The organism is Vibrio sp. ER1A (assembly GCF_000733315.1).
GTDB classification, from domain to species: Bacteria; Pseudomonadota; Gammaproteobacteria; order Enterobacterales; family Vibrionaceae; genus Vibrio; species Vibrio mediterranei.
In genome coordinates this window covers 98240-138926 of record NZ_JPJA01000095.1, presented here as the reverse complement: position 1 = coordinate 138926, position 40687 = coordinate 98240, and the positions used below count along the sequence as shown (strand labels likewise).

The 40687-nt window shown below is 44.1% G+C and carries 43 protein-coding genes; 23 read left to right on the top strand and 20 right to left on the bottom strand.

What is annotated here, in order from left to right; translation table 11 throughout:
• Window positions 1-231: 231 nt before the first annotated feature.
• From HW45_RS25680 to HW45_RS25635, 10 genes are read left to right on the top strand one after another with little or no spacing between them, the layout of a single operon-like run.
• Window positions 232-642 (top strand): ATP synthase subunit I, encoded by a 411-nt coding sequence (locus tag HW45_RS25680; protein WP_006070152.1) that lies wholly within the window; start codon window positions 232-234, stop codon window positions 640-642.
• On the top strand, window positions 642-1412 hold the full coding sequence (atpB, locus tag HW45_RS25675; RefSeq protein WP_006070151.1) for a F0F1 ATP synthase subunit A: 771 nt from the start codon (window positions 642-644) through the stop codon (window positions 1410-1412). The genes HW45_RS25680 and atpB overlap by 1 nt, the downstream gene beginning before the upstream one ends.
• A 40-nt stretch (window positions 1413-1452) precedes the next feature.
• Window positions 1453-1689 (top strand): F0F1 ATP synthase subunit C, encoded by a 237-nt coding sequence (gene atpE, locus HW45_RS25670; protein WP_004727739.1) that lies wholly within the window; start codon window positions 1453-1455, stop codon window positions 1687-1689.
• Between the two features lie 35 nt (window positions 1690-1724).
• Window positions 1725-2195, top strand: coding sequence for a F0F1 ATP synthase subunit B (locus HW45_RS25665; RefSeq protein WP_006070150.1), 471 nt, complete (start codon window positions 1725-1727; stop codon window positions 2193-2195).
• A gap of 11 nt (window positions 2196-2206) precedes the next feature.
• The gene (locus HW45_RS25660) at window positions 2207-2749 is read left to right on the top strand and encodes a F0F1 ATP synthase subunit delta (protein ID WP_038230814.1); all 543 of its coding nucleotides are present in this window, start codon (window positions 2207-2209) and stop codon (window positions 2747-2749) included.
• A 12-nt stretch (window positions 2750-2761) separates the two neighbouring features.
• Window positions 2762-4300 (top strand): F0F1 ATP synthase subunit alpha, encoded by a 1539-nt coding sequence (gene atpA / locus HW45_RS25655; RefSeq protein ID WP_038230813.1) that lies wholly within the window; start codon window positions 2762-2764, stop codon window positions 4298-4300.
• Window positions 4301-4324: 24 nt separating this feature from the next.
• The gene (gene atpG / locus HW45_RS25650) at window positions 4325-5182 is read left to right on the top strand and encodes a F0F1 ATP synthase subunit gamma (RefSeq protein WP_031493101.1); all 858 of its coding nucleotides are present in this window, start codon (window positions 4325-4327) and stop codon (window positions 5180-5182) included.
• A gap of 20 nt (window positions 5183-5202) precedes the next feature.
• A complete protein-coding gene (gene atpD, locus HW45_RS25645; RefSeq protein WP_006070146.1) occupies window positions 5203-6588 on the top strand; it encodes a F0F1 ATP synthase subunit beta in 1386 nt (461 codons plus the stop codon).
• Between the two features lie 11 nt (window positions 6589-6599).
• On the top strand, window positions 6600-7043 hold the full coding sequence (locus HW45_RS25640) for a F0F1 ATP synthase subunit epsilon (RefSeq protein WP_006070145.1): 444 nt from the start codon (window positions 6600-6602) through the stop codon (window positions 7041-7043).
• A gap of 16 nt (window positions 7044-7059) precedes the next feature.
• Window positions 7060-7275, top strand: coding sequence for a hypothetical protein (locus tag HW45_RS25635; protein ID WP_051868391.1), 216 nt, complete (start codon window positions 7060-7062; stop codon window positions 7273-7275).
• 281 nt (window positions 7276-7556) lie between these two features.
• Here HW45_RS25635 and HW45_RS25630 read toward each other — a convergent pair whose 3' ends face one another.
• The gene (locus HW45_RS25630) at window positions 7557-8498 is read right to left on the bottom strand and encodes a LysR family transcriptional regulator (RefSeq protein ID WP_038230812.1); all 942 of its coding nucleotides are present in this window, start codon (window positions 8496-8498) and stop codon (window positions 7557-7559) included.
• Between the two features lie 116 nt (window positions 8499-8614).
• On the opposite strand from HW45_RS25630, the gene HW45_RS25625 reads away from it, so the two are divergent.
• The 3 genes from HW45_RS25625 to HW45_RS25615 are packed head-to-tail and all read left to right on the top strand — an operon-like array spanning window position 8615 to window position 11008.
• Window positions 8615-9028 (top strand): VOC family protein, encoded by a 414-nt coding sequence (locus HW45_RS25625; protein ID WP_038230892.1) that lies wholly within the window; start codon window positions 8615-8617, stop codon window positions 9026-9028.
• Between the two features lie 22 nt (window positions 9029-9050).
• Entirely contained in the window at window positions 9051-9581 is a 531-nt protein-coding gene (locus tag HW45_RS25620; protein WP_038221961.1) for an NADPH-dependent FMN reductase, read from the top strand.
• A gap of 29 nt (window positions 9582-9610) precedes the next feature.
• A complete protein-coding gene (locus HW45_RS25615; RefSeq protein ID WP_038230811.1) occupies window positions 9611-11008 on the top strand; it encodes an MATE family efflux transporter in 1398 nt (465 codons plus the stop codon).
• 98 nt (window positions 11009-11106) lie between these two features.
• On the opposite strand, the gene HW45_RS25610 is transcribed toward HW45_RS25615, so the two are convergent.
• A complete protein-coding gene (locus HW45_RS25610) occupies window positions 11107-11727 on the bottom strand; it encodes a glutathione S-transferase family protein (RefSeq protein ID WP_038230810.1) in 621 nt (206 codons plus the stop codon).
• A gap of 169 nt (window positions 11728-11896) precedes the next feature.
• On the opposite strand from HW45_RS25610, the gene HW45_RS25605 reads away from it, so the two are divergent.
• Window positions 11897-12688, top strand: coding sequence for a hypothetical protein (locus tag HW45_RS25605; RefSeq protein WP_038230809.1), 792 nt, complete (start codon window positions 11897-11899; stop codon window positions 12686-12688).
• 42 nt (window positions 12689-12730) lie between these two features.
• Here HW45_RS25605 and HW45_RS25600 read toward each other — a convergent pair whose 3' ends face one another.
• The 3 genes from HW45_RS25600 to HW45_RS25590 form a co-directional block, all read right to left on the bottom strand.
• Window positions 12731-13204: a Dps family protein gene (locus HW45_RS25600; RefSeq protein WP_038230808.1), complete on the bottom strand. Its 474-nt coding sequence runs from the start codon at window positions 13202-13204 to the stop codon at window positions 12731-12733.
• A gap of 141 nt (window positions 13205-13345) precedes the next feature.
• Window positions 13346-14071, bottom strand: coding sequence for a nitroreductase family protein (locus HW45_RS25595; RefSeq protein WP_038230807.1), 726 nt, complete (start codon window positions 14069-14071; stop codon window positions 13346-13348).
• Between the two features lie 42 nt (window positions 14072-14113).
• Complete coding sequence (locus tag HW45_RS25590; RefSeq protein ID WP_038230806.1) at window positions 14114-15181, bottom strand: acyltransferase; 1068 nt, start codon at window positions 15179-15181, stop codon at window positions 14114-14116.
• Window positions 15182-15672: 491 nt separating this feature from the next.
• Between HW45_RS25590 and HW45_RS29790 the strand changes: the two genes are divergently transcribed.
• Complete coding sequence (locus tag HW45_RS29790) at window positions 15673-15843, top strand: hypothetical protein (protein ID WP_167360938.1); 171 nt, start codon at window positions 15673-15675, stop codon at window positions 15841-15843.
• Between the two features lie 152 nt (window positions 15844-15995).
• Here HW45_RS29790 and HW45_RS25585 read toward each other — a convergent pair whose 3' ends face one another.
• Window positions 15996-16655, bottom strand: coding sequence for a pyridoxamine 5'-phosphate oxidase family protein (locus HW45_RS25585; protein WP_038230805.1), 660 nt, complete (start codon window positions 16653-16655; stop codon window positions 15996-15998).
• A gap of 91 nt (window positions 16656-16746) precedes the next feature.
• Here HW45_RS25585 and pdxR point away from each other — a divergent pair, with 91 nt between their 5' ends.
• Window positions 16747-18204: a MocR-like pyridoxine biosynthesis transcription factor PdxR gene (gene pdxR, locus HW45_RS25580; protein ID WP_038230804.1), complete on the top strand. Its 1458-nt coding sequence runs from the start codon at window positions 16747-16749 to the stop codon at window positions 18202-18204.
• Window positions 18205-18276: 72 nt separating this feature from the next.
• Here pdxR and HW45_RS25575 read toward each other — a convergent pair whose 3' ends face one another.
• From HW45_RS25575 to HW45_RS25560, 4 genes are all read right to left on the bottom strand, one after another.
• Window positions 18277-18816 (bottom strand): hydrolase, encoded by a 540-nt coding sequence (locus HW45_RS25575; RefSeq protein WP_038230803.1) that lies wholly within the window; start codon window positions 18814-18816, stop codon window positions 18277-18279.
• Window positions 18817-19704 (bottom strand): LysR family transcriptional regulator, encoded by an 888-nt coding sequence (locus HW45_RS25570; RefSeq protein ID WP_038230802.1) that lies wholly within the window; start codon window positions 19702-19704, stop codon window positions 18817-18819.
• Window positions 19705-19899: 195 nt separating this feature from the next.
• Window positions 19900-21018 carry a DUF1254 domain-containing protein gene (locus HW45_RS25565; RefSeq protein WP_038230801.1) on the bottom strand — a complete coding sequence of 373 codons (1119 nt, stop codon included), beginning with the start codon at window positions 21016-21018 and terminating at the stop codon, window positions 19900-19902.
• A gap of 252 nt (window positions 21019-21270) precedes the next feature.
• The gene (locus HW45_RS25560) at window positions 21271-22281 is read right to left on the bottom strand and encodes a linear amide C-N hydrolase (RefSeq protein ID WP_051868388.1); all 1011 of its coding nucleotides are present in this window, start codon (window positions 22279-22281) and stop codon (window positions 21271-21273) included.
• A gap of 174 nt (window positions 22282-22455) precedes the next feature.
• Between HW45_RS25560 and HW45_RS25555 the strand changes: the two genes are divergently transcribed.
• Window positions 22456-22890, top strand: a complete 435-nt coding sequence (locus HW45_RS25555; protein WP_038230799.1) for an Mpo1 family 2-hydroxy fatty acid dioxygenase — start codon at window positions 22456-22458, stop codon at window positions 22888-22890.
• A gap of 82 nt (window positions 22891-22972) precedes the next feature.
• Here the strand turns inward: HW45_RS25555 and nhaD are convergent, their stop codons facing one another.
• Window positions 22973-24415, bottom strand: a complete 1443-nt coding sequence (gene nhaD / locus HW45_RS25550; RefSeq protein ID WP_006070121.1) for a sodium:proton antiporter NhaD — start codon at window positions 24413-24415, stop codon at window positions 22973-22975.
• Between the two features lie 202 nt (window positions 24416-24617).
• Between nhaD and HW45_RS25545 the strand changes: the two genes are divergently transcribed.
• Entirely contained in the window at window positions 24618-25181 is a 564-nt protein-coding gene (locus HW45_RS25545) for an SPOR domain-containing protein (RefSeq protein ID WP_051868387.1), read from the top strand.
• A gap of 30 nt (window positions 25182-25211) precedes the next feature.
• Here the strand turns inward: HW45_RS25545 and HW45_RS25540 are convergent, their stop codons facing one another.
• The 4 genes from HW45_RS25540 to HW45_RS25525 all read right to left on the bottom strand — a co-directional run bounded on the left by HW45_RS25540 (window position 25212) and on the right by HW45_RS25525 (window position 28578).
• The gene (locus HW45_RS25540) at window positions 25212-26078 is read right to left on the bottom strand and encodes a hypothetical protein (RefSeq protein WP_038230798.1); all 867 of its coding nucleotides are present in this window, start codon (window positions 26076-26078) and stop codon (window positions 25212-25214) included.
• Window positions 26079-26086: 8 nt separating this feature from the next.
• A complete protein-coding gene (gene thiE, locus HW45_RS25535) occupies window positions 26087-26716 on the bottom strand; it encodes a thiamine phosphate synthase (protein WP_038230797.1) in 630 nt (209 codons plus the stop codon).
• Window positions 26717-26725: 9 nt separating this feature from the next.
• Window positions 26726-27517: a hydroxyethylthiazole kinase gene (gene thiM / locus HW45_RS25530; RefSeq protein WP_038230796.1), complete on the bottom strand. Its 792-nt coding sequence runs from the start codon at window positions 27515-27517 to the stop codon at window positions 26726-26728.
• Window positions 27518-27621: 104 nt separating this feature from the next.
• Window positions 27622-28578, bottom strand: a complete 957-nt coding sequence (locus HW45_RS25525) for an AEC family transporter (protein ID WP_006070116.1) — start codon at window positions 28576-28578, stop codon at window positions 27622-27624.
• A gap of 130 nt (window positions 28579-28708) precedes the next feature.
• Between HW45_RS25525 and HW45_RS25520 the strand changes: the two genes are divergently transcribed.
• The 3 genes from HW45_RS25520 (at window position 28709) to HW45_RS25510 (ending at window position 31882) form a co-directional block, all read left to right on the top strand.
• A complete protein-coding gene (locus tag HW45_RS25520) occupies window positions 28709-29293 on the top strand; it encodes a TetR/AcrR family transcriptional regulator (RefSeq protein ID WP_006070115.1) in 585 nt (194 codons plus the stop codon).
• Window positions 29294-29356: 63 nt separating this feature from the next.
• The gene (locus HW45_RS25515; RefSeq protein ID WP_038230795.1) at window positions 29357-30208 is read left to right on the top strand and encodes an alpha/beta fold hydrolase; all 852 of its coding nucleotides are present in this window, start codon (window positions 29357-29359) and stop codon (window positions 30206-30208) included.
• Window positions 30209-30493: 285 nt separating this feature from the next.
• The gene (locus HW45_RS25510; protein ID WP_006070113.1) at window positions 30494-31882 is read left to right on the top strand and encodes an SLC13 family permease; all 1389 of its coding nucleotides are present in this window, start codon (window positions 30494-30496) and stop codon (window positions 31880-31882) included.
• A gap of 82 nt (window positions 31883-31964) precedes the next feature.
• Here the strand turns inward: HW45_RS25510 and HW45_RS28505 are convergent, their stop codons facing one another.
• The 3 genes from HW45_RS28505 to HW45_RS25495 all read right to left on the bottom strand — a co-directional run bounded on the left by HW45_RS28505 (window position 31965) and on the right by HW45_RS25495 (window position 33874).
• Entirely contained in the window at window positions 31965-32567 is a 603-nt protein-coding gene (locus HW45_RS28505; RefSeq protein WP_051868386.1) for an SGNH/GDSL hydrolase family protein, read from the bottom strand.
• Between the two features lie 61 nt (window positions 32568-32628).
• The gene (locus HW45_RS25500) at window positions 32629-33306 is read right to left on the bottom strand and encodes a DUF2057 family protein (protein WP_038230794.1); all 678 of its coding nucleotides are present in this window, start codon (window positions 33304-33306) and stop codon (window positions 32629-32631) included.
• 112 nt (window positions 33307-33418) lie between these two features.
• Complete coding sequence (locus HW45_RS25495; RefSeq protein WP_038230793.1) at window positions 33419-33874, bottom strand: PACE efflux transporter; 456 nt, start codon at window positions 33872-33874, stop codon at window positions 33419-33421.
• 371 nt (window positions 33875-34245) lie between these two features.
• Here HW45_RS25495 and HW45_RS25490 point away from each other — a divergent pair, with 371 nt between their 5' ends.
• Both HW45_RS25490 and HW45_RS25485 read left to right on the top strand, forming a co-directional pair.
• Complete coding sequence (locus HW45_RS25490) at window positions 34246-35415, top strand: hypothetical protein (RefSeq protein ID WP_038230791.1); 1170 nt, start codon at window positions 34246-34248, stop codon at window positions 35413-35415.
• 140 nt (window positions 35416-35555) lie between these two features.
• Window positions 35556-36431 (top strand): LysR family transcriptional regulator, encoded by an 876-nt coding sequence (locus HW45_RS25485; protein WP_038221951.1) that lies wholly within the window; start codon window positions 35556-35558, stop codon window positions 36429-36431.
• Between the two features lie 32 nt (window positions 36432-36463).
• Here the strand turns inward: HW45_RS25485 and HW45_RS25480 are convergent, their stop codons facing one another.
• A complete protein-coding gene (locus HW45_RS25480; RefSeq protein WP_038230790.1) occupies window positions 36464-38227 on the bottom strand; it encodes a sensor domain-containing diguanylate cyclase in 1764 nt (587 codons plus the stop codon).
• Between the two features lie 151 nt (window positions 38228-38378).
• Window positions 38379-40343, bottom strand: a complete 1965-nt coding sequence (glgX, locus tag HW45_RS25475; RefSeq protein WP_051868383.1) for a glycogen debranching protein GlgX — start codon at window positions 40341-40343, stop codon at window positions 38379-38381.
• Between the last annotated feature and the right edge of the window lie 344 nt (window positions 40344-40687).

Genomic DNA, 40687 nt, shown 5'->3' with positions numbered 1-40687 from the left:
AACGTAGCTTGATCATTAATGGAATACAAATAAATAAATCCTCCAAAAATGAAATGATAAGTTTCGCTAATTATTATTTATATTATCACTTTGTTGGGTGTATCTTTCTTATCGCAAGCTGTGTAGATAAATAACTACATTTTGCGTCGATGATAAATTTAGTTATCCATTAATTAATTTAGTCGGTAATTAAATTTATCAATATGTTTTAAATACAATTAAGGATTGCTGATGCAAGCTAGTATCCCCAGCGAAGATATAATGCTAGCTGGGAAGCGGATATTATACAGCCAGTTGATGCTTGGGTCGGTATTTATACTCTACGAGCTCTTTTTTAAAGACAAACTAGATATAGAATCGGCGTTAATCGGAGTGATTATTGCAGTTGTACCTCCGTTCATAGGCATGATATTCGCGTCGCTAAAAGCTAAATATAAGCCGCAACAAAATTTAAAAGATCTGATGCGTTTGAGTCGCAATATCAAGATGATCTACACCATAGTGATGTTCATTTTGACATTTCGATTTATGGAACTGAGTAACGTTACTGTATTAGCCGGATATTGCATTACGGTATTAGGTTTCTTTATCAGTCCAATGCTTAAAGATCAGCAAACCATTGAACTACAGAGGAAAGCGTAATGGAAAACGTTCAATCAGCACATGACTATATTGAACACCATTTGACGTTCTGGACTTCGGGGGATGGTTTTTGGGGCATAAACCTAGACTCAATGTTGATGGTTTGGTTACTGGGTATCGTCTTTATCGTAGGCTTTCGCTATGCGGTTTCCAAGGCGACAAGTGGGGTTCCTAGCCGATTGCAATGTCTCGTTGAATTGGTGTTTGAGTTTGTCGACGGACTGGTAAAAGAAATTTTCCAAGCACAAGATAAACTAATAGGTCCATTGGCTCTGACTATCTTTGTTTGGGTATTCTTGATGAATGCTATCGATTTATTACCTATCGATTTTATTCCAGCCTTTACCCGAGCAATAGGACTTGGTCACTTTAGAGACCTACCATCAGCGGATGTTAATGTCACTATGTCAATGGCGTTAGGAGTATTTATTCTAGTCCTTGGTTATACCTTTAAACATAAAGGCATAAAAGGATTTATTAAAGAACTGACTACTCAGCCATTTTCACATCCTTTGTTATATCCGGTGAACCTGGTTCTTGAATTAGTTACACTAATTTCAAAACCTATTTCATTAGGTCTGCGACTATTTGGCAATATGTATGCGGGTGAGATGATATTTATTCTTATCGCACTAATGCCGTGGTGGATGCAATGGGCGTTAAGTGTTCCGTGGGCATTGTTCCATATATTAATTGTCGGATTACAAGCGTTTATATTTATGGTTCTCACTGTTGTCTATATGGGCATGGCAGTAGAAGAACATCACTAATTCAAACTTAATTTACTAAATATATTTCTCAGGAGTTGTTATGGATATTGTAAGTGCTGTTTTATATGTAGCAGGTGCACTTCTAATTGGTCTTGGTGCGGCGGGTGCGGCAGCAGGTATCGGTAACCTTGCCGGTAAATACCTAGAGGGTGTGGCACGTCAACCAGATTTAACCCCGATGCTTCGTACTCAGTTCTTCATCATGATGGGTCTAGTGGATGCGGTTCCTATGATTGGTGTTGGTATTGGTCTCTACATCATCTTCGCAGTGGCTTAATTGATTTTTAATAAGTAAACATTGGTGAGGATGTTATGAACCTAAATGCAACCATGCTGGGTCAAGCAATCTCCTTCGTTATCTTCGTTTGGCTTTGCATGAAATATGTGTGGCCACCATTGGTAACACTGCTTGACGAGCGTCGAGACGAAATCGCGACTGGTATTAAGAATACTGCAGCCGCGGCAAAAGAACTTGAACTAGCAAAAGCAAACGGTGAGAGCATCGTTGCGGAAGCGCGCGAAAAAGCACAATCCATTATTGAGTTAGGACAGCAACGTCAAAACCAATTAGTGGAAGAAGCGGCAGAGCTAGCGCAAAAAGAGAAAGCGAAAATCATCGCTGAAGGTAAAGCTGAGGTAGAGAGCGAAAAGAGCAAGGTTCGTCAGGAGCTGAAATCTGAAATGGCAGATTTAGTGATTGAAAGTGCCAGCAAACTGATTCGCAAGAACCTTGATTCTAAGAGTAACCGTGAGCTTGTTGAGCACATGATTAGCGAAATGTAGGGGTAAATCAGATGAATGACTTTACCTCAATTGCTCAACCCTATGCCAAAGCTGCGTTTGACTTTGCCCTTGATGAGGCACTGCTCGATGAGTGGGGACAAGCGTTAGGGCTTTTAAAAATGGTGGTATCACAGCCAGCGGTCGTCGAGGTGATTGAAGACCTTGAAGAGGAAAGTTCAGAGCAAGTCTTGCTCGATATGATACTGACCTCGTGTGATGAGTGGCTTAGCCAATACGTTAAGAACTTCTTACGTGTTATGGCTGAAAACAAGAGACTCAAGCTACTGGCAACCACTGTTGAGCTGTTCTTTGAAATGAAAGCGGAATATGAAAAAACCATGGAAGTTTTGGTTTACACCGCAGAGCCATTGGAACAAGACCAATTGGTGGACATTAAGAACGCGCTTGAAGCTAAGTTTGGCAAAACGGTAACGATAGAACAGCAAATTGATCCATCCCTTGTTGGTGGAGTGATGATTAAAGCGGGCGAGCAGGTGTTAGATGGAAGTATTTACTCATCGTTACACCGTCTTGCTGTCAACCTACACGCATAGTAGGGGAAAGAGATGCAATTGAATTCAAATGAAATTAGTGAACTGATCAGAGAGCGCATCGCCAATTTTGACATGGCGAGTGAGGCGAGAAATGAAGGAACCATCATTTCGGTCAGTGACGGTATTATCACCATTCACGGTCTTGCGGATGCTATGCAAGGTGAGATGATTGAGTTACCAGATAACCGTTTTGCCCTAGCGCTTAACTTAGAACGCCACTCTGTTGGTGCGGTAGTGATGGGCCCTTATGCTGACCTTTGTGAAGGGATGAAGGTCCGTGGTACGGGTCGTATCTTAGAAGTGCCAGTTGGCCCTGCGCTGCTTGGCCGTGTGGTAAACACTTTGGGTCAGCCTATCGATGGCAAAGGCGAAGTGAAAGCTGAACGCTTTGACCCTGTAGAAGTGATTGCACCGGGTGTAATCGACCGTAAATCAGTGGATGAGCCAATTCAAACTGGTTATAAAGCGGTTGATGCTATGGTGCCAATCGGTCGAGGTCAGCGTGAGCTGATTATCGGTGACCGTCAAACAGGTAAGACGGCGATGGCTATCGATGCCATCATCAACCAACGTGACACTGGCGTTAAATGTATTTATGTCGCGATTGGCCAAAAAGCCTCAACGATTGCTAACGTGGTTCGTAAGCTAGAGGAACATGGCGCACTAGCAAACACCATTATTGTGGTGGCGTCAGCATCAGAATCTGCTGCATTACAATACCTGGCACCATATTCAGGCTGCACCATGGGTGAATATTTCCGTGACCGCGGCGAAGATGCATTGATCATCTACGATGACCTGTCTAAACAAGCTGTTGCTTACCGTCAAATCTCACTACTACTAAAACGCCCACCGGGTCGTGAAGCGTTCCCAGGTGATGTTTTCTATCTTCACTCACGTCTTCTAGAGCGCGCAGCTCGAGTTAATGAGGGTTATGTAGAGCGTTTTACTAATGGTGAAGTTAAAGGTCGTACTGGCTCGTTAACCGCATTACCGATCATCGAAACACAAGCGGGAGACGTATCTGCGTTTGTACCGACTAACGTTATCTCAATTACCGATGGTCAAATCTTCTTGCAGACTCAGTTGTTTAACTCTGGCTTACGCCCTGCTGTGGACCCTGGTATCTCAGTATCGCGTGTAGGTGGTGCAGCACAAACCAAGATCATCAAGAAGCTCTCTGGAGGTATTCGTACCGCATTGGCTCAGTACCGCGAGCTAGCTGCCTTCGCGCAGTTCTCATCTGACTTAGATGAAGCGACTCGTAAGCAGCTTGACCACGGTGAAAAAGTGACTGAACTCATGAAGCAAAAGCAGTACGCACCAATGTCTGTTGCGAATCAAGCATTAGTCATCTTCGCAGCCGAAAAGGGTTTCTTGGAAGATGTGGCACTGAACAAGCTCGCGGAGTTTGAAGATGGTTTGGTGGCTTTTGCCAAACAGACTCAAGCTGATCTACTCGAAGAGATCAACAAAACTGGTGATTACAACAAGGAAATCGAAGGCAAGCTTTATACGCTGCTAGAAGAGTTTTCTGCGCTGCAATATTAACCATCAACCAAGTAGGAGTCAGTAATGGCAAATACCAAAGAGATACGCACCAAGATTGCGAGTATTCAAAGTACTCAGAAAATCACCAGTGCGATGGAGATGGTGGCGGCAAGCAAAATGCGTAAGGTTCAAGACAATATGGAAGCGTCTCGACCTTATGCAGACAACATGAAAAAAGTAATCAGTCACGTGTCTGGCGGTACGTTGGAATATAGCCATCCGTATCTGCAAGAGAGAGAAGTTAAGCGGGTTGCTTACATCATTATCTCTTCAGACCGAGGTTTATGTGGCGGTTTAAATACCAACTTGTTCCGAAAAGTTTTGTCTGAAATGCAAAGCTGGCAGGAGCAAGGTGTCGAAGTTGACACCACATTGATTGGTTCAAAAGCAATCAGCTTTTTTCAATCATCAGGGCGTGTCATTGCTCAAACCTCAGGTTTGGGAGACCACCCAAAGCTCGAAGAGCTACTGGGTACTGTCCACGCCATGATGGAGCATTACGCAGAAGGGCAGATAGACCGACTATTTCTGGTTTATAGCCAATTTGTAAACACCATGACGCAACAACCTACCGTGATGCAGCTGTTACCGTTTCCTAAGCAAGAAGAAGCGGAAAAAGAAACACGTTGGGACTACATCTACGAGCAAGCACCAAGAGATATCTTGGACCATTTGATGCTGCGCTACGTTGAGTCTCTTGTGTATCAAGGTGTGGTAGAGAGCATTGCTTGTGAACAAGCAGCGCGAATGGTTGCGATGAGAGCCGCAACGGACAATGCAGGTCAGTTAATTGATGACTTGCAACTCGTGTTCAACAAAGCACGTCAGGCAGCGATCACTCAAGAGTTGAGTGAGATTACCGCCGGCGCTCAAGCGGTGTAACAGGATTCAGAGGTAAGATTATGAGTATTGGCAAAATTGTCAAAGTCATCGGTGCCGTTGTCGACGTAGAGTTCGAACAAAACAGCGGTCCGCGAGTATACGACGCTCTAAAAGTCGTAGGTGATGAAAACAGCTCACTTGTTTTAGAAGTACAACAACAACTTGGTGGCGGTGTGGTTCGCTGTATCGCGATGGGCTCATCCGATGGCCTAAGACGTGGTCTGCAAGTAGAAACTACAGGTAGCCCAATTACCGTACCCGTAGGTGAGGAAACACTAGGGCGTATTATGAACGTTCTAGGCCAACCTATCGATGAGTGTGGTCCAATTGGCGAACAAGCGTCGTATGAGATTCACCGTCCAGCGCCTAGCTACGAAGACCAGTCAAACAGTACGGAACTACTTGAGACTGGCGTGAAAGTTATCGACTTGATTTGTCCATTTGCTAAGGGCGGTAAAATCGGTCTGTTCGGAGGCGCTGGTGTAGGTAAGACCGTCAACATGATGGAACTTATCAACAACATCGCGAAAGCGCACTCAGGGCTTTCGGTGTTCACAGGTGTTGGTGAGCGTACTCGTGAAGGTAACGACTTCTATTACGAGATGAAAGAAGCAGGCGTTCTAGACAAAGTTGCCATGGTTTATGGTCAGATGAACGAGCCACCGGGTAACCGTCTTCGTGTTGCTTTGACAGGCTTAACCATGGCAGAACGCTTCCGTGACGAAGGTCGTGATGTACTGCTATTCGTGGATAACATTTATCGTTACACCTTAGCGGGTACAGAGGTATCAGCGTTGTTAGGTCGTATGCCATCAGCAGTAGGTTATCAGCCAACGCTGGCGGAAGAGATGGGTGTACTGCAAGAACGTATCACGTCTACCAAGAATGGTTCGATTACGTCGATTCAAGCGGTGTACGTACCAGCGGATGACTTAACGGATCCATCGCCAGCAACGACGTTCGCTCACTTGGACGCAACGGTTGTACTGTCACGTAACATTGCAGCACTTGGCCTTTACCCTGCGATCGACCCGCTAGACTCAACGTCTCGCCAGCTTGATCCGCAAATAATTGGTCAAGAGCACTACGACACAGCGCAAGCGGTACAAAAAACACTGCAACGTTATAAAGAACTCAAAGACATCATTGCCATCTTGGGTATGGATGAACTTTCCGAAGAAGACAAGCAACTGGTATCTCGAGCTCGTAAGGTAGAGCGTTTCTTAACGCAGCCGTATCACGTAGCTGAGGTCTTTACTGGCCAGCCAGGGGTGTTTGTACCTTTGAAAGACACTATTGCGGGCTTCCAAGGTCTGCTTAACGGTCAATATGACGATATCCCAGAACAAGCATTTATGTACTGCGGTTCTATCGACGAAGTGCTTGAGAAAGCGAAAACACTGTAAGGGGTGACGTGATGGCAATAGGTGTTTCACAAACAACCTTTCAACTCAATGTGGTGAGTGCGGAAGGGACGCTGTATTCAGGGCCAGCTCATGCAATCGCCGTTGCCGGAGCGGATGGTGAGCTCGGGATTCGTCCCGGCCACTCCCCATTAATCAGCAAGATCAAGCCAGGTGTTGCAAGAATCCTTGGTGATCTCAAGCAACCAGAGCAGATCTTGTATGTATCGGGCGGCTTGGTAGAAGTACAGCCTGACGTGGTTACCGTACTCGCAGATACGGCATTACACGGCAAAGATATTGATAAAGCTCGAGCGGAAGCGGCGCGCCGCGCAGCCGAAGAGAACATTAACAAGTATACCGACGACGTTAATTTTGCTCAGGCACAGCTCGAACTTGCAAAAGCACTGGCTCAACTACGAGCGGTAGAACTTACCGTTGCGCGAGCTAGATATTAAAACCGGAGGAAAGATCATGAGAACAGTTATTGAGTTTACACAAAGTGGTCGCTACATGGACCGAGCTTGGGAAGGCGAAATCTTGGCAGAGAAAGGGGTCCAGAAAGCAGTTTCTCCATCACTGGCGATGCGACTAGTGAGTTTGGGTAGTGCGATTGCGATTTTTGGACCAGATGGAAAACCACTGACCGTGGATGATGACGAAGAGTTCAAACCAGAAGACAAGAAATAACACAAGCAACGATGAGGCTCGAATCTCATTAGCTAACAGGGCGAACCCGGCAACGAAACCTTAAAGGCTCATATTCACCAATGAAGGCTTTGATGTTTCTAAAACAAGAACTGGCTATACCGTCCTCTCAGCTCCGTTGAGTTGAACTCAGCACTCAACAAACCGGACACTGAGGTGAGGTCAATCTATATAAGTGACTCCATCGCCACTTATCCAGATTGGTTTCAGCACTTAGCCGTCACTCTTTTCATAGTTGGGAGTGACGGCTTTTTCTTTTCTTATTACGCCATTCCTTTGTTTAGTTCCTTCTGACGCAAAGACAAGGAATGAACCAGCTCTGTTTCGACAATGTCTTTGAACGCTCTTACTTTTGCTGACATGTGTTTTCTACTCGGATACACCATGTAGACACCAAGTTGATGCTTTGGATAGTCGTCAAACAGCTCGATCAGTTCTCCGGTTTCTAGTTCGTTACCTAAATAAAATCGCGGCAAACGGGAGATGCCCAATCCGGCTTTGCACATTTCTACTTCCATTTTAGCGCTGTTGACCGTGATTCTACTGGTGATGTCCACTGAAGCTTCATTCCCATCAAGATCCTCATAAACCCAGCGCTTGTTGTTTTTCGCGTAGCTATAACTAATGATGTTGTGATGAGCCAATTCGCTAGGCGCTCTTGGTGTTCCATATTGCTGAAGGTAAGCAGGAGAGGCCACCGTAATTCCTCTATCAGTAAAGAGTTTACGACTGATGAGTGAGGAGTCTTCAAGCCTATCAGACGCACGAATCGCAATATCGATTCCTTGTTCAATGACGTCGACTTTCTTATCGCTCAGATCGATATCTAAAGTGACCTTGGGATAACGTTGCGCATACTGGGTAAAGATCGCGCTCATAGTGGACAGCCCAAGGGCAACAGGACAGGTGATTTTTAGTAGGCCGGACGGCTCAATTTGACTACCGGACAACGACTCTTCCGCCGCTTGTGCCGCATCGACAACATCACGAGCATGTTGGTAAAAATTTTCCCCTTCAGGAGTGAGTTTCAGTGTACGTGTAGTGCGTTGAAGTAGACGTACGCCTAAGCGTTCTTCTAACTTGGTCACTTCTTTGCTGATGTATGAGGTGGAGTGCTGTGTCCGCTCCGCTGCGACAGTGAAACTGCCACTATCCACAACCTCGACAAAGACCACGTAACCATCCAATAGCTTCCCGTTGTACATCGTGCTTATTCCTAGTCATATGGAAATAATGATTTTACATTTTAGTCATTAATTTCCATATGACTAGCAATTACACTGAATTTAACCATGAACAAGTAGAACAATGGAGTGCCAACATGAAGCAGATTAGCCGAGTGAATCACATAGGAATTCGAGTGAGTGAGTTTGAACAATCAAGAGACTTTTACGCCAAGCTAGGTTTTGAATATATCGCAGGACCAGCAGGCCCCGAGCCTGTAGCCATTGTTGAGCATCCAAGTGGTATCAATATTAATTTTATTCTGAATGCGAATTCAGGTGAAAAGAAAAACCAACTTATGGATGTACCCGTTAAACACACAGGTTACACCCATGTGGCAATTGAAGTGTCGAGTGCTGAGCAAGTGATGGCCAACTTGGCAGAGCTCAACATCCCCCTTAGTGGTGGCCCAATGACCCATCCAACGGGTTTATCGTTTTTTATCAGAGACCCTGACGACAATGTGATTGAGTTTATTGAATACGTGGGTTTAGACGCATACAAGAATTAGGAGAACAATCATGACAAAAGCAATTAAAGTACTCGCATTTGGTGCCAGCAATAGCCGAGCATCCATTAACCAAACCCTAGCCGGTTACGCGGCAAACCTGCTTGAGAACGCTGAGGTGAATCTTATCGACCTCAACGATTTTGAAGCCGCAATTTATAGTGAAGATCGTGAAAAACAGTCTGGAATTCCTGAACAAGCGCAGCGCTTTTATCAGTTGATTGGAGATGCTGACGCAGTGATTATCTCCCTTGCCGAACACAATGGTTCGTATACTGCAGCCTACAAAAACCTATTTGACTGGACCTCTCGCATCAACATGCAAGTGTTTCAAAACAAACCTGTGGTGTATTTGGCTACCTCACCTGGCCCAGGTGGAGCGCAAAGCGTGCTAGCTGCAGCCTCTGGATCTGCACCTTATTTTGCCGCGGATGTGAAAGCATCAGTGTCGATTCCTAGTTTCTACGACAATTTTGATGTTGAGCAGCAGAAAATCACCAATGGTGAGCTAGCGGATCAAGTAGCTTCTGCGGTGGCTCAACTGACCGAGAGCTAATCCGACCGATAGGGAATAGGGATAACGCAATGGATGCGAAAATAATTACCTCGCCGGTACGTCCGGCACTGATTTCCATGACCGCTCCCGCCGCATTTGGCATGCTGATGACCTTCATGTTCCAACTTATCGACACCTATTTTGTCGGGAAGCTCGGTACGCAAGAACTGGCTGCGATGAGCTTCTCTTACCCAGTATACATCTTAGTAGTGTCCTTCTTTATGGGCGCCGCTGCTGGCGTGTCTTCGTCGGTAGCGAAGGTGCTGGGAGAAAAGCAATGGGTAAAAGCTAAGCAGCTGACTACTCTCGCTATCGTTGCTTTCGTCTTTCTAACCGTGTTGCTCTCTATTATCGGTTTGTTGGTTATGGATGCCCTATTTTTTGCGCTAGGTGTGACTGAGGTGATGTTACCTTTGGTCAAGCAGTACATGGGGCCTCTGTTTATCGGCATGTTTGCGCTGGTAGCAGGATTAATTGGTAATGCGGCGCTGATGGCGAAAGGGATCATGATTCGTTCGACATTGGTGATGGGGATTGGTGGGATTGTTAATGTGGTCTTCGACTATGTGCTGATTTTTGGTTTTGGACCTTTTCCTGCCATGGGGTTAGCGGGAGCCGCCTACGCTACGGTTCTTTCTTGGGCTGTCATCTTCCTCTTGATGATGACGTTGTTAGTGCGCGAGTCGTTGCTCTCACTCAGCTTCTTTATGGATATTCGACAGGCGATAAAGGATCTTAGAGGCATGTTATATGTTGCCATGCCCGCAATTGCGGCTCAGCTTTTGAACCCAGTCGCGATCGCAGTGATAACCCGCATCGTGTCTGGTTACGGCGAGGATGCGGTCGCGGCCTTTGGTATTGTCACGCGCATAGAATCGCTAATTCTGGTGGGCATTTTGTCATTGAGTGTTGTGATGACGCCTTTCGTGGCTCAGAATTTTGGCGCTAAACATTGGCATAGACTGGATAAAATCGTTGCTCACGCAGGACGACTGACCGTGTATTGGGGGATAGCGGCCTTCACTATTGTGGCGCTATTTCCACAGACGATCATGACGCTGTTTACCCAATCTGATGCGGTTGTGGCGCAAGGAGTTTATTATTTTTGGACTGTCGGCTTAAGTTTCCCTATGTTTGGGCTACTGCTCATTACAACCTCTTTTCTCAATGGGGTGCAATCGCCTCGAACGTCGCTAAAACTTACCATAGTGAAGTCGCTCGGTTTGACAATACCGCTTGCTTTGCTTGGGTCATATTGGTCGTTAGAAGGGACTTGGGTAGGATTGTCCATCGCCAATGTAATCGGAGCATGGTATGCATACAAAGTGCTGAATCGTTGGCTTAGTGAGCATGGTTCGACACTGCCAAAGCGAAGCATAGTTAATGATTATAAATCGGATCTGATGTTTTGGTCGTCAGGTAAATAGGGCGAGATACGCATTATGCCGCTCATATCAGTAATGCTGATTGATATGGAGCGGCGTGGTTCGGTGATTATCTCATAATAGGAATGACCAAGCGCCGCTTAATGGTTATGTTGAAGTTCAATTTCGATAGCTTTTTGGTAGTTTGGATTTTTCTTCAGCTGCTCTGAGTAGCGCTGAATGTTGGCGTATTGGCTAATGACGCCTAAATTCGTGACAACATCCACCACGAACGACATCATGATGTCTGCACCAGTCAAACGATCTTCAATCAGATAGCGTTTACCTTCAAGTTGCTGATTCAAAAAATCTAATACTTTGTTTTGTTCCATATCTGCATAACTTGATAGGAAGGCGGTTTCTGCAGGCTCTTTTGCAAGAAACACTTTCAGGAGTAGCGGAAGCATCGCAGAACTTTCTGCAAAGTGTAACCAAGTCAGATAATCGGCATAGACAGGGCTTTGACGAGCTGGTGCCAATTGGTCTGCGCCAAATCGCTCGATAAGATATTCAGTAATAGCACCGGATTCTGTGATAATTTGGCTGTCTAATTCGATCACTGGAGATTTGCCAAGTGGGTGTACCGACTTCAGCTCGGGTGGTGCAAGAAATGTCACTGAGTCACGCTGATATGGGACGACTTCATAATCGAGACCAAGCTCTTCTAGCAGCCAAATAATTCTTTTTGAACGAGAGTGATTGAGATGGTGAAGCTTGATCATATCGATATCCTTAAAAATATATTGTGTGCAATATAATTGTTACCTATTTAATTTGTTAAGGCAATAGAATAATGGCTAACACTGACAATTAATGACCTGTTAATACAGTAAGTCTTCATCACTGTTATTAGAATGAGGACCAAAAATAAGCAACGGTTGAGGAGCAGGGATGAAACGTTGTATAGGCTTACTATTCTTTATCAGTGCATTATCTAGTGCGGGAGAGTTTTCTTCTGTCGAATCGCCTGTTGCTGGATGCCCAGGTGATTTCTTTACCCAGAAAGCCCGAGTCTTTGACGTGGTTACGATTTGTGCCACCTCGTCAGTACCCCAAGATAAGCTAAAACATGCCGCCAATGTGACCGCACAATGGCTAGACAACGATCAAAACGGTCAGATTGATGAACCTAATATCATTGAGCCGCTTCGGAATAATCACGCTACTTTGTTGATGAGCCAATCGGGCTTTAGTGATGACGCATTTGAAAAGCTCGAGCCCTACTTTGATCATATGTTAGGGCAAGATTTATCCGCCGATGAAACTGCACCGACGTTTGGGCGAGATGCGTCGCAAGAAGAGATACATCATTTAATAGTCAATGCGGGTTGGCAGCCGTATTTACCAGCGGTATTTAGCGACAAAAAGGCAAAACAAAGTGCGCTGTATAAGCAATGGCAGCTAGCCGAGCAAAAGGGATTGTACAGTTATGATGACCCAACGTGTGATGATGCGTGCAAAACCGTTGAGTTCTTTTACTTGGCAACTGCGGCGTATTTAGGGTCCAGTGCTGATTTGCAAAGTGATGAAATGCGAGTAAAAAGTCGCAAAGAGTTGAGGCATTTATTGCCAGATTTAGTCTCTTTAATGGAGTCTAGGGACTATCATTATCCGACCCATCTTTGGCCAGATGGTCAATATCGATATTCAGGGAATATTACGCTAACCTCGAAGACAGATTGATGACAAAAAAGGCGCTTAAGCGCCTTTTTTGTTGCGGTCGAATTATTGAAGATAGGCATTCAACATCCAGAGTAGTTTCTCTTGCTCGCGAATATAGTCGCCCATCAATGCTGCAGTACCCTCGTCACTCGCTTCGCCAGCTTGCTCTAGGATTTCACGCTGTTTATTGATAAGCACTGAGAAACCATTCACTAGACCAGAGACACACTCTTTACCACGAAAGGCATTTTGGTGCTCTTCAATTGCACTTAGCTCTAGATAGCGACTAAAGCCATGGTCTGGAGTATGACCAATAGTCAGAATACGCTCAGCAAGCTCATCGATCTTAGTTTGTAAGTCCGTGTAGATTTCCTCGAACTTAGCGTGCAATTCGAAGAACTGTTCACCTTTAATATTCCAATGATAACCACGAGTGTTCATGTACAACACCTGATAGTTAGCGAGTAGCTGATTAAGTTCAATCGCAATAGAGTCAGAAGCTGCTTGGTCTAGACCGATAAAATTAGTGTTTTTCATAATACTGTCCTCTTTGAATCAGAGTGGAATCTTGTTTCGTTGAGGCCAGTATATGAGTAATAACAACTTAGGTTAAATCGATTGTAAGTATTATATTGATAGCTAAATACTATCAGTTTTAAGTATGAACCTTTACCCCATTTAGTGACTAAAAATCACCTCTTCGTTGGGAACGCGGTGACGCTCGCCGTAAATACCTTCGTCGGTACGAACACCACAACTGATGATCATGGTAATTTCATCATTGTCACCTAAGCCGAGAAGTTGTTTTGCTCTTACCGAGTCAAAGCCTTCCATCGGGCAAGTGTCATAGCCCTGCTCGCGCATTGACAACATAAAGGTCATAGAGGCAAGAGCTGCACTCTTATGTAAACAGACTCTAACGTCTTCCTTACTGACTTCACGCACCATCGGTTTGTTTCTGCCAAGCCAGAAACTGTATATTTTGCGCACTACCCCACGGATGCCAAGTGAGTCATTGTTATAAACCATGGGGATCAGTTTGTCGTAATACTTAAATGCTCGCTTTGAGGTCTCGTCTTCACGGCCGTTAAAGTTGCTGCGGACAATGTCAGCATTCATCTTGGCGCGCTGCTTCCATTTGTTTGGTGTCACCGTCACCACAACCAATTCGTTTGCGGTTTTAGCGGCATTTTGCCCCATGCAGATTTCACTCAATGCAGCACGTTTGTCTTCGCTGATCACACGGTGGAAGGCCCACATCTGCATGTTGCTACTGTTCGGGCTTAGCGTGGCGTGTTCAAGGGCCTTATTAACGGCATCGTGGTCAAAGGTCGCGCTCTGGTCGTATTTACGAACAGAGCGACGAGTATTAAGAAGATGTTCTAGATGAGATAGGTCGCTCATTGCAGTGTCCAATCATTGAAATTGGACACTTTCTAACAGGTCTTATCGAGGTTCACAAGAGTTTGGGGTAATTGGTTTTGGCAAACCTCTTAGCTTTTTAAATGCAAGCGGTGTTTTTTCTAACAAGATAACTAACAGGTACGAGCCAAATAGCGTTCCAAAGAACACAATGAGATCACGTGTCCACTGAGTTGCGCCCAACATTCCTGCAATATTATTCATGTAGATCGTGACGAGCAGGTGTACCACATAAATAGGAAGTACCCACTTCGCCAGGTCATGCCAGACTTTATGGTTCCCCAATCTTGGATGATTCAGAAGCCAGAAGAAAATGCCAGTCGACCAAAAAACGGTGCCAAGTAGGAAGTCATTCATGTTGAACACTTGCCCGAGAGAGTTGAGATAAAACGCTTCAAAGAAGTGCAGCAACATGCCAAACAACGCAAGCACCACCGCTTGTGTCGAGGTTATTGACCACTCTCTACGTCTTACTTCAAATCCTATTGCGACCATCAAAAAGCTAAAAAATGGCCCATTTCGACTAAAGATCGGTGTTTCGATTTCGGTAATGTTTAAGTAACTGCCAGCCATTAAGCCATGTACGTAGAAGATGGCGGCGAATGGCAGTAGTAGTGATCGGCATTTATTGTCAACAAACCATGCAATCATCAAAACCGCTAACGCAAGCGATGGAATAAACCATAAGTGTACTAATCCACCTTCAAACAATGAGTTGAGCGGACTTTGTAGCAAGTAGTTCCAATAGCCTTGGCGCTCAGCTAAATAGCCATGCTCGGCCACTACGGCTAAATTGAAAGGCAATACCAAATAAATCGCGCTCCAAATCACCCAAATGAGCATCAAAGGCAAAGTGTAAGCTTTGGTGGTTTGATATGGTTTTTCGTTTAGCTTGGGATAGATAAGATATCCAGCAATAAGGAAAAATAATGGAACGGCAAATCGAGCTAGTTGATTGGTAATATAGTTAAGCCAAGGTTCACCGTTAACAAAACCATAATCCATAAAAAGTTGGCAGTGGATGGAAATGACGGCGATCAGAGCAATGACTCGCGCGAATTCGAAGCTGGAAATTTTCTGCTTTGATGACATAAATGGAGGTAACAATCTCTTAGTAATTCTTCGAAGCAAACAGTATCATCTAGCCCATTTTTAGCAGTGTTCAAAGTCAATAATTGCGCCTCTGACATCATGTGAATTGCAACAATTTGTTCTACATCGCAGTTTTAGTTATCCAGGTGTTGACTATTCTTACACGTTTCTCGTGCTACATATCAGAATACTTGATAGGACCTATTTTGTCCTGTGCTGGCGGATTCACTAAAGTACCCTTACTGAAGCACTTCAATGCTTTGGTACCTTAAGCTTGTAATTAACTTGAATCACTGATTTAAGTCTTGATTGACACATGGTGTAGACGCACTTTTCCAATCTCAACGGTTCCCAACTAGGAGCCGTTTTTTTCTCTCATTTTTCTCGCACGTAAAGTTAAGTTTATCTGAACGATATTTAGATATTACTTGATATATTGAACGCCCATCTCTGAGTAGTATTCATCTGTAACGTGATGAGCAGGAGTGGCTATGTGTGAGTTAGATGAAGGTTATGATGACCTCAATTTTGAATTAAATGAGAGTGAGGTTGAGTTTCTTGGTTGGAATGACAAAGAATGGTTAATAGAGTTAATGGTGTTTCTACTGATTTTAGGCGGTGCCGTTGCGATTGTTACCTATCGAGTGTGTTTCGATGGTTAAAGATCTTCAAGAGGCGAAAGCAATACGCAGACTGACCCTGTGCTGGAGTTTCTATTTAGCGGTTGCGATGGGAGTGCTAATCGGAGTGATGGCCACCTCTTAGTATTGGAAGCGACCATTTATTGACGGCTTAACAACAATTGTTAAATAGCCTATTGCTCGTGCCAACGACTCTTGTATGCACTCGAATAATCAGGTGTTTCGATACTAGGATGGAGATCATCGCAAGGCTCAAGCGGTCCTATAACGGTGCGGTAGGGTAGAATGCCTGCCCACGCTTTTAGATCGAGATCCTCTTTGTCGTCATTGACTCCATGACGGCCAATTTTCACCGAAGCTTCGTTGAGTTCAATAGCAAGCACGTCCGTTGCGGTGAGCTCTTTCTCGTTGCTGAGGCGAACTTCTTCAGTTCTACCTGGTGCAATATGCTCAACAAAATGGTTTAACACTCGGTCTTTCTCTTTATTTTCTTCAATGTTTTCAAACTGACCAAAGACGACTGCACTTCGATAGTGCGCACTATGATGGAAAGCGGAGCGGGCCAATACCCAGCCATCAAACAGAGTAAACGTTAAGCAGGTTTTTTGTCCCGCTTTGAGCGTACGAAGCAAACGACTGTTCTTGGCGCCGTGTATATAGACTTTATTGTCCAATCGCCATGCCAGCATAGGAATCACGATAGGACCGTTGTCATCATTGATGGCGACGTGGGCAATTAATGACTCATCAATGATGTCGTAGAGTGCTTGTGGGTCGAAGACGGCTTTATGGCTGCCTTTCTTAATCTGTGTTCTTGTCGTGTTTGAAAGCACTGGCGTTCTCCATTCGATTGCAGTTAACGCCAAAGTAAATAATATTTGGTACTCTAGTTAGGTCCAAATAGATAAAAATGGTAGATCCAGTTTGAATGTTATTGATATCAGCGACATCTCATTGGCAAAATCCGGTGTCACGCTTCAGCACAATCTCTTTAGCCAAATACGCTCAAGGATCCTCAATGGACGTTGGGTATCGGGCGCCAAATTGCCGTCCACTCGTACGATGGCGAATCAACTTAAGGTGAGCCGCAATACCATTATTCAAACCTATGATCAGTTAGTAGCGGAAGGTTATCTAGTATCGAAGCCGCACAGTGGTTTTTTTGTTTCTTTAAGCCTGCCCGACCAATATCTCAACGCACCCGAAGGCAAGACTGAAATTGCGTTGGGCGTTGATAACACGCCTAAAAGTGGTTTATTTTCACCTGGTGTTGCTGAATTAGCGCTGTTTCCTACAGCCCAATGGAACCGCTTATTACAACGTCATAGCACCCGAATCTCTCTATTGGGAAACCAAGATCTACAAGGGTATCTACCACTTCGTGAAGCGTTGCATCGTTATTTAACCAGCAGTCGCTCTGTTGTGTGTAATCCGAACCAAATCATTATTACCTCTGGAGCTCAGCAATCTATAGCTATCGCTTTGCTGGCAATCAATAGCTTGGGAAACAACGACAAGTTGTTGGTTGAGTTCCCCGGTTACCGTCAGGTCGTCAAGGTGCTCGATACCTTCAAGATGGATTATGGATTTGTCGACGTGACAGCTGAACATGGATTGAATACCGAACATATCATCAACCAAAAAGCACTAGGTGTCTACTTAACGCCAAGCAATCAATATCCAATGGGTAGCTCTATTCAGACGGAGCAACGTTTGCAGTTAATCAGCTGGGCTCAAGAAAACCAAAGTTGGATTATTGAGGATGACTATGACAGTGAGTTCCAGTTTGATAGTCGTCCACTACGAAGTATGCAGGGACTAGCAGCAGAGAGTGGTAATGCAAATCATATAGTGTATATCGGCTCAATGAGCAAAGTAATGTTTAATGCATTGCGAATTGGCTATATGGTGGTTCCTGAAGGTTTAGTTAAAGTCTGTCTAGAAATAAAAGACGCGCTTTCTGGTGACACACCATCGCACACACAAGCCGCGTTAGCTGAGTTCATTGATGAAGGTATGTTGGTTCGCCATATACGTAAAATGCGCCGTCGATATGAGCAAAAATACCACTTGATGAAGCAATGCATTACTGAGCGTTTTGGAACTGAGTGGCAAGTTGTCTCCCAAGGAGCTGGGCTGCACATTACTGTTCAGTGGCAAAGTGACGTCGATGAGCATCAATTTTCCGATCTCGCCCTAGCTCATAATATCGTGGTGCGACCGATGAATTATTATGAACCTATCAACCACAAGCGTCGTTGCGGTTCGGTTGTGTTAGGTTATGGAAATGCGCCGTTAGAGTCGATATCAGAGAGTATTGAAAAATTGGCAGTGCTTTATTTTGAGCTAAAGAACGACAATGCTGTCGATCCCGCGGAATAAATCTATAGTCCATTGATCAGTAAATACTAAAATTTTAGTAAAAACAGCGTTAATCGTTTAAATTAGCAGCGATTACTTAATAAGTTTTAGCAATTGCTTAAACTGATCGCCTTGGGCGATTTTTTGTAGTTCAAAGAGTGCCATTTCAGTGGAAGTTAACATGGCCCCTTGTTTTGACAGGCGTTGGATTGCGAGCTCTTTGTTTTCTGGTGCACGCGAAGAAATAGCGTCGACAACAAGGTGAACTTCATATCCTTGGTCCATCAAATCGCAAGCAGTTTGATGGACACAAATATGTGCTTCAATACCGACCAATAGTATTTGTTTTCTATTGTTACGTTGGAGCGTCTCTTGAACAGCTATCTCACCCCAGGCGCTGAACACATCTTTTGCAATGGGGGATAGGTGGGGAAGTTCTTGGCGAATTTCATCGATAGTATGACCTAATTTATCTGGGATTTGCTCTACCCAAACAATGGGTAATTCCATGAGTTGTGCAGCCTTGGTCAACGTATTTAGGTTGGCGAACAAGTGCTCTTTATCGTGCATGATTTGGGCAAGCTTGCCTTGTACATCAATGATCATTAATTGGGTGTTGTCTTGCTCTAGCATTTAACGTTCCTGTTCTAATACTTGTTCTATAAACCACGTTCCAACTGTGCCGAGTCCACTGCGCCACGACAGCTCCACTGGCCACACCATAGAACTATCATAATGTCCTACATTTAACTTGGTTACTAGACCATGGTCGATAAATGGTTGAGCCAGTTTGATTGGGTAAGCGGCAAAACCAGCACCATAAAGCAGCATGTCTTGCAGTTGATCAGGGGTTTCGTAACGAATGAGGCGAGGGCTGAAACGCAGCGATTCCAGTAGTTCGCTAGTCGCAACTTTACCTTCTAAGGATAGTAACTGGGGATAGTGTTCTAGATCTTCTGATGTAATCTCACCTTTGAGCTTTGCCAACGGATGATTAGGTGAGGTTATGAAGCACCATTCGATATTATCTATGATTTGTGCATTTGAGCCTCGTTGGGGGCATAACCCGCCAGGCGCAATCATGATGTCAGCGCCTAAGCTCTCATCCTTGGTTGATAGTTGGTGCTTTTCTGCATCAACTAAAATCAGCTCTAGTTCTGGAAACTGCAGGGTTAATGAAGACATTAGTTCGGTAAACCTTGGATATAAGGTCATACTGTGAGTAGCAATCGTCAGCGAGGGCTCTTCACCACTTTGCAGCGCACGTGCTTTTCGTTCTATAGCTTGCAAGCGGGGAACAATTTCAAGCGCTTGGAAGTACAGCGCTTTTCCTTCAGGTGTCAGTGAGGGAGACTTTCCGGCAACACGTTCAAATAAACGAATGCCAATATCAATTTCCATCGCTTGTACCGCTTGATTCACAGCGGAAGCACTGACATTGAGTTTTCTGGCCGCCGCAGAAAATGAACCAGTCTCGGCAATACAAACCAGATATTGAAGTCGCTCGGTATTAAGTAGCATACTGATCTCCGAGAAAAGAAGGTGTTTCTACTGTGCTTGAATTTTGTAGAGAGGTAAAGCATGAAGGGGCACTTTGTTCATTGGGAGGGTATTATTTAAGGTCGGTTGTTGTTTCTCCTAGGTTTTACATTGTAAATATGCAGCGCCAGCTAGATGTCAACTAGCGCTGCTGATGCTAACGATAACGGAACGAAATTATTTCGAGTGAGGCTGCTCCACACCTTTTGCATACGTCACGATTTCGGTATCGGAATTAGGTTTATACATTCGTAGTATTCCTGTCCAGCCTTGTTCCACTTCAATGTTGTTGATGGCCTGAGAACCACAGTTAAAGTTAACGGTATAGCTGCCATCACTATTCTGTTTGAGCTCATCTTCGCGACTTGATAACGCAAATTTCTCAGTGTGAACGTAAGCATCTGCGCCGTAAGTCGTGATTGAGAAGAAACCGTTTTTACCCAGTGGTGGGGCGTCGAAGTTCATTGTTTGACATTGACCTGAGCGATCCTCAGCAAGTAAAACTTTGTAGTAAGCGTGCTCACTAGGCAATCCTCCGAATCCCATCGATGTTAAACCTCTTGCATGGAAAAGTTCGACTTTACGTTGTTCTAAATTCTGCTCTGGTTTTAAAGGCTTGCCTTCAGGTGCACCCATCGCCTTGGTAAAGTCGAGCTTGAGTACATCGGCTTCTAAAGATAAACGAACATTTTCTCTATCAAACTGGTCAAATCCTTTTGGTATATAAGGATTTGCAAAGTTGGCGGTCCCTTTAATCATATCTTGCTTCGCATTTCCGGCCTTAATGTCGGCAGGGGAGTTGGAAACAACTTGGGTGCGTGCAATGACCCAAACATGCTGACCAGAAGAGAGCATCTCTGGTGTAATGGTGATTCTATTCTTCCCTTTCTCTGCATATAGGACAGCGACAGTGCGATGCTGTTCGTCGATGATTTGAAGAGTCTGATAGGAATCGAGTATTGGTAGCTCGAATGTTACGCCACCCTCGGCATCCCAGATTGATTTAGAGTAGAGCGTATCGCGATTCTGGCGTACAACGGTTTGGGTATCCATGGTGAGTAGTTGACGATCGTGAGTAAACTGGTTGATGCCAGACTTCTCTTGCTGCTCGAAAAAGTATTTGTCGGACTCCGCAAGGATAAAGTTATCTTTGGTAACTTTTGTTGAGCCGCCGTTCAAGATTTGAGTCTCAGTCGGTTGCCCTTTCTTCGGTAAATGGTCGCCAAGATCGTGAGCGATTGACGCAGAAGTGAACAGGGTTGCTGTCAGGGAAGCGATGATTGTCAGTTTTTTCATTTCAATAACCTTTCATGTCTCTATTGTACTGTTCGAGCATTGAGGACGCTGCCCGACCGTTCGTTTGATCGTATGACTTTCCCTAGAACGACAATTGGTTTATTTCCTTAGGTCTGGGTAAATCATAGAGAGATAAAGATATATTTTGAAATCATTAAATTTTATTTATGATATGTCTTTAATGCATATCATGGTTCGCTATAACCAACGAACCATGATGAAGCCTAGGATATTAACTACGCATCTATGTCACTAGTTAGCAGCTTCGGCTTTAGGGTGAGCACCGAGTACGACTTCTGCTGCTTGATTGTTATCGAACATCGTAAAGTTGTAACTCTCTACTTGCCATGTGTCGTAACGGTCTAGGTAAATCGCTTTCGCATTCTGGTCTGTATAGATTGTCCATAGGGTTGGGAAGACATCGTTGAGATATGGGTCAATTTGGTCATAGCCAGCAAAGACCGTTGCTCCAGCAGCTTTCAGGCTATTCAATGCTTCGCCACTGTTTGTAACGTCGCGCTTATACATATCTTCAACCACTTCTTTAGCGCGTAGTCGTCTATCATAAGCGCGGATCGTTGCTCCCGATTCTGCTTTCTCTTTATCCAAGTTCATATGGAAGCTGAACTCAGGATCATTGGATAAGTACTGGACACTCGGTGCGTCCGTCACATTACCGTGATAGATTTTGACCTCGCCGCCAACAAACTCAATCACCGCGCTGTCACCATTTGCGTCGGTGAGGTGATAATGCACAGGCGCTGGAAGGCACTCATTTTCATGGCCTGGCAAATCACATACTTTGTCTTGGACAACATCAATCCTGTCTAATGTAGCAACGACCTCCTCAACGGAAGCGAAGTTATCGACCGCATAATTTACAAATTGTGATGCATCGACGTCAGGCACGCCGGCGCGATTAGGTGCCATTTCAGTGTATTCCAAACCAAGGTAAAGAATACGAGCGACCAAACCTTCTTGGTTCATTGCTTCGGCGACAATTTGCGGCTCGAATGATTTGATTTTGATAGACGCGTATTTGCTAGTCGTGTTAACTGACTCTTTGGTGGTGCTGTATTGATGTGAGACTCCTTTACCTATGCCGACAACCACAGCGTCATCGTGTCCAAACCAATCCATGGTTCTCACTGAGAGACTAGCGTCACCATTATTGTAGATTGCAGATGTGCACGCTGTTACATCAGCGACGTAACCTGCAGATAGTGTTGCGACAAGAGCTAAACTTAGTACTGACTTTTTCATAATGACCTCAATTGTTCGGTGTCGTGTTCTGTTGAGGCCATAATAGAGAACTATTGTTAATAGCTTAAATGAACACCTATAACCATTGCTTACAGGCTAGTTGATCAAATGAATAGGAAGAGTGGATGATTTTGGTCTAGAGTATTAACACCAGTCGAATAACAAGGAAGTCAAATGAAGTCGTTACAGCAGTGGTTAGATGCTTACGGAGAGAGTCACCAGAACAGCACTAATCGAAAAATACACAAAATCGCAGTTCCCGGTATCTATCTTTCTATTGTGGGGTTGATCTGGTGTCTACCTCAGTTACCACTTGGTGGCATGTCTATTAACTGGGTATGGATTGTGATGCTACCTGTAATGATTTTCTATTTTCGTTTATCACGGTCGGTGTTTATTCAGATGCTGATCTTTACTCTCGCGTGCCTAGCAATTATTACCTTCGCAGCAATGCTCGGAATGTCGGTGCTAACCGTCTGTATCGGTTTGTTTGTGGTACTTTGGATAATGCAGTTTGTTGGACACAAGATTGAAGGAAAAAAGCCATCGTTTTTTGATGACTTACAGTTCTTACTGATTGGACCTATTTGGGTGTTTCGCCAGAAATGATGGTTGACTTAAAAAGACCGCTATCCCAGTCAAACTAGGATAGCGGTCTTTGTATGTGGCAATAATGCCTTCGACAATCGGTTTAGAACAGTCCTCCGTTCATCGAAAGGTGAGCGAGAATACTGGCGGCGTAGCCGAGGGCAATCACCGGCATCCACTTCAAATGTCCGAAGAAAGTGTATTTACCGTGGGCAGCACCCATTAATGCAACGCCAGCTGCTGAACCGATAGATAGTAAGCTACCGCCGACACCTGCCGTTAACGTTACGAGCAGCCAGTTGCCCATCGAGAGCTCTGGGTTCATAGTCAATACCGCAAACATTACTGGAATGTTATCGACGATGGCCGAAAGAATACCTACCATTACGTTGGCCCAAACGGGATCCCATTGGGTATACATTATTTCTGAGACCACACTTAGATAACCTAGCAAACTTAACCCCCCGACACACATCACCACGCCATAGAAGAATAGCAATGTATCCCATTCGGCATGAGAGACTCGTCTAAATACATCAAACGGCACGATGGAACCTAGTCGTTTCAGAGCGGTTTCATCGTTGTTTGCAATAGCGATGGCTTTCTTCTTCGCAATGGAGCGAGGCAGTGTTTTACGCAGGAAGAAACCAAAGAATTGTAGGTAAGCTAGTCCCATCATCATGCCCATGACCGGAGGGAAATGAAGCACTGCGTGGAAGGCAACGGCCGTTGCAATGGTGAGAATAAAGAGTCCAACAATGCGAAACGCTCCACGTTTTAGTTCTACGTGAGCATGGACCGCATCGGGTTGTGTTTTAGGAACAAACAGCGACATGATCACCGCAGGCACAATGTAGTTAATCACTGAGGGGACGAACAGAGGCATAAATTCGGAGAAAGACACATGCCCCGCTTGCCAAACCATTAAGGTGGTAATATCACCAAATGGGCTGAATGCACCGCCCGCATTAGCTGCGACCACGATGTTAATACAGGCAATATTTACAAATCGTAGATTGCTTCCCCCGACTTTAAGCACGACTGCACACATTAATAATGCGGTGGTGAGGTTATCGGCAATAGGGGAAATGAAGAAAGAGAGGATACCTGTTAACCAAAATAAGGTTCTAAAGTTAAAGCCTTTTCCAACCATCCAAGATTGAAGTGCATCGAATAGTCGCCGCTCTTCCATTGCTGATATGTAGGTCATTGCGACCAACAAGAATAGTAAGAGCTCGGCGTATTCGAGCAAATTATGTTCTAGTGCGGATTTCGCAACTTCGATTTGACCTAGGTCTTTATAGACTAAGCCGATTATTATCCAAATTAAGCCTGCTGCGAGCAGAACAGGTTTTGACTTACGTAATTTAAGGTATTCCTCCATCATGACAAGGGTGTAAGCAATACCAAAAATAAGTAATGCTGCATAACCTACTGTGGATTGAGTGAAGTTAAAGGTATCCGAAGATACCGTTTCCGAAGCGAAAGTAGACGTGGCGATAAAAGGGAGTACAAAAAGGGTCTGCCATCGACTTTTTTTCATCATGTTTTGAACCTTCAAAAGCTAAATAAAATCAGGCGCTAACAATTGCGATACGATATTTTAAAGGTTATTCAACATTTTCGTTGTGAGCTAACTCGAATCTGATGAAGAGCTTGTGGTTAAAAAATAGACTTTTGACAATGTTTTCAGACCTCCTAGGCTTAGATGAAGGAATCTGTCTAATTTGGTGGAAGGGAGCAAACTCATGAAAACAGTCATTTCATTCTTGTTGACGACACTAATGTTTCTATTTGCGAATCCAGCCCTAGCCGAAACGCAACCTTACGTTTGTGACAGTGCCAACAAAGTAAACCTGCCGTTCCCAGTCTTAGAAAGTGAATGTCCTATTGGAGAAGGGTTGTGGGGACGCAGTGCGCCCAGCGAAAGTGATAAGTCTTTCTGGATACAATGTGGTTTTGTTCAATCGGGAAGTTTGCGTGCAGTACCTAGCAACTTGCAGCAAAATGTCAGTAAATCGATATGGCTAAAACCTGAAATAGACGGAGACCGTTGCTTGATTGGTCCTTATGAAAACTTCGAAGCAGCAAGTTTCGATTTAGCCGAGGTGAAAGCTATACCCGCCTATAAAGATGCGTTTATCAGAACAACCAGTATTTTGATTACTACCAGTGAAACCCAGTTGGTGGCCAGTGCTGAAGGAGAGTCACCTGTGAACTCGTTGAAAGAAAGCTATAGTGCAGTGGTTGTGGCTACTCCTTTTATGATTGCTGGGCAGCATGGACGCAACTCGTGCCTCTGTTACTTTTAGCGAAGGCTTGATTACTGTGATTAGAGCCAATCAATAAGCTTTGATACCAAACGGCTTTAATTTTTTCGGTAATAGCTCATCCAAATTCTGAATATCGTCTGGGAATATTTCAATAAGACTCAGGTCATGCTCTTGATAAAGCGCACGTGTGTGTTCAATGGTTCTGTCGTCTGCTACATCGCTATCTGATCCCCAATATTGTAGGTAGACTTTCCCTTGTGGTAAGTAAAAATCACTCACAACATCTTGTTCTATGGGTAACTGCCTTTGATAAGCATGAACAACGCCTGCCATATATAACCAGTTATCAATAATTAACTCGCCTTTCGATTGAACGTAATGACCATCGAGAGTGCGATGTTTTGCCGCGAATTTCTGCCGAAAACTTGAGAAGGATTTTTCAGTAGAGTGCGCTTCTGCATCGTGACCTTTAAATTCGATGACGGACTGTTTTAATCGAGCGTGGCGTAATACAGAGGGGTGCCAAACCACAAACTCATTGTTGTTATGTTTATCTTTGCGAAGACGAGCACCTGCGCGAAGGCCAATGGCCGTCGCCTTCCATTGGCTATCGTCACGCTTTATCCAACCTAGTTCACTAAGTAGAAGATTGATCTTTTTAGCCGGAAGCGCAAAGTGTTCACCAAGTTGCGTTGCAGTCAGTGTTGAGTCACTAATAAGTGTATCGTCGATTACAAGGTTTGACGGCCACACGATAAAGCGTCCATATTTTTCACTGTCCACATAGTCACCACCGAAACGATGTCCAATATCAGTTAGCAACCAACTGGACTCGTGCCAGCTGATATAACCTGCGCGCTTCAAAAGCGTAAACAGTGCTTTAGACTCTTGGTTTCGACTTTTTGCTAGTGCGGATGTGGACAGTTTATCGTGCATTCGATTCCTTACTCGGCCTTTTCCATAATAGTTAACAGTTGCTGAGCTGCTTGTTTGGGTGAGCCGGCATGACTGATTGCTGAAACGATCGCGACACCATGAACACCAGTTTTTGCCACATCTAACAAGTTTGATTCGTTGATACCACCAATAGCCACAATAGGTAGCTCTAACTGTTGAAGTGCATTCGTTAGCCCTTCAAGCCCCCATTCGGTTTTTATGTTGGTTTTGGTTGTCGTTGAGAATATGGCGCTTAGCCCAATATAGTCGATTGGAAGCTGTTTCGCTTGTTGCAGTTGCGCTTCGCTTTCAATGGAAAGACCAAGAATCTTATCCTCACCTATAAGGGTTCGAGCTAGGGTCGCTGGCATATCTGTCTGTCCCAAATGCACGCCATCCGCATCGATGGCAAGGGCGACGTCTACTCGGTCATTGATGATCAATGGAACGTTAGTACCCTCAAGCACCTTTTTGACAGCTGCTGCCTTAGTGATGAAGGTCCTAATATCATGATGCTTTTCACGTATTTGTACCATTGTCACTCCACCTTCAACAGCCTGTTTCACGACTTCTATTAACGTATCGAGGTCTTGGTTTTCGTCTGTTACAAGATAGAGTCGATAAGGGTTGCGAGTCATCGTTTGTCCTTAACACTCTTTAATGTGGAGACGGCGTAGCACTTCTTCATCACTAAGCTGATACAGAGCATCAAGCAAATTCATTTGCAGAGAACCTGGGCCTTTTGATTGCTCAGCCGCGATTTCACCTGCGATGGCAAATATTGCCGCAGCCGCAAGGCCTGTGGTTTCACCAACCGCAGCAAAGGCTCCTGTTACCGCTGATAGTGAGCATCCCATACCGGTGACAAAAGGCATCATCTCATGACCATTACTCAGTGCGTGAGTGGCTTCTTTATTGACGACGTAGTCGGTTTCACCTGAGATTACGACACAGCAGTTGTAAGCCTCTACTAATGCGCGCGCTGCAGATAAAGCTGCCTCACTTGAATCGAGTGCATCGACACCTTTGTTTTGTGACTTTTCCCCTGCCATGGCAATGATTTCTGATGCGTTACCACGAATGATTAAGTTGTCAGCAAGTTCTGCAAGTTGACGAGCGGTTGAGGTTCTTAATTTGGTTGCGCCACATCCAACAGGATCGAGTACAACTGGCTTATTATTCTCATTGGCTTGTTCTACGGCGAAGAACATACCAGGACGCCACACACTATCTAAAGTTCCAATATTGATGACTAGTGCGCCTGCGAATGACATCATTTCCGCCATTTCTTGCTTTGAGTGTGACATGATTGGTGAAGCGCCTACCGCTAAAAGTGCATTGGCGGTGCTATTCATGACAACAAAATTCGTAATATTGACGACAAGTGGTTTTTGCTCACGTACTTTTTGTAGTGCGTTGATAATAAGGTCTTTGTTCATGTTTATCTCCAAACCTAGATTGAGCCGATAGAATCACAATAAATTAAAACAGGCTCAGGTTATGACTTTTTGAATGATTGTAATGGTATTTAGCTCTGTTTGCTTTAGATAGCGTGTAAAGAGGTCAGAATAATGATGCCGACAGTGCAAGTAAGCGTCGAAAGCACTGTTGTCAGTGCGATAATATTCGCTGCAAGCACTGAGTTTCCTCCCATAGAGCGAGCCATGACGTAGCTTGCAGCAGCGACTGGCGATGCACTCATAAAAAATAGAATGCCTAACTCCAAACCTCTAAAACCGAACCAGTAGCCTGCTGTTGTCACCACAAATGGAGCCAAAATAAGTTTGTAACTACTGGCGAGCCATGCTGGTTTCTGTTCTTTTTTCATCGAGCTTAAGTCTAGCGACCCTCCGGTACAAAGGAGGGCTAATGGCAGTGTCATTCTGGCGAAATAATTACCGGCATCAATGGCTATATCAGGCACGGGAATCGACAACATGTAGAATACCAGACCAGACACAATTGCGATAATTAATGGGTTTTTGGTCAATGTAGTCAGCATGATTTTTCCGGCTGAAACACCAGAGTCTGTGCCTTTTGGGGTAAGGCAAATAACCGCTTGAACATTATAAATAAAGGTAGTGACAGCAACATAGATAGCCGCTAAAGCGACACCTTTTTCTCCGTATGCGTTGGCGACGTAAGCCAAGCCTATAATCCCGGTATTAGCTCGAAAACTTCCTTGAATAATGACGCCTTTATCCGTGGAGTGACGAAACATGGCGCCAACGGAGGTGTATGTGAAAATGAAGAAAAGTATATTGGCAATAATACTAAAAGTAATGAATTGGCTCGCTGCGGAGAAATTGTGCTCGGAGTTGACGATGCTTAAAAATAGCATGGCGGGTAGGGTAACTTTAAAGACTAACTTAGACGCCACGTCGATAAAATTATCGTTGATCAGACCGATTCGTTTGAACACTACTCCCAAAATGATCATAAGACAAATTGGGCCCGTGATGGTGATAGAAAACAGCAGTTGGTCGACCAAAGAGTCCATAAACATTCCATATTATCAGCGCAGTAGCATTGAATAATTATTCCACATCTTCTCATCCCAATAAATCAAGGATTGCAAAAAAGTACGACCGTGCTAAATTGGTGGTGTATTCGTTTTATTAGAGATTTAAATGAGCAAAGGTAAGCTGACCAAAGAGCACATTCTTAATCAAGCGTTCGGCATAGCGAGTCGTGAAGGCTTAGAAAGCCTGACGATCGGTGAGCTGGCTAAGCAGTGTCAGATGTCGAAGAGTGGTCTATTTGCGCATTTTAATTCCAAAGTGAACTTACAGGTAGCGGTGGTTGAGTATGCCGACGCTACGTTCCAGACTCGTGTGATTGCCCCTGTAAGAGAGCATCAGCATGAGTTGGTTATTGATAAGCTTAAGCATTTGATTGATAACTGGATGTGTTGGAATCAATCTTTCCAAGGCAGCTGTATGTTTATCGATGCTTGGCGTGATAATCGTCAAGACGAACTGCAAGTTTCTCTACGCAAGGCGATTTATCGCTGGATCAGCTACTTAACGATACAAATCGAGAAGGCCGTCGAAACTGGTGAGTTGAAAAAAGATCTGGATGTTAAGCAAGCGGCATTTGAACTTTATGGGCACTATCTTAGTGCGCATGTTTTTTACTCCCTCGTTGGGCAAGAAGAAAGTAGCCAAAGGTTTTGGAATAGTGTGACTAAGTCTTTTGAGTCTTGGTCGAGCTAATAGACATTTTTTTAAGATAAAAAAGCACGACCGTTCGAATCGTGCTGCAAGGAAGAGTCAGTCATGAGTGACAAAATTTACTTCAACACTTCTAATAAATTCAGTTTTAAAAAGCGCATGATTAACCTTACAACGCGCGCTCATCATAAGTTGGCGCCTAATCATGCGAAGAACACCGCGAAGAAGCTATTGTTGACGCCTGTTCGTTCTAAACCAAAGAATTCTGAGCCTCAGGGATTGGTAAAGGGTGAGATCGCGACGCCAGAAGGAATGTTAAAGACATATCGTCTTGGTACAGGTCCTGTGTGGATTTTAACTCATGGTTGGTCTGGTACGGCAAGCCAATTCTTCCCACTAATGGAGCACATCGCAAGTCGAGGATTTACTGCGCTTGCGTATGACCATCCTGCTCATGGTGAGAGTGAAGGTGCGTTTGGGCATATTCCTGCCTTTGTTGGCGGTTTAGAAGGTCTGCTGGATAATGAAGACGATGTTGCTGGGTTAGTTGGGCATAGCATGGGCACGGCTTCGGCGATTGAATGTAAGCACGCGAAACTTCATGATAAACCTTTGCTGCTTATCGCGCCGGTTCTCGACTATCTTGATAATTTGTTTGGTAGCGTCGCGCGTTCTGGCTATTCGATGCGTTTGTTTGAAGCGGTAGTCGATGATATCCAAACCCAATATCAATACCCTTTGCAAACCATCGATCCCTATAACAAATTAGCGCTTCGCAATGCGCCAACTATTATTGTTCATGATGAAAAGGATCGTTTCACTAAATATTCCGTGTCGAAGAAAGCAGCGCAAGAGATGGTCAATGTAGAGTTGGTCACGACACATGGACAAGGTCATGGTCGCGTTATGCAATGTCAGGAGGCAAAATCGAGCTTTGATAAGCTGATTGGTGTTTAATAAAATCAAGATGTTGTAATTATATCCATATTGTTGATGTGGTTAACAGATTGATAATTTTTCATTATGCGCTTGGTTTTCTATATGGGATCATAACTTGGTCCCATAAGCGTAGAAACTGAGTATCAGTGTCGTATCCTCTTTAATATAACTACATCGGATACAGTCAGCCTTCTGATCGAATCTAACTTCCGGTTTCATTATCTCGTTTATGGCGTTAGGGCCGCGACATTGAAGCGTGTTTCAAGGTCGTTTTCGCCCGTCTAATCAAAGGAAGCCATAATAATGAATAGAAACGATAGTGTCCCCTTACCCTCCAATACCCGAGAGTGGTTCTTTAACCGTAACAGCATGATTATTCTTGCCGACGTCGTGCTGTTTGCTGTGCTCTATAACACCTTACCATTTGAACCCAGTGTTGTGCTGGGAATTAGTATCTTAGCGTTTATTGCTGTGCTGTGGTTGACCGAAGCGCTTCACGTGACTGTGACTGCTATATTGGTGCCGGTGATTGCGGTTTTGTTCGGTGTGTTTGATACGCAGACTGCTTTAAATAACTTTGCCAATTCCATCATATTTTTGTTCTTGGGTGGTTTTGCACTAGCGGCCGCTATGCATAGGCAAGGCTTAGATAAGGTTATTGCCGATAAAGTGCTAGTGATGGCAAAAGGTAAGATGAGCGTTGCGGTGTTTATGCTGTTTGGCGTTACCGCACTTTTATCTATGTGGATCAGTAATACTGCTACCGCGGCAATGATGTTGCCATTGGTGCTTGGTGTATTAAGTAAAGTGAATGAAGAAAGCGGCCATAACACGTACGTTTTTGTACTACTTGGCATTGCTTATAGTGCGAGTATTGGTGGTATTGCAACAATGGTTGGAAGTCCACCTAACGCGATCGCCGCAGCAGAAGTAGGGCTCTCTTTTACTGACTGGATGGCATTTGGCTTACCAACATCAATCATTCTGCTCCCTATTGCATTAGCTGTCTTGTTCTTTGTATTAAAACCTAAGCTTGATGGTGAGTTCGAAATCAATCATGAGCAAGTGAATTGGGATAAAGGGAAAGTAGTTACTCTGCTTATCTTTGGTCTTACGGTATTCTTGTGGATATTCAGCAAACCGATCAATGCAATGTTGGGCGGGTATGCGAAATTCGACACCATCGTTGCTCTTGGCGCTATTGTTGCGGTGAACTTTGCTCGAGTAGTTCATTGGAAGGATATTGAGAAGACCGCAGACTGGGGTGTCTTACTACTGTTTGGTGGTGGTATCTGTTTGAGTAATGTCCTTAAGGCGACGGGAACGAGTGTTTTTCTTGCCAATGAATTAAGTGACATGATCTCTCAGTTCAATATGTTGGTGATTATCTTGGTGATTGCGGCGTTCGTGGTCTTCTTAACTGAGTTTGCCAGTAACACGGCGAGTGCGGCGTTGCTGATTCCGGTTTTTGCGAGTGTCGCTGAAGCGTTTGGAATGTCGCCGGTGATTTTGTCGGTGTTAATTGCAGTGGCAGCCTCTTGTGCGTTTATGCTTCCGGTAGCGACACCTCCGAATGCGATTGTTTTTGCCTCTGGTCATATTAAACAGCAAGAGATGATGCGTATTGGTATTATCTTGAATATCGCTTGTATCGGCGCTTTGACCATAATTGCAATGAGCTTTTGGGCATAGTCTAACGTCATCGAGTTGACTAAATAATCAAATAGGTCGTAAATACAAAAGGGTCATCAGTGTGTACTGATGACCCTTTTGCTTACCAGTTTATTTCGTCCAGCGCATTATAGATAAGCTGAGCGCCAAGCGGTGACAAATGAATACCATCGGCTTGGTATAGCGATGCGTAGCCTCTTTCGCATGCATATTGTTCAAACGTTTGGTAGATATCCACGATTTCAAGACCATTCTCTCCGCTGCTGTGCATTGCTTTCAGCTTTTCAGCGTGTTTTTGACTCAACTGCTGAACCGCACTACGAATGGTTTCGACGGTGTCTTTACGATCGCCAAACATTGGGAGCGAACCAACTGGGTCGATAGCAGAAGTGACGATCAAAATGGGTTGAATACCATGATGTTGAGACTGAGCAATCATAGCGTTGAGGTTACTGGCAACCACACTGATGTCTGTGCCCCAGTTGAGGTCGTTCAGTCCGCCAAATAGAACAACGGCATCAGGAGCTTGATCTAAAACTTGTTGTTTGAATCTAGATAGCATTCCTGCTGTCGTGTCACCGGGTACACCACAGTTGATAAACTCAATATCTGGATGGGCTGCAATGAGTTTATCTGACCAGTTTTGATTTGTGGCTAAACCCCATCCAGCCGTCAAGCTGTCACCCAATAGGACAATTTTTTTCACGTATTATTCTCGTATGATCAAAAAAGCCGCTCCATTAAGAGCGGCTTTTGAATAAGTTAGATTAGTTGCTGCTGATGTATTCTTTAAAGCGGGCTTTAGTGTCTGCATCTGCCTTGTTGTACCAAAAGATGAGCATCTCTTCAGCCGTATTGTCTGCTGCGCCACCTGGTACTGCGATTTCTGCGTTTGCTGAATTCGCAGGTAAGGTTGCGGGTAGCGTTACAGCGGTAACTGCACCTGCTGCTGCGATAGCGGCTACACCACCTTTGCGGTTGTAATCTTCTGCTTCTCGGTTGTAGTCACGGCCGATCTGCATACCGTCTTTAATCAGTTTATCCTGAGTTACTGGGATAGCATTTCCATCAGCGTCGACCAAAGACCATTTAAAGCTATCAATGTCCTTTTTAGCTTGGCGCTCATTCTGGTAAGAAGGGACTTCTAGAGTAAGTTCTGTATTGCTAGCATCAAAACGAGCGATGATTGCTTTGCTTGGAACCGTCACACGTTCTTCTCGATTCAAATCAAACAAAGGTTCGAAGCGAAAGACAATTTGGTTTACACCATCTGGAAGCGTAGCGGTTTTGCCAGAAGAGAAGAAACCGTTGGATTTTGTAACTGGGTCTCCAGCATTGACTGATAGTAGATCAACAGAGTCAGGGATTTTGATCGTCACATCAGCAACAGCCATGGTGCTGCAACCAGCGAGTAATGCACAAGCAAGAATCTTAGAAGCTTTCATTTTATTTTATCCTAGCAGAATTATTCTAATAGTTTAGCGTACACTAGATTGCCTATGTTGTGGATTGATTGCAATCTTCGCCGCAATACTAATATGGAATTTAATCAAAAATTTACAATGTATGCTTGTCATTGTTGTGGTCGACGATCGGGAATACGGCGTCGTAAACCAGATTAAAGAAATAGGCGTAAAATAGAGCCACAATTACGAAGCCCAAGTCAGCTAGCACGGCATCGATTAATGATAGGTTTAAGCTCCATGCCAATAATGGAATAGTCGCGACTAGTAACCCTAACTCGAACAGTAATGCGTGGTAGACACGTTGAGTGGGGGTCTTTTTTGGTGTCCCTCGTAAGTAAATCAAAGCTCGATCAAAAGCATAATTGTAAATGTAGTTCCAGACCATAGCGATCAACGACAGCGAAAATGCAGTTAACGCTGCGGTTTTGACGTTAGCTCCGAAAACAAACATACAAATTGGTGCTGCAATAAGTAACAGTAATAGCTCGAACAAAATAGTATGTCTCAATCTATCCGCAGGGCTTCGCATTACATTTTTTGAATTCACAATGTGCTCTCCTTCACATCTCATCGAATTGCGCAAACTTTATAAAAAAAATATTACATTTTGAAGATCGATCTATTATATTTTCGAATTGGTCGGAGGAGTGGTGACTCTAATGCCATATTTTCGTAAGAATATGATCTAAATATACGTTTTCAATAACTTCAATAAATGAGTTGCTCGTTTGGTGTGTTATTAATATATATATGATCGACTATTGTTTGTTCTGAATTGCCAGTTTTGAAAATTACCTATTAACTATGCGGATACTTGGTCTTTTTCCTCAAACTAATATTTAGTAGGATGTCGATTGGTGATACCTCCACCAAACTGCACTCAATGAGCCTAAGTGGTCTCAAAAGAATGGAATCTAAGTGCTACGTACGATTTTCAACAACGCACAGAGATTTCATTTGAACACGCCAAACTTTTCATCGACTTTGATGGCTATATCAATACTAGCTTTTGCCCCTTATTGCGATGCGAGCGAATCGAAGACTTCAACAGAGAGTCAGGACAAGCCCGAAGAATCGGTGGAAACATCAGATGAGCTTCCTGACCGCAAGTTCGCCGCATTTCCTGTTCCAATTACTGATGATGCACTTGGTCTGGGTCTTGGCGTTAATGCCATGTACCTTCACGACCGAGCCGAAGGCGCTAAAAACCCCTCTACCAGTATGTTTTACGGTCAATACACTGATACAGGCAGTGGCATGGCAATCATAGGACATGAACATGTTTTCGCGCATGATGCGTGGCGTGCGGGTTTCTATGCTGGACACTTTGGTCTCAATTTGAAATACACAGGGCGCGTCGGAATGCAGTTACCTAAAGCCGCTCAATATTCATCCTACTCTAACTTTGTTTACGCAGAGGTACGTAAGCAAATTATTGATGACCTTTATTTAGGTGTGCAGGGTTTGTGGAGTGGTGGTAATGCGAGCCTTAATGAGCATACCGATCCAGAAATTAAAAAAGCGTTTGAGCAAGAAATGAGTGGTAGCAATAGCGCGCTCGGACTGCTTATGACCTACGACTCTCGCGATAATATGATGGGGGCGACGAAGGGATTAAACGTCGATTTAAGTACTTTGCACTATTCAAGAGATAAACGGACGGGCAAACGCTTTACCAGACTGGATGCAGAAATCAGTCAATATTTTCCAATTGGAGATGATGTGCTGGCTTATCGAGTCATGGGTAAGGAAATGTTAGGTGATGCGCCAGAATATGAGTTTGTTACCCCTAGCTTACGTGGTGCCGATTGGAATAAATACCGAGGCAGTTCAGTGTACCAAGCTGAAATTGAATATAGGCACAAGTTCTCCACACTTTGGAGCGGTGTGGTTTTCGCTGGTGCGGCGGTGATAGGTAATCAGGACCGTTACTACACGCACTCGGTTCAGTCTGAAGTTGTGCCATCGGCTGGCGTCGGTGTTCGTTACTTATTGAATGCCAAGGAGCGATTTACTGTTGGTGTAGACGCTGCGGTATCAAAGATGGGTAATACCAGCTTTTATATCCGATTTGGAGAAGCTTTCTAGTTGCCATCTCAGCCATTTTATTGATTTATAGTGCAAATAATCGGTAGTGGCATTATTGTTTTGGTTTATCTTTGGGTGCAATTTTTGTGCTATTGTTTTACGATAGTGCGCTTGTTAATAATATAGTCAAAGGGTTGGGTATGCTGAATATTGAACAGCTTGTTGCTTTTGTCGCTGCGGCAGAACAAGGCTCATTTTCTGCTGCTGCGAGGCATTTAGGAAAAAGCCAAAGCTCAGTGAGCATTGGTGTCAATAATCTGGAGGTCGATCTCGGGATTACGCTCTTCGATCGCAGTACCAAGTACCCTAAGCTGACGCCGCAGGGTGAGCGAATGTTATCGCAAGCTAAGGTGCTATTAAGACAAGCTGAACGAATTCGTAATTACTCTCAAGCTAGCGTTGATAGTGTCGAAGATACACTTAAGATAGCCATTGATCCTTTATTGCCATTTTCTTTGTTGGAATCCGCAATTGAGAAAATGTCTCAACGCTTTCCTTTCACACAAGTCGATGTTTCGAGACTCGCAGCACATCATCTCACCAACGCGATTATTAAAGATGAAGTGGAGCTTGGCTTTAACCTAGCGGCTGATGCGGTGCCAGAAGGGCTAGACTTTGTTTCTATCGCTAATATTGAGTGGGTCTGTATTTGTAGCCCAGATTCGATTTTTGCCGACATGCAGCAAGTGAGCAATGAAACCCTTATTGGCGAACGACAAATTGTATGTCGCAGCATGATGCAGAATACGGTGCTTCAGGCTCAGGGCGCGTTTTCTCAAGATATTTGGCAAGCAGACGATCAAGAAGATGTGATCAAGCTGGTGGAACAGGGTATCGGTTGGGCGATTGTGCCTAAAGATTTCACTGTTGAAAAGCAGGCGATGGGTACCTTGATTGATTTTAGGCCTGAATTCCAGCGCTATGAAATGATGAACTCAGCGGATGTGCTGTGGAAATCCAATACGAGGCTAGGTCCTGCCGCTAAGTACTTATGTGAGATGCTTGGTGTCTTCTAAGTAAAAATAGCCCCTCAACCGAGGGGCTATTTTTATGTTTGATGAATATGGACTTGATTACGACCTTTTAGTTTTGCCTGCTGTAGGCTTTGAGTAGCTCTACCAATAATGCCATCTGTACTATCTCCAGTTGCTGTAACGCCAATAGAGACGGTTGCTGTAATCCATTCATCATGAATGTTCAAAGGTAGCTTTTCTATCAGCTGTCTTAACCATTCAAGCTGCTTTTTCGCATCGACGTTGTCGTTTGCCTCGAATAGTACCGCAAATAGTCCGCTTTCATAGCGAGCAATGCAATGTGACTTTGGCTTTGGGAAGCTGCGTTTGATGATGTCTGCTACATACAGAATAATCGTGTCGCCAATCATATCGCCATAGTCAGCATTGATTCTTTTTAATCCATTTATATCGATCAAAGCAAAATAAGCGCTAGAATTTCTGAGTTGCTGGGTCAACTCTGAACGCATGGTGAGCTTGTTGTCCAGTCCAGTAAGTGAATCCTTATCGTTGAGGTATTGGAACAGCAATAAGTTTGAAAGAGCGACTTCAGAGAAATCTCGAATAGCTCTTATTACGCCATCAAAGGCAAAAAACGCACTCTTAACGTATATCACGCCAATTAGGGTATCCCTCTGAAATAGCGGCAATATGTAATGACGCCCATTCACTTGAAGCTTTCGCGCTAACGCATCATTGTTACTGTTATATACATAGTTCAATTGACGTGAGGTGAAGATGGACGGCAATGACTGGCATTGATGAATAACTTTGGTATTGCCATGAAAGTCGACGGTTTTAAAGCTCCCAGTATCTTGTTCGTATAGACAAAATTGTACGCCTTTGTGGAAGATAAAACGGTCAACGATGGCGCGAAGATCGTGTTTAAAATGAGCAATGTCAGGCGCCTGGTTGAGTCTTGCTAAAGAGTGGTTGAGTTGGTAACTGATGTAGTTAATAGATAGAGCCAGCGATAACAGCGCTAATATCACCAAAGCGGTGAGTGAAATCTGATAAGACGTAAACAGAATATCTGCTCGACTCGTTCCAGAAACGAATATCCATTTCATTGGGTTTCTTGCGTCAAACATACTGACTTTGAGTTCGCCATTGTAGTGGTATTCGTAGCTACCTCTAGTTTGTCCATAGGTGATCTTCTGTTCTAGACCCTTTAGGTAGCTGATGGATTCTGTGCCGATTCTCAGAGGATTAGGATGGAAAATAAGTCGGCCATTAGTGCCATCTATTACGAATACATAGCCTTCTTTAAGCGTTTTCATATTCGCGAGATATTGGGTGATATGCTGAGCGTCTACCTCAAACCAGACTTCTAGCCTGGGGTGACTAAGTTGCTGTTTGATAGCAAATACCCAGAGCCCATCTTGCTTTTGATATAGGGTCGAAACAGCATACTGGTGCGAAAGAGCATCGAAGGAGTGCCACTGAATCGATGACTTTGTCTGCTCGCTAATACCTTCTCCATGATTATCGACATAGGTTTGAGCGATCGGGTCGAACACACTAATACTTTTATACAGGTACGTGTTGTCTAGTGTTTGCGTAACAAGTGAAGCAAAACGTGCGTCGTCAATATTCTTTTGCAGTAAATCCACTTTTGCAAAGGTCGCTTCAATTTGTGACCAAACTAGTGCCGTTGCCATTTTCACATTGGACTGAGATTGAGATTTCGCGAGTTGAAGAGAATGTTGATATTGCTGATAGGAGATAAAAATAAGCGCTGCAATAAGAGCAAAAGTGAGCGGTTTTAGGGCTCGTAGTAGGATTTTCGGCAGAGACATATTGTATTAAACCATTTGAGCATGCGGAAATGGTACTACGTCTTAGATAAGGGATACAAAACAATTATTTGACGTAAAGTTAGTAGAGATCAATTGATAAAAATAAGAGGTTGAAAAACAACCTCTTATTGATGAATGGATTAACGTTAGATCATGAATCTGTTGGAGAAAAGTGCAAAATAGCCATCGACATTGGAGCTTGAAGTATTTCACCTTCAGCATGTCCTACTTCAGACTCTGCAATATGAGTATCGCAAATGGTCTTCCAAGTCTGGTTTCGATCGTTTGGCAAGGTAAAACGAGCAGGTGCTTTGGTTTGGTTAATTAAGTAAACCATCTCATCGCCGTCATCCCCAATACCAATATGTAGTGCGACGCTACTAAGTCGATTCCAATCTTCCATGCTCATTAATTTTCCATCCACACGGCTCCAGAAAATGCGATTGTCGTTACGCTTCTCGCCGCTAAATGCGCGGATGAAAGGCACCATATACTCCCGGCGAGCGGCAAGCATGTCAGCTAGCCATTGTCTGAAGTGCTCTTTCGGCTCGCTTGAGCTCCAGTCCAACCAACTGATCTCATTGTCTTGGCAATAGGCGTTGTTATTACCTTTTTGCGTGTGTGAGAGCACATCTGCGGTCAAAATATGGGGAATACCAAACGAGAAGAGCAGCGTTGCCATAAAGTTACGCTTTTGCTTCTCGCGAGTTGCCAAGATGACTGGGTTGTCTGTGTCGCCCTCTGCGCCATAATTGTCTGAGCGATTATCACCGTGTCCATCACGGTTTTGTTCACCATTGGCCTCATTATGCTTATGCTTGTATGACACCAAGTCTTGCATAGTGAAACCATCGTGGTAGGTGATGTAGTTCACGGTCAGTTTATATGGCCAATTTGCCGCACTGTATAGGTCTCGAGAACCCATTAATCGGGTAGCGAACTCTTTCAAGTAACCTTGATCGCCCCGCCAGAAACTGCGCGTAATGTCTCGCAAACGGTCATTACACTCATTCCAACCAAATGGGAAGTTACCGACTTGATAACCATTAGGACCGATATCCCATGGCTCTGCAATTAACTTAGTCTGTTTTAATACAGGATCTTGCGCGACAGCTCTAAAGAAGGCAGCGTCACGGTTAAAGTTATCTCCGTTACGACCGAGTGTCGCAGCAAGGTCAAAACGGAAGCCATCGACGTTGAACTCTTGAACCCAATAACGGAGTGTATCCATAACAAGGTTGAGTGCTGGCTGATAATTGAGGTCAACCGTGTTTCCGCAACCGGTAAAGTTTGCAAAAAACTCACCATGGCGTAGATAGAATTTAGAATCCAAGGCTTTCAGATTGAAGACCGCTCCGTTATCTCCACCCTCTGCAGTATGGTTGTAGACCACATCAAGAATGACCTCAATACCATGGCGGTGAAGTTCACGAATAGCTGATTTTAGTTCTAGGACAGCATCTGAATCTGCATAGCGCGGATCTGGTGCCATAAAGACATATGGGTTATAGCCCCAATAGTTAACTTTATCCATGTTGAGCAGGTGAGGTTCATGCATACAGGCAGCGACAGGGAGCAATTGTATAGAATTGATATTCTGCTGCTTATAAAACCTCAGCATCTCTTCGCTGACTAAGCCTAGATACTTACCTCTATTCTGCGATGGGACCTTCTCATTGAGCTTAGTGGAGCCTTTTACATGAGTTTCGAACAGCACCATTTCTTCGCGAGGGATTCTTGGTAGCTTAGTGTCTTGCCAATCGAAGTCGTCAGCAATGACCACACATTTCGGTAGTTCAAAGCTTTTTGATGCATCAAATGGCGGAATATAGTGCAGGGCTTTGTCCAACGATTTTGCGTAAGGATCTGATATGAAATGACGCTCTTCACACGTTTCTATGACAAAACCATAACGTTGCCCAGCCGTGACTTCGCTAATGTGGGTATGCCTTACTCCAGCATATTCATTAGGGAGTGGGAACAATTGAATATTATCGTTGTCATCAAAGAGAGCTAATTGGATATCTGGGCAATCTGGAGCATGGATCGCGAAGTTACATCCTCGTTTATCCAGCGTCGCCCCTAATGGATATGGGCTTGATTGATGTTGTGTCATAAGATTTTTTTCTATTTGTTCGTGAATGACATTACTTAACTTTCAATAGTTAATAGCTTTGTAAACATTAGGTCAAGTTAAGATCACAGAATTTTAAATGTAATTTAATTTCAGTTTATTTGGCGTTATTTTGTAAAAAGTGATGTAAGACGTATTTTGTGCGTCAAAACATTACCAAATCCGCTACTCCTCCCCCCTTTTTTTGTGACTTATCCTTAAAAAACACCATACGGTTATTTTTCTCATCCTTTCTCATCCCCCTTAACAATCTTCAGGGTGGAGGACGTATCGCACTTACTACTTGGTTAATCTGACACCGTTCAATCCGTCATTCCGCACCATAT

What these genes read in the sequence shown, in the direction of transcription:
- HW45_RS25680 (WP_006070152.1), top strand. Translation starts at nt 232, where the DNA reads ATGCAAGCTAGTATCCCCAGCGAAGATATAATGCTAGCTGGGAAGCGG.
- atpB (WP_006070151.1), top strand. Translation starts at nt 642, where the DNA reads ATGGAAAACGTTCAATCAGCACATGACTATATTGAACACCATTTGACG.
- atpE (WP_004727739.1), top strand. Translation starts at nt 1,453, where the DNA reads ATGGATATTGTAAGTGCTGTTTTATATGTAGCAGGTGCACTTCTAATT.
- HW45_RS25665 (WP_006070150.1), top strand. Translation starts at nt 1,725, where the DNA reads ATGAACCTAAATGCAACCATGCTGGGTCAAGCAATCTCCTTCGTTATC.
- HW45_RS25660 (WP_038230814.1), top strand. Translation starts at nt 2,207, where the DNA reads ATGAATGACTTTACCTCAATTGCTCAACCCTATGCCAAAGCTGCGTTT.
- atpA (WP_038230813.1), top strand. Translation starts at nt 2,762, where the DNA reads ATGCAATTGAATTCAAATGAAATTAGTGAACTGATCAGAGAGCGCATC.
- atpG (WP_031493101.1), top strand. Translation starts at nt 4,325, where the DNA reads ATGGCAAATACCAAAGAGATACGCACCAAGATTGCGAGTATTCAAAGT.
- atpD (WP_006070146.1), top strand. Translation starts at nt 5,203, where the DNA reads ATGAGTATTGGCAAAATTGTCAAAGTCATCGGTGCCGTTGTCGACGTA.
- HW45_RS25640 (WP_006070145.1), top strand. Translation starts at nt 6,600, where the DNA reads ATGGCAATAGGTGTTTCACAAACAACCTTTCAACTCAATGTGGTGAGT.
- HW45_RS25635 (WP_051868391.1), top strand. Translation starts at nt 7,060, where the DNA reads ATGAGAACAGTTATTGAGTTTACACAAAGTGGTCGCTACATGGACCGA.
- HW45_RS25630 (WP_038230812.1), bottom strand. Translation starts at nt 8,498, where the DNA reads ATGTACAACGGGAAGCTATTGGATGGTTACGTGGTCTTTGTCGAGGTT.
- HW45_RS25625 (WP_038230892.1), top strand. Translation starts at nt 8,615, where the DNA reads ATGAAGCAGATTAGCCGAGTGAATCACATAGGAATTCGAGTGAGTGAG.
- HW45_RS25615 (WP_038230811.1), top strand. Translation starts at nt 9,611, where the DNA reads ATGGATGCGAAAATAATTACCTCGCCGGTACGTCCGGCACTGATTTCC.
- HW45_RS25610 (WP_038230810.1), bottom strand. Translation starts at nt 11,727, where the DNA reads ATGATCAAGCTTCACCATCTCAATCACTCTCGTTCAAAAAGAATTATT.
- HW45_RS25605 (WP_038230809.1), top strand. Translation starts at nt 11,897, where the DNA reads ATGAAACGTTGTATAGGCTTACTATTCTTTATCAGTGCATTATCTAGT.
- HW45_RS25600 (WP_038230808.1), bottom strand. Translation starts at nt 13,204, where the DNA reads ATGAAAAACACTAATTTTATCGGTCTAGACCAAGCAGCTTCTGACTCT.
- HW45_RS25595 (WP_038230807.1), bottom strand. Translation starts at nt 14,071, where the DNA reads ATGAGCGACCTATCTCATCTAGAACATCTTCTTAATACTCGTCGCTCT.
- HW45_RS25590 (WP_038230806.1), bottom strand. Translation starts at nt 15,181, where the DNA reads ATGTCATCAAAGCAGAAAATTTCCAGCTTCGAATTCGCGCGAGTCATT.
- HW45_RS29790 (WP_167360938.1), top strand. Translation starts at nt 15,673, where the DNA reads ATGTGTGAGTTAGATGAAGGTTATGATGACCTCAATTTTGAATTAAAT.
- HW45_RS25575 (WP_038230803.1), bottom strand. Translation starts at nt 18,816, where the DNA reads ATGCTAGAGCAAGACAACACCCAATTAATGATCATTGATGTACAAGGC.
- HW45_RS25570 (WP_038230802.1), bottom strand. Translation starts at nt 19,704, where the DNA reads ATGCTACTTAATACCGAGCGACTTCAATATCTGGTTTGTATTGCCGAG.
- HW45_RS25565 (WP_038230801.1), bottom strand. Translation starts at nt 21,018, where the DNA reads ATGAAAAAACTGACAATCATCGCTTCCCTGACAGCAACCCTGTTCACT.
- HW45_RS25560 (WP_051868388.1), bottom strand. Translation starts at nt 22,281, where the DNA reads ATGAAAAAGTCAGTACTAAGTTTAGCTCTTGTCGCAACACTATCTGCA.
- HW45_RS25555 (WP_038230799.1), top strand. Translation starts at nt 22,456, where the DNA reads ATGAAGTCGTTACAGCAGTGGTTAGATGCTTACGGAGAGAGTCACCAG.
- nhaD (WP_006070121.1), bottom strand. Translation starts at nt 24,415, where the DNA reads ATGATGAAAAAAAGTCGATGGCAGACCCTTTTTGTACTCCCTTTTATC.
- HW45_RS25545 (WP_051868387.1), top strand. Translation starts at nt 24,618, where the DNA reads ATGAAAACAGTCATTTCATTCTTGTTGACGACACTAATGTTTCTATTT.
- HW45_RS25540 (WP_038230798.1), bottom strand. Translation starts at nt 26,078, where the DNA reads ATGCACGATAAACTGTCCACATCCGCACTAGCAAAAAGTCGAAACCAA.
- thiE (WP_038230797.1), bottom strand. Translation starts at nt 26,716, where the DNA reads ATGACTCGCAACCCTTATCGACTCTATCTTGTAACAGACGAAAACCAA.
- thiM (WP_038230796.1), bottom strand. Translation starts at nt 27,517, where the DNA reads ATGAACAAAGACCTTATTATCAACGCACTACAAAAAGTACGTGAGCAA.
- HW45_RS25525 (WP_006070116.1), bottom strand. Translation starts at nt 28,578, where the DNA reads ATGGACTCTTTGGTCGACCAACTGCTGTTTTCTATCACCATCACGGGC.
- HW45_RS25520 (WP_006070115.1), top strand. Translation starts at nt 28,709, where the DNA reads ATGAGCAAAGGTAAGCTGACCAAAGAGCACATTCTTAATCAAGCGTTC.
- HW45_RS25515 (WP_038230795.1), top strand. Translation starts at nt 29,357, where the DNA reads ATGAGTGACAAAATTTACTTCAACACTTCTAATAAATTCAGTTTTAAA.
- HW45_RS25510 (WP_006070113.1), top strand. Translation starts at nt 30,494, where the DNA reads ATGAATAGAAACGATAGTGTCCCCTTACCCTCCAATACCCGAGAGTGG.
- HW45_RS25500 (WP_038230794.1), bottom strand. Translation starts at nt 33,306, where the DNA reads ATGAAAGCTTCTAAGATTCTTGCTTGTGCATTACTCGCTGGTTGCAGC.
- HW45_RS25485 (WP_038221951.1), top strand. Translation starts at nt 35,556, where the DNA reads ATGCTGAATATTGAACAGCTTGTTGCTTTTGTCGCTGCGGCAGAACAA.
- HW45_RS25480 (WP_038230790.1), bottom strand. Translation starts at nt 38,227, where the DNA reads ATGTCTCTGCCGAAAATCCTACTACGAGCCCTAAAACCGCTCACTTTT.
- glgX (WP_051868383.1), bottom strand. Translation starts at nt 40,343, where the DNA reads ATGACACAACATCAATCAAGCCCATATCCATTAGGGGCGACGCTGGAT.